48 protein-coding genes, 1 tRNA gene and 5 pseudogenes (1 of these 54 only partly in view) are annotated in these 57,671 nt (G+C 37.3%); 32 read left to right on the forward strand and 22 right to left on the reverse strand.

Features of this window, described 5'->3' with window-relative positions:
• From ACQ7EO_RS06710 to ahcY, 4 genes are all read right to left on the reverse strand, one after another.
• Window positions 1-1,126, reverse strand: the beginning of a protein-coding gene (locus ACQ7EO_RS06710; RefSeq protein WP_434279187.1) for a sensor domain-containing protein. Its footprint begins 1,736 nt before the window's first position; 1,126 of the gene's 2,862 nt are visible here — the first part of the coding sequence; the start codon lies at window positions 1,124-1,126; its stop codon lies beyond the left edge, outside the window.
• A 136-nt stretch (window positions 1,127-1,262) separates the two neighbouring features.
• On the reverse strand, window positions 1,263-1,982 hold the full coding sequence (locus ACQ7EO_RS06715) for a 16S rRNA (uracil(1498)-N(3))-methyltransferase (RefSeq protein WP_434279188.1): 720 nt from the start codon (window positions 1,980-1,982) through the stop codon (window positions 1,263-1,265).
• 36 nt (window positions 1,983-2,018) lie between these two features.
• Complete coding sequence (gene metF, locus ACQ7EO_RS06720; protein WP_154129811.1) at window positions 2,019-2,855, reverse strand: methylenetetrahydrofolate reductase [NAD(P)H]; 837 nt, start codon at window positions 2,853-2,855, stop codon at window positions 2,019-2,021.
• A 154-nt stretch (window positions 2,856-3,009) separates the two neighbouring features.
• Window positions 3,010-4,392 (reverse strand): adenosylhomocysteinase, encoded by a 1,383-nt coding sequence (gene ahcY / locus ACQ7EO_RS06725; protein WP_004717024.1) that lies wholly within the window; start codon window positions 4,390-4,392, stop codon window positions 3,010-3,012.
• Window positions 4,393-4,812: 420 nt separating this feature from the next.
• Here ahcY and ACQ7EO_RS06730 point away from each other — a divergent pair, with 420 nt between their 5' ends.
• Together ACQ7EO_RS06730 and ACQ7EO_RS06735 are read left to right on the forward strand one after the other, a co-directional pair.
• The gene (locus tag ACQ7EO_RS06730) at window positions 4,813-5,364 is read left to right on the forward strand and encodes a hypothetical protein (RefSeq protein ID WP_434279600.1); all 552 of its coding nucleotides are present in this window, start codon (window positions 4,813-4,815) and stop codon (window positions 5,362-5,364) included.
• Window positions 5,365-5,369: 5 nt separating this feature from the next.
• Entirely contained in the window at window positions 5,370-6,308 is a 939-nt protein-coding gene (locus ACQ7EO_RS06735; protein WP_434279189.1) for a DUF4424 family protein, read from the forward strand.
• A gap of 49 nt (window positions 6,309-6,357) precedes the next feature.
• Here the strand turns inward: ACQ7EO_RS06735 and ACQ7EO_RS06740 are convergent, their stop codons facing one another.
• The 4 genes from ACQ7EO_RS06740 to ACQ7EO_RS06755 form a co-directional block, all read right to left on the reverse strand.
• Window positions 6,358-6,882, reverse strand: a complete 525-nt coding sequence (locus ACQ7EO_RS06740; protein WP_434279190.1) for a tetratricopeptide repeat protein — start codon at window positions 6,880-6,882, stop codon at window positions 6,358-6,360.
• An 89-nt stretch (window positions 6,883-6,971) separates the two neighbouring features.
• Window positions 6,972-7,310 carry a DUF3325 domain-containing protein gene (locus ACQ7EO_RS06745; protein ID WP_105713649.1) on the reverse strand — a complete coding sequence of 113 codons (339 nt, stop codon included), beginning with the start codon at window positions 7,308-7,310 and terminating at the stop codon, window positions 6,972-6,974.
• A complete protein-coding gene (locus tag ACQ7EO_RS06750) occupies window positions 7,307-9,025 on the reverse strand; it encodes a PepSY-associated TM helix domain-containing protein (RefSeq protein ID WP_434279191.1) in 1,719 nt (572 codons plus the stop codon). The genes ACQ7EO_RS06745 and ACQ7EO_RS06750 overlap by 4 nt, the downstream gene beginning before the upstream one ends.
• A gap of 1 nt (window position 9,026) precedes the next feature.
• Window positions 9,027-9,380 carry a hypothetical protein gene (locus tag ACQ7EO_RS06755; protein ID WP_434279192.1) on the reverse strand — a complete coding sequence of 118 codons (354 nt, stop codon included), beginning with the start codon at window positions 9,378-9,380 and terminating at the stop codon, window positions 9,027-9,029.
• A 305-nt stretch (window positions 9,381-9,685) separates the two neighbouring features.
• Here ACQ7EO_RS06755 and ACQ7EO_RS06760 point away from each other — a divergent pair, with 305 nt between their 5' ends.
• On the forward strand, window positions 9,686-9,940 hold the full coding sequence (locus tag ACQ7EO_RS06760; RefSeq protein WP_239045249.1) for a hypothetical protein: 255 nt from the start codon (window positions 9,686-9,688) through the stop codon (window positions 9,938-9,940).
• A 64-nt stretch (window positions 9,941-10,004) separates the two neighbouring features.
• Here ACQ7EO_RS06760 and ACQ7EO_RS06765 read toward each other — a convergent pair whose 3' ends face one another.
• Window positions 10,005-10,391 (reverse strand): carboxymuconolactone decarboxylase family protein, encoded by a 387-nt coding sequence (locus tag ACQ7EO_RS06765; protein ID WP_004823072.1) that lies wholly within the window; start codon window positions 10,389-10,391, stop codon window positions 10,005-10,007.
• Window positions 10,392-10,551: 160 nt separating this feature from the next.
• The gene (locus ACQ7EO_RS06770) at window positions 10,552-13,008 is read right to left on the reverse strand and encodes an acyl-CoA dehydrogenase (protein ID WP_434279193.1); all 2,457 of its coding nucleotides are present in this window, start codon (window positions 13,006-13,008) and stop codon (window positions 10,552-10,554) included.
• A gap of 685 nt (window positions 13,009-13,693) precedes the next feature.
• Here ACQ7EO_RS06770 and ACQ7EO_RS06775 point away from each other — a divergent pair.
• Window positions 13,694-15,925 carry an NADP-dependent isocitrate dehydrogenase gene (locus ACQ7EO_RS06775; RefSeq protein ID WP_434279194.1) on the forward strand — a complete coding sequence of 744 codons (2,232 nt, stop codon included), beginning with the start codon at window positions 13,694-13,696 and terminating at the stop codon, window positions 15,923-15,925.
• Between the two features lie 257 nt (window positions 15,926-16,182).
• Here the strand turns inward: ACQ7EO_RS06775 and ACQ7EO_RS06780 are convergent, their stop codons facing one another.
• Together ACQ7EO_RS06780 and ACQ7EO_RS06785 are read right to left on the reverse strand one after the other, a co-directional pair.
• Entirely contained in the window at window positions 16,183-16,971 is a 789-nt protein-coding gene (locus ACQ7EO_RS06780) for a pseudouridine synthase (RefSeq protein ID WP_004823066.1), read from the reverse strand.
• A gap of 371 nt (window positions 16,972-17,342) precedes the next feature.
• Complete coding sequence (locus ACQ7EO_RS06785; protein WP_004823065.1) at window positions 17,343-18,635, reverse strand: MFS transporter; 1,293 nt, start codon at window positions 18,633-18,635, stop codon at window positions 17,343-17,345.
• 918 nt (window positions 18,636-19,553) lie between these two features.
• Here ACQ7EO_RS06785 and icd point away from each other — a divergent pair.
• The 4 genes from icd (at window position 19,554) to ACQ7EO_RS06805 (ending at window position 22,562) form a co-directional block, all read left to right on the forward strand.
• A complete protein-coding gene (gene icd, locus ACQ7EO_RS06790; RefSeq protein ID WP_096734735.1) occupies window positions 19,554-20,810 on the forward strand; it encodes an NADP-dependent isocitrate dehydrogenase in 1,257 nt (418 codons plus the stop codon).
• A gap of 208 nt (window positions 20,811-21,018) precedes the next feature.
• Window positions 21,019-21,510: a DUF2867 domain-containing protein gene (locus tag ACQ7EO_RS06795; RefSeq protein ID WP_434279195.1), complete on the forward strand. Its 492-nt coding sequence runs from the start codon at window positions 21,019-21,021 to the stop codon at window positions 21,508-21,510.
• A gap of 166 nt (window positions 21,511-21,676) precedes the next feature.
• Complete coding sequence (locus ACQ7EO_RS06800) at window positions 21,677-22,033, forward strand: hypothetical protein (protein ID WP_034616240.1); 357 nt, start codon at window positions 21,677-21,679, stop codon at window positions 22,031-22,033.
• A gap of 298 nt (window positions 22,034-22,331) precedes the next feature.
• On the forward strand, window positions 22,332-22,562 hold the full coding sequence (locus ACQ7EO_RS06805; RefSeq protein WP_004724907.1) for a hypothetical protein: 231 nt from the start codon (window positions 22,332-22,334) through the stop codon (window positions 22,560-22,562).
• 80 nt (window positions 22,563-22,642) lie between these two features.
• On the opposite strand, the gene argG is transcribed toward ACQ7EO_RS06805, so the two are convergent.
• Window positions 22,643-23,986, reverse strand: a complete 1,344-nt coding sequence (gene argG, locus ACQ7EO_RS06810) for an argininosuccinate synthase (protein WP_004724905.1) — start codon at window positions 23,984-23,986, stop codon at window positions 22,643-22,645.
• Between the two features lie 268 nt (window positions 23,987-24,254).
• Between argG and ACQ7EO_RS06815 the strand changes: the two genes are divergently transcribed.
• Entirely contained in the window at window positions 24,255-24,581 is a 327-nt protein-coding gene (locus tag ACQ7EO_RS06815; protein ID WP_434279196.1) for a hypothetical protein, read from the forward strand.
• A 65-nt stretch (window positions 24,582-24,646) separates the two neighbouring features.
• Here the strand turns inward: ACQ7EO_RS06815 and ACQ7EO_RS06820 are convergent, their stop codons facing one another.
• Window positions 24,647-25,498, reverse strand: a complete 852-nt coding sequence (locus tag ACQ7EO_RS06820) for a LysR family transcriptional regulator (RefSeq protein ID WP_004724903.1) — start codon at window positions 25,496-25,498, stop codon at window positions 24,647-24,649.
• A gap of 152 nt (window positions 25,499-25,650) precedes the next feature.
• Between ACQ7EO_RS06820 and ACQ7EO_RS06825 the strand changes: the two genes are divergently transcribed.
• From ACQ7EO_RS06825 to dld, 5 genes are all read left to right on the forward strand, one after another.
• Window positions 25,651-26,568 (forward strand): DMT family transporter, encoded by a 918-nt coding sequence (locus tag ACQ7EO_RS06825; protein WP_434279197.1) that lies wholly within the window; start codon window positions 25,651-25,653, stop codon window positions 26,566-26,568.
• 554 nt (window positions 26,569-27,122) lie between these two features.
• Window positions 27,123-28,793 carry an L-lactate permease gene (gene lldP, locus ACQ7EO_RS06830; protein WP_434279198.1) on the forward strand — a complete coding sequence of 557 codons (1,671 nt, stop codon included), beginning with the start codon at window positions 27,123-27,125 and terminating at the stop codon, window positions 28,791-28,793.
• Window positions 28,794-28,823: 30 nt separating this feature from the next.
• Complete coding sequence (gene lldR / locus ACQ7EO_RS06835) at window positions 28,824-29,567, forward strand: transcriptional regulator LldR (RefSeq protein WP_034618110.1); 744 nt, start codon at window positions 28,824-28,826, stop codon at window positions 29,565-29,567.
• 2 nt (window positions 29,568-29,569) lie between these two features.
• A complete protein-coding gene (gene lldD, locus ACQ7EO_RS06840) occupies window positions 29,570-30,724 on the forward strand; it encodes an FMN-dependent L-lactate dehydrogenase LldD (protein WP_004823052.1) in 1,155 nt (384 codons plus the stop codon).
• Between the two features lie 312 nt (window positions 30,725-31,036).
• On the forward strand, window positions 31,037-32,734 hold the full coding sequence (gene dld, locus ACQ7EO_RS06845; protein WP_434279199.1) for a D-lactate dehydrogenase: 1,698 nt from the start codon (window positions 31,037-31,039) through the stop codon (window positions 32,732-32,734).
• Between the two features lie 121 nt (window positions 32,735-32,855).
• Here the strand turns inward: dld and ACQ7EO_RS06850 are convergent, their stop codons facing one another.
• Window positions 32,856-33,680: a hypothetical protein gene (locus ACQ7EO_RS06850; RefSeq protein WP_434279200.1), complete on the reverse strand. Its 825-nt coding sequence runs from the start codon at window positions 33,678-33,680 to the stop codon at window positions 32,856-32,858.
• 263 nt (window positions 33,681-33,943) lie between these two features.
• On the opposite strand from ACQ7EO_RS06850, the gene ACQ7EO_RS06855 reads away from it, so the two are divergent.
• Both ACQ7EO_RS06855 and ACQ7EO_RS06860 read left to right on the forward strand, forming a co-directional pair.
• Entirely contained in the window at window positions 33,944-35,977 is a 2,034-nt protein-coding gene (locus ACQ7EO_RS06855) for an NADPH-dependent 2,4-dienoyl-CoA reductase (protein ID WP_004823046.1), read from the forward strand.
• 98 nt (window positions 35,978-36,075) lie between these two features.
• Window positions 36,076-36,165 (forward strand) — tRNA-Ser (locus ACQ7EO_RS06860).
• A 299-nt stretch (window positions 36,166-36,464) separates the two neighbouring features.
• Here the strand turns inward: ACQ7EO_RS06860 and ACQ7EO_RS06865 are convergent.
• The 4 genes from ACQ7EO_RS06865 to ACQ7EO_RS06880 form a co-directional block, all read right to left on the reverse strand.
• A complete protein-coding gene (locus ACQ7EO_RS06865; protein ID WP_434279201.1) occupies window positions 36,465-37,535 on the reverse strand; it encodes a hypothetical protein in 1,071 nt (356 codons plus the stop codon).
• 1 nt (window position 37,536) lies between these two features.
• Window positions 37,537-38,724 (reverse strand): YagK/YfjJ domain-containing protein, encoded by a 1,188-nt coding sequence (locus ACQ7EO_RS06870; RefSeq protein WP_434279202.1) that lies wholly within the window; start codon window positions 38,722-38,724, stop codon window positions 37,537-37,539.
• A gap of 379 nt (window positions 38,725-39,103) precedes the next feature.
• A complete protein-coding gene (locus ACQ7EO_RS06875; RefSeq protein ID WP_327858295.1) occupies window positions 39,104-39,337 on the reverse strand; it encodes a helix-turn-helix transcriptional regulator in 234 nt (77 codons plus the stop codon).
• A 136-nt stretch (window positions 39,338-39,473) separates the two neighbouring features.
• The gene (locus tag ACQ7EO_RS06880; protein ID WP_434279203.1) at window positions 39,474-40,550 is read right to left on the reverse strand and encodes a hypothetical protein; all 1,077 of its coding nucleotides are present in this window, start codon (window positions 40,548-40,550) and stop codon (window positions 39,474-39,476) included.
• Between the two features lie 887 nt (window positions 40,551-41,437).
• Here ACQ7EO_RS06880 and ACQ7EO_RS06885 point away from each other — a divergent pair.
• The 9 genes and pseudogenes from ACQ7EO_RS06885 to ACQ7EO_RS06925 all read left to right on the forward strand — a co-directional run.
• Window positions 41,438-41,695 carry a hypothetical protein gene (locus tag ACQ7EO_RS06885; protein WP_327857429.1) on the forward strand — a complete coding sequence of 86 codons (258 nt, stop codon included), beginning with the start codon at window positions 41,438-41,440 and terminating at the stop codon, window positions 41,693-41,695.
• 12 nt (window positions 41,696-41,707) lie between these two features.
• A complete protein-coding gene (locus tag ACQ7EO_RS06890) occupies window positions 41,708-41,857 on the forward strand; it encodes a hypothetical protein (RefSeq protein ID WP_171252537.1) in 150 nt (49 codons plus the stop codon).
• A gap of 54 nt (window positions 41,858-41,911) precedes the next feature.
• Window positions 41,912-42,400 (forward strand): hypothetical protein, encoded by a 489-nt coding sequence (locus ACQ7EO_RS06895; RefSeq protein WP_056514218.1) that lies wholly within the window; start codon window positions 41,912-41,914, stop codon window positions 42,398-42,400.
• A 10-nt stretch (window positions 42,401-42,410) separates the two neighbouring features.
• Window positions 42,411-43,064 (forward strand): hypothetical protein, encoded by a 654-nt coding sequence (locus tag ACQ7EO_RS06900; RefSeq protein WP_434279204.1) that lies wholly within the window; start codon window positions 42,411-42,413, stop codon window positions 43,062-43,064.
• A 67-nt stretch (window positions 43,065-43,131) separates the two neighbouring features.
• Window positions 43,132-43,464: a hypothetical protein gene (locus ACQ7EO_RS06905; RefSeq protein ID WP_434279205.1), complete on the forward strand. Its 333-nt coding sequence runs from the start codon at window positions 43,132-43,134 to the stop codon at window positions 43,462-43,464.
• 90 nt (window positions 43,465-43,554) lie between these two features.
• Window positions 43,555-43,845: a hypothetical protein gene (locus ACQ7EO_RS06910; protein ID WP_315078737.1), complete on the forward strand. Its 291-nt coding sequence runs from the start codon at window positions 43,555-43,557 to the stop codon at window positions 43,843-43,845.
• An 87-nt stretch (window positions 43,846-43,932) separates the two neighbouring features.
• Window positions 43,933-44,964, forward strand: a complete 1,032-nt coding sequence (locus ACQ7EO_RS06915; protein ID WP_434279206.1) for a DUF932 domain-containing protein — start codon at window positions 43,933-43,935, stop codon at window positions 44,962-44,964.
• Window positions 44,965-45,319: 355 nt separating this feature from the next.
• A pseudogene (locus tag ACQ7EO_RS06920) lies at window positions 45,320-45,880 on the forward strand (YqaJ viral recombinase family protein); the annotation flags it as partial.
• Window positions 45,873-46,712: pseudogene (locus ACQ7EO_RS06925) on the forward strand (integrase core domain-containing protein); the annotation flags it as partial. The pseudogenes ACQ7EO_RS06920 and ACQ7EO_RS06925, both read left to right, overlap by 8 nt.
• Window positions 46,713-46,769: 57 nt before the next feature.
• Here ACQ7EO_RS06925 and ACQ7EO_RS06930 read toward each other — a convergent pair.
• The 3 genes and pseudogenes from ACQ7EO_RS06930 to ACQ7EO_RS06940 form a co-directional block, all read right to left on the reverse strand.
• Window positions 46,770-47,702, reverse strand: a complete 933-nt coding sequence (locus ACQ7EO_RS06930; protein ID WP_434279207.1) for an IS5 family transposase — start codon at window positions 47,700-47,702, stop codon at window positions 46,770-46,772.
• A 107-nt stretch (window positions 47,703-47,809) separates the two neighbouring features.
• Window positions 47,810-48,073: pseudogene (locus ACQ7EO_RS06935) on the reverse strand (integrase core domain-containing protein); the annotation flags it as partial.
• Window positions 48,074-48,106: 33 nt separating this feature from the next.
• Window positions 48,107-49,010 (reverse strand): annotated as a pseudogene (locus ACQ7EO_RS06940) (DDE-type integrase/transposase/recombinase); the annotation flags it as partial.
• 84 nt (window positions 49,011-49,094) lie between these two features.
• On the opposite strand from ACQ7EO_RS06940, the pseudogene ACQ7EO_RS06945 reads away from it, so the two are divergent.
• From ACQ7EO_RS06945 to ACQ7EO_RS06975, 7 genes and pseudogenes are all read left to right on the forward strand, one after another.
• Window positions 49,095-49,321 (forward strand): annotated as a pseudogene (locus ACQ7EO_RS06945) (tyrosine-type recombinase/integrase); the annotation flags it as partial.
• A 399-nt stretch (window positions 49,322-49,720) separates the two neighbouring features.
• Window positions 49,721-50,755 carry a ketopantoate reductase family protein gene (locus ACQ7EO_RS06950; RefSeq protein WP_434279208.1) on the forward strand — a complete coding sequence of 345 codons (1,035 nt, stop codon included), beginning with the start codon at window positions 49,721-49,723 and terminating at the stop codon, window positions 50,753-50,755.
• 126 nt (window positions 50,756-50,881) lie between these two features.
• Entirely contained in the window at window positions 50,882-52,261 is a 1,380-nt protein-coding gene (locus ACQ7EO_RS06955; RefSeq protein WP_434279209.1) for a TIGR00366 family protein, read from the forward strand.
• A 298-nt stretch (window positions 52,262-52,559) separates the two neighbouring features.
• Complete coding sequence (locus ACQ7EO_RS06960; protein ID WP_434279210.1) at window positions 52,560-53,486, forward strand: 3-keto-5-aminohexanoate cleavage protein; 927 nt, start codon at window positions 52,560-52,562, stop codon at window positions 53,484-53,486.
• A gap of 16 nt (window positions 53,487-53,502) precedes the next feature.
• Window positions 53,503-54,294 carry an AraC family transcriptional regulator gene (locus ACQ7EO_RS06965; protein WP_434279211.1) on the forward strand — a complete coding sequence of 264 codons (792 nt, stop codon included), beginning with the start codon at window positions 53,503-53,505 and terminating at the stop codon, window positions 54,292-54,294.
• Between the two features lie 371 nt (window positions 54,295-54,665).
• Window positions 54,666-55,574, forward strand: a complete 909-nt coding sequence (locus ACQ7EO_RS06970; protein WP_434279212.1) for an SDR family NAD(P)-dependent oxidoreductase — start codon at window positions 54,666-54,668, stop codon at window positions 55,572-55,574.
• 272 nt (window positions 55,575-55,846) lie between these two features.
• Window positions 55,847-57,088: a DcaP family trimeric outer membrane transporter gene (locus ACQ7EO_RS06975; RefSeq protein WP_434279213.1), complete on the forward strand. Its 1,242-nt coding sequence runs from the start codon at window positions 55,847-55,849 to the stop codon at window positions 57,086-57,088.
• Window positions 57,089-57,671: the final 583 nt, after the last annotated feature.

Genomic DNA, 57,671 nt, shown 5'->3' on the forward strand with positions numbered 1-57,671 from the left:
GCGGTTTGTTATTGATATTCTTAGAAACCACTTTGCCAATGTCTTGAATCCAGCACCATTGACCATCTCGCTTAACACGGTAGATTGCCTCAAAGCGCTCAGTTTGGCCTTTGAGATGTTGTTTCAGGATGGTTTTATAATTGACAATATCATCAGGATGAACATATTCATCTACGCTATTGTGTTTTAAATTGAGTTGTTTGAATTCTGCACCGCTTTTTGAGTCGGAAATCTCAAAAGTTCTTTTTTCAATATTCCAGACCCAAGAGTGAATACCGGCGGTTTCATGGGCAAAAGCTAAGTTGGCCTGATGATTTTCTAAACGGTCATTCATTTGTTTAAAATCGAAAATTCGTTCTTTTACTTTTTGTTCTAATAAATGATTATGTAACTGCAATTCACTTTTCATGACCTGTGTTTTTGAGATTTCATTTTTAAGTTGTATTTCTAAGCCTTTATAATTTGCAAGTTGTTCTTGTGATTGCTTAAATAAAAACTTATTTTTCAGGTCTAATATTTCAGAATTAATATAAATTTTATGTGAAGCATAAGTGCTAAAGAATAATAAAGAGAACCAAACAATGAAAATAGTACTATAGATTTCATTGGTATTTTGAGGGAAAAGCAGAGGGAGCGTGAGCACCGGAATCGCAGATGGAACAAATAAAGCAATAAAATAACTAAATCTTTGATTGAGAAAATTCATTGCTAAAACATATGAAAAACTCAGCAAAAAGCTAGATAACAGAAATGAAAAAAATGGGTCAACCACATTTGGCATCATCATAAATTCTAAATTAATGATATAAACGCCAATCCCAAATAAGCTTCCTAAGATCAAGCAAGAAAACTGAAAAAAAAGATCAAGATGTTTAAATTCTTGGACTTTATTTTGTTGTAACAGATAGGTAGAGGACAAAAATCCCGATAATATAAATAAAATAGTCAGAATAAACCAACCGCTTAATAATTCAGAAGAAGTATTAAATAAGTAAATATAGATTAAAGCGTCACAGATACACGTAAAAAATACCCAAATAAAAAATATCCGGATATCTTTGGTTATCTTTCTGATGTTCGACGAATTCACATCATATGAAAGAAGCTCTTCCTGAACATCATTCATTAGCGCTTGCACCTCTGCTATTTTTAGAATGTGTAGGTTTAACGGAGCAACTATTTAAAATTTGCTAATTAATAGTTTCTTTGGAATTAAAATACTGTGAAATCATCCAATTTGCAATTATTTTACATGACATACATCACTTTTTAAAGCTTTGATAATTCAAAATTGATAAAGCAACTACAGGTGCTGTTTCAGTTCTTAAAATACGATCACCGATGCACCAATTTTTAAATCCATATTGGTTGGCCTGATCAATTTCAGCTTCATTTAAACCACCTTCAGGGCCAATTAAAAGGGCAATATCTGGGCTTATGTCTTTCAGTACATCTGTCTGCTCTTTTTCAGGCGCAAGAACAAATTTACTCTGCGGTAATTCAGTTTTGATCCATTCGTTTAGGCTTAGAGGCGCTAAAATCTGAGGAACAAGATTCATACCACACTGTTCACAAGCTGCAATCGCTATACCTTGCCAATGATCTAATTTTTTTTGATCTCGATCGTATTTTAAACGCATTTCACAACGTTCTGATGTGAGCAGTTGAATTTGAGCTACGCCCAATTCCACAGCTTTTTGAATCGCATAATCCATACGATCGCCCTTACTCATGACTTGTCCAAGTAGCGCTGTAAAAGCAGGGGTACGATTATCTGGATTAAATGAATTGACTAAAACAGAAGCAGATTTTTTAGCGACTGCTGTTAAAGTCACGTCATATTCACCCCCTTGTCCATTGAACAAGGTGGCTTTTTCACCCACTTGTGCACGCAATACTTTGACCCAATGATGAAATACTGTTTCAGTGAGTTCAACCGTAGTTTCGACAGCTAAATCAGTTTCAATATAAAAGCGGGGCATGCAGTTTTACTCACAAGTTGATGATGCAATTTTGATTTAAGCTAAACCGAGATCAAGTACCAATTGGCGGTTTGGCTCAGTATGATTCATGCTATAGAAATGCAAACTTGGTGCACCTCCTGCAATAAGGCGTTCACACAGTTTGATCACAACTTCATGTCCAAAGGCTTTGATACTTGCAGTGTCATCACCATAGGTCGCAAGTTGCTTACGAATCCAGCGCGGAATTTCTGCACCTGTCCCATCTGCAAAGCGGATTAAATTGCTTGCATTGGTAATTGGCATAATTCCTGGCGCAACAGGAATATCAATTCCTTGTTTTTGGATACGCTCTACAAAATAGAAATAGGCATCTGGATTAAAGAAAAATTGAGTGATGGCTGCATTTGCACCAGCTTTGACTTTTTCTGCAAAGTGCTGAATGTCTGCATCAAAGTTGTCAGCTTGTGGATGCATTTCAGGATATGCCGCAACTTCAATTTTAAAATGATCGCCTGAGTGTTCACGAATAAAACGGACCAAATCAGTTGCATAAGGCAGTTCACCTAGGCCAACTTGACCAGAAGGTAAATCACCTCGAAGCGCAACAATACGATCAATCCCTTGAGCTTTATAGATATCGAGTAATTCAGCAATACGTACTTTGTCATCACCAATACATGAAAGGTGAGGGGCAACAGGTGTACCTTTACCATTAAAGTCAGCAATTGCGGCTAATGTACGTTCACGCGTCGAACCACCAGCCCCATAAGTAATCGAGAAAAACTCTGGATTTAAAAGCTGTAATTCTTGATGAACAAGCTTAAGTTTTTCCGCCCCTGCATCAGTTTTGGTCGGGAAAAACTCAAACGAAATTGGAACACGTTTGGTCATGGTTAAATCCTTTTTTATTCATACCTTTTTAATTTGTTTTAGCCTCTCCGAGGTCCTTTCCTAAAAGGAGAGGACCTTGCCTTTATATTCATTAATACGTTAATGAATATTGCTTTCTCCCTAAGAGAGAAAGCTAGGGAGAGGGGATTAAAACTTAGTACTTATAAGCCTCAGATTTAAATGGACCTTCAACTGCAACGCCCAAGTAATCTGCTTGAACTTGAGTCAATTGCGTCAATACACCACCAAAACCAGCAACCATTGCAGCAGCAACTTCTTCATCTAATTTCTTAGGAATCAATTCAACACGGATCTGTGCTGCTTTTTGATCTTCTGGAAGATCAGCAAATTTTTCTGCGAATAAGTGCATTTGACCTAAAACTTGGTTTGCAAAAGAACCATCCATCACGCGTGAAGGGTGACCTGTTGCATTACCAAGGTTAACCAAACGACCTTCTGAAAGAAGAATCAGGTAATCATTTTCATTTTCTGTACGATACACTTGGTGTACTTGAGGCTTAACTTCAACCCACTTATAACCACGTAAATAGTTTGTATCGATTTCAGTATCAAAGTGTCCGATATTACACACCACTGAACCTGCTTTTAATGTATCTAACATTGCAGAATCACATACGTGGTAGTTACCAGTTGTTGTTACGATCAAATCAGTATTTTGAAGAAGGTCAAGGTTAATGTCTTCTTTTTTACCTGTTTGTACACCATTTTTATATGGAGAAACAACTTCATAACCGTCCATACATGCTTGCATTGCACAGATTGGGTCAATTTCAGTTACACGTACAATCATACCTTCTTGGCGAAGTGACTGAGCAGAACCTTTACCAACATCACCATAACCAATTACTAGCGCACGACGACCAGATAACAACATATCTGTACCGCGTTTTATGGCGTCATTTAATGAATGACGGCAGCCATATTTATTGTCGTTTTTAGATTTTGTGATTGAATCATTCACGTTAATTGCAGGAACTTTTAAAGTACCATCACGGAACATTTCGTTTAGACGTTGAACACCCGTAGTCGTTTCTTCTGTAATACCATGAATTTTAGCAATAAGTTCAGGATATTTTTCATGAACAACAGCAGTTAAATCACCACCATCATCAAGAATCATGTTAGCATCCCAAGGCGTGCCATTAACATTGATTTGTTGTTCAAGACACCACATGTATTCTTCTTCAGTTTCACCTTTCCAAGCGAATACTGGAACACCAGATGCGGCAATTGCTGCTGCTGCATGGTCTTGAGTTGAGAAGATGTTACATGAAGTCCAACGTACTTCTGCGCCTAATTCAACCAGTGTTTCAATTAAAACAGCAGTTTGAATGGTCATATGAATACAACCCAGAATTTTTGCGCCAGCAAGAGGTTTTGCTGCTGAATAACGTTTACGTAAGCCCATCAACGCTGGCATTTCTGCTTCAGCAAGTTTGATTTCTTTACGACCGTAGTCAGCGAGGGAAATATCTGCAACTTTATAATCTGTAAATGAAGCATTAACCGCGTTCATCACGATCTCCTTTATATTAAAAAAATATTGATCATTCAGTTCGCGGATGCCGTTGTTGATCAGCACGAAAGTCTGACCGAATCGTCGAGCCTAGCGATTTCACATTTATGTGCCTGTGAAAAAGTCGCAGCATCCCTCGACTGGCGACTATTGTACCTAGATTTTAATAGAGTTCAAATGTAGTTGGTTAATATTCAACTAAAAGATAGAATTGTTTTTGAATCGCTAAGCTATGCAAAAATATGATCAGTATTTACTGATATATAAACAGAAATAAAATCAAGATGATGCGTTTAAGCGTTTGCCAAGTGCTAGAGCTGTGCAACGATGATTGTAGTATTTGTGATTATGCTGCGTGCTTTGCTTTTTCTATATCTGGTTTTTTGGGTTTAAAAAGTGAATATCGGGAACATTAAATTGATGGATATTGTAAAGATAATTGATCAGCATAGCTTTGCATTGCGACAAGCCATTGAGCAGGCTTCTCTTGAACAGCGGAAAAGTTTGGTGAAAGTTGTTTTTGCTTTTTTTGAAAAATTACCGAACTTTCAATCTATTATTGAACAAAATTATCAAATTAAAATTGATAAAAAACAATTGTTTCAGGATATTGATCAAGAGAATTTAATTGATTATCAAAAGCGAATTCGACAATCAAATGCTTGCGTAGATGAATATGCCGATGATTATGAGGAATTAGCGGCCATTGAGGTGATTTCTTTGGATGCCTTTTTCTTAATGGTATCAAATCAAAACAAAAGCCAGCATTTAGTGGCTTTGTTTAATGCGATGATTGAAGTGCTGGATTATTATGAGAATTTTTCAGAAAACTCAATCTATTGGAATGAACTTTTAGAAAAAGAAATTCTTTTACAAGAGCAGATTATCAAACAGATTGCTACACATATTATTTTTGATGAATCTATTTATTGTGTGCATTATCAAACAATAGAATTTCCTGATTTGGATTAAAGAGAATGAAAAAAATCGTATTGATCGCATCGATTCTGACAGCGACATCAGCTTTCGCCAATGATTCTACAGGCTATGTGGGAACAGGGGGAATTGAGTACCTTAAAAATAAAAATATTGCCATGCAACGTGAAGACTTATTCATTAGTAAAAAATTAATTAAGGTCGATTATCAATTTAAAAACCTCAGTAATCAGGATATTACTGAAACTGTTTTGTTCCCTTTACCACGAGTTAATAATGCTTTTGAATCTGATTTTGCTCACACTGAGGATTTATTAAAAAGTTTTAAAATTCAGGTTAATGGAAAAGCGGTTCAACCGACAATGCATGTGCAGACATTTATACAAAGAGATGAAAAGTCTAAAGCGATTGATGTCACTGAGCTATTTAAACAATGTGGTTTTTCACAAACTGAAATGTTAAATCCTTGGAATCGCAAAAGTGATGAATATGGGGTATTTGAAAAGAAACTAAAAAGCTGCTCAAACCCTAAAGTAAAAAGCATTTTGCCTAAAAATCCAGACGAAGTCATCAACTGGTCATCACAAGTGGTTTATAGCTGGAAGCAAACTTTTAAAGCCAATTCAATTACACAGGTAAAACATCAATATAAACCTTTAGTGGGTGGTTCGGTTGCACTATATCCAGATGAATATAATCAACAATTTTGTATGGACAGTAATTTTAAGAAAGGCTTGAAAAAAGCACAGTCGGAACATTCGCCTTTTAATGCACTGAGTTATATTTTGACTACTGGGGCAAATTGGGCAAAACCGATTGAAAACTTTAAATTGACCATTGAACGTGATCCGGGAGAGTTGGTATCGTTTTGTTGGAAAGGTAAAGTCAATAAAATTAGCCCGACACAATTCCAAATGGTTGAGAAAAACTTTGTACCTAAACAAGATTTAGATGTAATTTTTGTGCATTTACGTAATTAAATAAGTGAATCAAATTTAAGCCCATTTTATATGGGCTTAAATTTATAAATTATACTGAGGTGTCTTCAGCTGACTTGGCTTTTTTAGCCCAAAAATCAGCTTTTTCTTCATCAACATCAACGCCCATCCCGTGTTCATAAATACAAACAAGATCACGCATGGCTTGAACTTCACCCAGTTTTGCTGCTTGCTCAACCAGCTCTACTGATTTCACCAGATCTTTTTCAACCACATCGCCACGGCGATAGAAATTGGATAACTCTAAAATCGCAGCAGGATGTTGATTTTTGGCCGCTTGCTCTAACCAGCGATGGGCATGTTCAAAATAAGCCTTGGCTTCTTTAGGATCTTCTTCAAGGATATCTTTTGCATAATAAGCATAGCCTTCACCTAACCAATACATGGCTTCAACATGGCCTAATTGTGCTGCTTTGAGTGCCCATTCTTCTGCAAGTTGATTGTTATCTTCATCTTCACTTTGCATATATATTTCAGCAAGTTCAAATTGTGCAGCTGGATTGGCCATTGCAGCACGATTGAGTAATTCTGAAGAGATTGAAAGTGGTTTAGACATAAAAATACCAATACAAGGCAATAAATTTGATAGAAAAAAAGCCAATCCGTAGATTGGCTTATGATTATAACTGATTTTTGTGAAACAGTTTAAATGAGTAGCATCACACTTGTGATTAAGCTGATACCCACACAAAAGCTGGCAGCCAATTTCATTTTTAAACTGTAATAGCTTAATAACACCCCAACAAATAATGCTGAAAAGGTCAGTACTCCAACCCAAATGCTGAGCATGCTACTAAGCTGCCCTGACATGACGCAAATGATCAGTGAAATCAGCAGTAAAGCCCAACCAGCAATAGAAGCAAGTTGGGTTTGTTTGGGGCTTAGTTCATGTCCATAGAACTGTTTTTGATGCTTTGACATTGCGCTGGCAAGCGCGATAAAAGCCAAGCTAGACAAAGACCAAATTAATAAGAAGAAAATCATGCTGAAATCTCCTTATTTGAAGGTACATTTCTGGCTTTTTTGACAGGAAGCCCTTTATGTTTTTTAACTTTATAAAATGAGTAGAAAAACAAAATCGCAAGCGCCCATGTCATTAAATCAAAAGACGCAATCATCCATTGGTCATTGGCAATGCTGTTCCAAAGTGCTTGACCACCCGTGATAAAATTGACAATAGGCAATAGGGCAAAAGCAACACCAGAGAACAATAGAAGTTCTAGCCAAGCTTGACGATGCGGGCGAATCGCTGCATAAATTAACGTAGCTAACCATACAATAAAGAAAGCTCTAATTTCCCAATTTAAGCGTGTTTCTATTTCAAATGGAATGAAACGATTGGCGTAGAAGTAGGCGGCACATGCAATAGGTAATCCAATCACAGCAGCAATATTCATCACTTCAACAAAACGATAACCAAATGATTTATAACCTTGTTTTTGTTGTTGCGGTGCACGTTTGACGCACCATAAGATCAGCCCCGTTGCAACCATTAAGGTGCCCATTACACCAGAGAAGAACAATAACCAGCGGAAGGTTAAATCAAGACCACGAGCTTCATGCAATACAGTCACCACATTGTATATCCCCATTGGGATAGAGGCATTGTTTGCTTGAGCCGCTTCACTGATGTCTTTGCCTGTCACGCCATCGAATTTTAAAATGGGGTAAACACCACGCTGAACCACACTTTTCGCATATAAAGCGCGAAGTTCAATGGTCGCATTGGATGTATTTGGCGCAATGATTTGAATAGAAGCAATCGGATTTTCTTTCCACTGTGCTTGAGCAGTGGTAATAAGCGGGGTTAAGTCAGTGAGTGGTGCAGGATGACCAGCGTCTTGTTGATGCTTTTTGCCTCTTTCACCTCGTGAGCGTTGTTCATTTTGGCCTTGAGTTTGATTTGTATTTGCGGATCCAGAACGGTTTTCAGCATTTCTATTGCGAGCATTATTTTGCTGAACTGCACCTCCGCGCATCTCTTGAAAAAACTCTTGTCGATCTTTATAGACTTGGTTGATTCCCCAAGGCATAAACATAAACATCAGTAATAACAAACCACTGAAGGTGATCATGATATGAAAGGGAAGGGCAAAAACAGCTGTGGCATTATGTGCATCTAACCAAGAGCGTTGGCCTTTACCTGAACGGAACGTAAAGAAATCTTTAAAAATTTTTTTATGGGTAATAATGCCGCTGATAATTGCCACAAACATCAGCATCGTGGCTAAACCGACGATCCAACGTGCCCAAATACGATCAAATCCATACAGTTCAAAGTGAAAGCGATATAGAAAACCACCACCACGGGTGTCTCGTGCTTCAATAACTTGTCCAGTTGCACTGTCTATGGTGATTCTTTCCCCACCACGACGCGCTTGTAGATCTTCACCTTGTTTACGAATATTTAATTCAGTTGTGGTCTGTCTAGAATTGGGTAATTGAATCGTCCAACTACCAGCATCAGGATAGTTCTTTTGTAGATAATCTAAGGCAACTTGGGTTTGCTGTACTTGAGAATCACTTGGAACGGATTGATGTATTTCTGGTTTCATCCAAGCCGTTATTTCAGACTGAAAGAAACTCAATGTTCCTGTCAAAAAAATTGCATAGAGTAACCAACCAAGAATTAAGCTTGCCCATGTATGTAACCATGACATGGATTGGCGTGGACCTTCAACTTTTGCATCTACGTGCATCTTAATTCCCCATCATTTTATAAATGGCAAATAAAATGATACTTGGAAGAAGTATGCCTAAGCTGGCTTTTAATGTCTTATTGACCATAAAAACCCAAATGAATGCAGCACAGTGAATACAGAAAGCAAGTAGCGTTGCACTCATCGCAGCCGTGGCACGATAATCAGCAAATGTTTTTGCAATCACTATAGCGGACAAGGACGCAAGCAGATAACCACCAAGAATTGCCAGGGCAAAACGGTAGGTAATCATGACGCGATATTGTATGAGAGAGGGTGCGGATTTAGCTCGTGTTGATACAGTCGGAGTTGAAACTGATGCGTTTAGTACATCGAGTTCAGTCTGGCTATTCATAGGCAATCAAATACGGAAAGGTTAAAAATTAAGTAAATAATAACAATTATCATTTACTTTTTAAATACAAAAGTTAAATTTGATTAAAATAAAGCACTGGATTTATTTCAATTTTTATGTACAGGCTTGGCTACAAGTTTATCCAGAATAATTGAGAAAATTCTTATAATTTTAGAAGGTTATACGATCTTATCGTGACTATATTTTTGAGCATGTGCCTTCGAACATAAAGCATACAGCGTATTTCGATATTTATTTATATCTTGTAGTGACATCTTGGAAAACAATAATATGGAATTTGAACAATGTTTATTCATGCTGAAGACGCGAAACGATTGGCAGCCAATTCAAACTTAAATATAGAGCTATATAAAGGTCGTTTAGCTCAAATGATTGAAGAGAATGCCAAGCAGGGCAATACTGTGGCTTTTACAGTTCTACCTAAACATCTAGCTTTAGAGGATATTCGGGAGCTTTCTTCTGAGTTAACTCAACTTGGATATCATGTCCGCTTTGAAGTGGATGAGTTTTTTTATAGTTTTAATGTGTTTTGGAATTAACTCGGCAATATAGGCCATAGTTTTGAGCATGACCTATATTGAAGAATTAGCCGGTATTGCTTGTTTATGATTCTTTTTGATATTCATTGATGACTTCGAGCGCAGCACGAAATGCTTCTTGTGTTGTGGGTGCGCCACAGTAAGGTAGGCTGTGTAGTAACACTTCCTGAATTTCTTCAACTGTTGCACCATTATTCAATGCACCACGAATATGACCTTTTAGTTCGGTTGGGCTTTTTTGTGCAACTAAAAATGCAATGGTAATCAAAGAGCGGTATTTACGTGGTAAAACACCCTCACGTTGCCAAGTTGAACCCCATGCATGCTCATTGATCCAGTCTTGCAAAGGTCTTGTAAAAGCAACAGTATTGTCTTGAGCGCGTTTTACAAAACTTTCCCCCATTACTTCTGTACGGACTTTTAAGCCATTTTCATAATCTTGTTGAGACATCGTCTTTTTTCCTCAGCTGTTATATTTTTTAACACTATACCGAAATAGGCAAATAACCCATTGGCAATATGTCTATGTTAAAAAACAGCGATGGTGAATCGCTGTTTATGGTTAAGGTTTTATATTGCTTTATCTGTTAAATGGCATTTGCCAAATCGATTTAAGTTGAGTGAAGATGAGGATTTTCTAATACCAACACCTGCTCTAATTTTTCATCAAAAATATCTGTGAGCATACTGTCATAACGAAGTGCATTATATTGGGTTAATTTTGTGGCTAAATCATCGCTGATTAAGCCACGAGTGACTGCATCCTGTATGCGCTCTTCAAATGTTAGCCCTTGATATTCACCTTTAGATTCCGCTTTTTTAAAGCTATTCCAATCGTCTTCAACAGTTGTGAGTAGATTGAAGGTGGTTTCCATTCGTCCAAAAGCATCATTCGGATCAACAGTATAATAAACCTGCGTTTTTAAATAATCTCGGAACGGATTATCTTGCATGAGCAGTTCCGCTGCTTCACTCTTTTGACGATCGCTCGGTTTCTTGATCGGTCGACCAAATGGGAAACAAACAAATTTAACCAGACTTGATGCAATTTGAATCGGAAAATTATCAAATAAGCCATAAAATGCTTCTTGGGCATCATAAAGCGTTTCGTCCAATGCAAGTTTAGCATGTACCTGTTCTTGCGTGGATCTTTGACCATTTTCATAAAATTTGAGAATGGCTGTCGCAATAAACATTTTGGAGTGAATGTCAGCTAATCGCCCTGAGAGCATTTCTTTACGTTTAATATCACCAGCTAACAGTCCAAGACACATATCTGCGGTTAGGGCGAAGTCAGTACTGAATCGATTGATGATTTTATAATAAGGTTGAGTAAAAGCATCTGATGAGTCAGGTCGTTGACTACTTGCCCCAAACCATCCATAAGTGAATGCACGCGCGCCACGGTTTAAGGTGTAGCCTAAATGTTGATATAACATGGTGTTAAATGTATTTAAGGCAGAGGCTTTATCTTCGGCCTGTAACAGTTGTAATTCCTGAAATAAATAAGGATGGCAACGCATTGAACCTTGACCAAAGATCATTAACGAACGGCTTAAGATATTTGCCCCTTCAACTGTTATCGAGATCGGAATAGCTTGATACATATTGGCAAGAAAGTTACGCGGACCTTGTTGAATACCACGACCACCAGTGATGTCCATACCATGATTGACGATTTTTCGCATCGTTTCAGTGGCATAGTATTTTGCCATCGCGGTCATAACAGCGGGTTTGCCACCTTGATTTAAACCACAAGTGACTAAATAGCGGAAAGCTTCCAGCATATAAGTATGGCTGACGATGTCACTGCTAACTTCTTGCACCCCTTCAAATTTACCTACCGATAATTTAAATTGTTGACGAATTTTAGCGAATGCACCTACAGATAAATATGTCATTTCACCTGCGGCTGTAGAAAGTGCAGGAAGGGAAATACCACGTCCAACAGCCAGACATTCCATCAGCATACGCCAGCCATTCCCGGCATTTTTTGCGCCACCAATAATCCAGTCAATTGGAATAAAGACGTTCTTACCTTCGACTGTACCATTCATAAATGGAGAACCACCTGGATGGTGTCTTGGTCCAACCTCTACGCCTGCATGAGAGGCGGGTATAAGTGCACAGGTAATACCATACTCAGTTTTAGTTTTATCTCCCAATAAACCATCTGGGTCATACAGTTTGAAGGCGAGACCGACTACTGTTGCGACGGGCGCTAGGGTAATCCAGCGTTTTGAGAAATTCATCTTTAAGCCAAGCACTTGTTGACCTTCGAACTCTCCATAACAAACCACGCCAGTATCTGGAATCGCCCCAGCATCAGAACCCGCTTCAGGACTGGTGAGTCCAAAACAAGGAATTTCTTCACCCTTGGCTAAGCCGGGCAAATAACGATTCTTTTGTTCGTCTGTACCATAATTCAGTAAGAGCTCACCCGGTCCTAATGAGTTAGGCACCATACAGGTTACAGCAGTGGTTAATGAACGAGAGGCAATTTTGCTCATAATGCGACTTTGTGCAAAAGAGCTAAATTCACGACCACCATAAGTTTTAGGGATGATGAGTCCAAAAAAGCCATTGTCTTTAATAAATTGCCATGTCTCAGCGTTCAGGTCTTTATTTTGATGAATTTCCCATTCATCTAGCAACTGACAGAGTTGTTCAACCTCATGATCTAAAAAAGATTGCTCTTCATTGCTAAGCGTCGGGTAGGGATAATTGTTAAATTTTTCCCAATCTGGCGCCCCCATAAATAATTCTTTTTCCCACCAACTGGTACCCGCATCCAATGCTTCACGTTCAGTGGTACTCATGCTTGGCATTGCATTGGCTAATGTTTTATAGGCCGGTTTAGTCAAAACTTGCATTCGCAGTGGTTCAATCAGTAACACTAAACTGATGAGAATAAGCGGAAGCCCAAGGATGAGAGACCACGGGCTGATCACAGCGCTCAGAATTGCAATGACAATCGTAGTGATACTTCCGACTGTTCGATGAAGTGCAAAAAAGAACACGGCCCAGAGTGAGATGATTTGAATAAGTATTGCGATGAGTAATAGCATTAACATATTACCTCTACAGTTTTAATATTAATTTTGAGATCGGAAATACATCATTGAAGATTATTCTTTCATCAATGATGTGATGAAAAATTAAACATGTAATTTATTAATAACGATTTTTTCACTTACTATTCAAGGTAAAAGTATTGTTGTTTTGTGAGTATAAGTTAACCAAAGCATATTTATTGTCATATCGTGACCAGAGTATTGTGGGGTAAATAAACTTTCCATTCATTTGCTTATTCATTTTTTAGACAGACTTGAATGATTTAAAATTTAAACAGTATTTAGCTGATTTTTGTTTGTGCTGTTTGGCTTGTTTTATGTCGCTGAAGCGCGTCAATGTGTTTTCAATGGCTTTCAATTTGCTGCTCAGTCTGTAAGAATCAGCAAGATAAAATTTTTAATGATTAAAACAATACAGCACAAGACGGCATGGATTGTTGTTGCTCTTGGTCGGAATGACTATTTTTACAAGAAAATGCTTAATTTTTGTGCAAATATTGATATTAATGCAATATTTGTGATGTACCATTTTTTTACGAAATGTCGTTATCACAGATCTTACGTTGACTGTAATACCAGGAAGGCTGATACTCTTGGGGTTAAATTTAAGCAAGTCGGTTCGTAAGGGCTGGGTCACAAGCTCGGTTCTCAAAACACAATTTAAAGCAAGGGGCTATATATGGCTGGTGGAAAGTCAACAATCATTTACACACTGACTGACGAGGCGCCATTGTTGGCGACTTATTCGCTACTGCCGATCATTGAGACCTTTACTAAGCCAGCTGGCGTAGAGATTGTCAAAACTGATATTTCTGTAGCTGCTCGTGTTCTTGCAGAATTCGCGGAATACTTAAGCGATGAACAGAAAGTATCTGACAACCTTGCGCATTTAGGGCGTCTTACTCAAGATCCAGACACTAACATTATCAAACTCCCAAATATCAGTGCATCTGTTACTCAGTTGAGCGCATGTATTAAGGAACTTCAGTCAAAGGGTTATGCAATCCCAGACTATCCTGAAAATCCAACAACTGAAGAAGAAAAAGCAATTAAGGTACGTTATAGCAAGTGCCTTGGTTCAGCGGTGAATCCAGTGTTACGTGAAGGTAACTCTGACCGTCGTGCACCTGCAGCAGTGAAAAACTATGCGAAGAAACATCCACATTCAATGAGCGAATGGAAACAGTGGTCACAAACACATGTTTCGCATATGGATGAGGGCGATTTCTATCACGGTGAAAAGTCAATGACACTTGACCGTGCGCGTAACGTAAAAATGGAACTGATCACCAAAAATGGTGAGAGCATTGTGCTTAAGCCAAAAGTTGCATTACTTGATGGCGAAATCATCGATTCAATGTTTATGAGCAAGAAAGCGCTTTGCGATTTCTATGAGAAAGAACTTGATGATTGCCGTGAAGCAGGTATTTTATTTTCGTTGCATGTAAAAGCAACTATGATGAAAGTTTCACACCCGATTGTATTCGGTCACTGTGTAAAAATTTACTATAAAGAAGCATTTGAAAAGCACGCTAAGTTATTTGATGAGTTAGGTATTAACGTCAATAACGGTATGGCTGGTCTTTACGAGAAGATTGCAACTTTACCAACATCATTACGTGAAGAGATCATTGAAGATCTTCATGCTTGCCAAGAACACCGTCCTGCACTTGCAATGGTGGATTCAGCGAAAGGCATTACCAACTTCCATTCACCAAATGATGTGATTGTGGATGCATCTATGCCTGCGATGATTCGTGGCGGTGGTAAAATGTGGGGTGCTGATGGTAAGCAGTATGATTGTAAAGCTGTTATGCCAGAGTCAACATTCGCACGTATTTACCAAGAAATGATTAATTTCTGTAAGTGGAATGGTAACTTTGACCCACGTACTATGGGTACTGTGCCAAACGTTGGTTTGATGGCGCAAAAAGCTGAAGAATACGGTTCACATGACAAAACTTTTGAGATCACTGAAGCGGGTGTTGCAAACATCACAGATCTTGAAACTGGTGAAGTGTTGATGTCACAAAACGTTGAGGAAGGCGATATCTGGCGTATGTGTCAGGTGAAAGACGCACCGATTCGTGACTGGGTAAAACTTGCGGTAACGCGTGCGCGTAACTCAGGTATGCCTGCAATCTTCTGGCTTGACCCATACCGTCCACATGAAAATGAATTGATCAAAAAAGTACAAAAATACTTGAAAGATCATGATACGGCAGGTCTTGATATCCAAATCATGTCACAAGTACGTGCAATGCGTTATACGCTTGAACGTGTTGCTCGTGGTTTAGATACAATTTCAGTGACTGGTAACATTTTACGTGATTACTTAACTGACTTGTTCCCAATCATGGAATTGGGTACTTCTGCGAAAATGTTGTCTATCGTTCCGTTAATGGCGGGCGGTGGTATGTACGAAACAGGTGCGGGTGGTTCAGCGCCTAAACATGTACAACAACTTGTAGAAGAAAACCACTTACGTTGGGATTCTCTTGGTGAATTCTTGGCTTTGGCTGTTTCTTTAGAAGAGCTAGGTATTAAAGAAGACAATGCACGTGCTAAGTTATTGGCGAAAACATTGGATCAAGCAACTGGTCAATTGTTAGATAACGACAAGTCTCCATCACGCCGTACAGGTGAGCTTGACAACCGTGGTAGCCATTTCTACCTTGCGAAGTTCTGGGCTGAAGCACTTGCTGCACAAAATGACGATGCTGAATTAAAAGCCAAGTTTGCACCACTTGCAAAAGCATTGGATGAGAACGAAGACAAAATCCTTGCTGAGCTTGCAGCTGTTCAAGGTAAACCAGCGGATATCGGTGGTTACTATGCAGTTGATACTGCTAAGGTTGAAGCTGTTATGCGTCCAAGTGCGACGCTTAACGCTACACTTGCAACTGTTTAAGTTTTAAATGCTATAAACCAACGATCTTGTTGGTGAGAAAAGCCGATGCATACGCATCGGCTTTTTTATTGAGGGAGTAAATCTTTGTTTAAGCTATTTATTTGCAAGGTTTTGTATGAATCAATTTAAATGATGAGGGCGAGATTGGTTTTAATTGGTCTTGAATTTTTTAGTTATAAAATAAAAATGCCCAATGAAACTCATTGGGCATTTTTACAATATGCGGCAATCGATTAATGGCTTAGAAGGACTAAATCCTAGCGACCATTACGTCCACGACCACGTGGTGCTTTGGTATTTGGGCGGGTGGTACCATTGGTCTTACGACGTGGTTTTTCACCATCTTCCATTTGCCAGATACGTTTAGTTCCAGATTTCTTTGTTGAACCATCTTTATTCTTACGAACGATGGGTTTTCCGCCTGTACCGCCAGGTTTCTTCACATAAGAGCGTGAGCGATAAGGTTCATCTGCTGGAATATTTTGGAAGTCTGGATAAAGTAATGGTTCAATTTCTTTAGTTTCACCAGGCTGTAAACCCATTTGCACCAAATCAATTGCACCAATCTTGGTACGGATTAAACGTAAAGTTGGAAAACCAACAGCCGAAGTCATACGACGGACTTGACGGTTACGGCCTTCACAAATAGAAATTTCAATCCAAGATGTTGGAATATTGGCACGGAAACGTACTGGTGGATCACGATCCCATAACCATTCAGGTTGTTCAACTTTATTCGCTTGAGCAGGTAAAGTCATACCATCTTTTAGCTCAACACCTTTACGCAACTGTTCTAGGGCTTCTTCAGTCACATCACCATCAACTTGCACCAAATAAGTTTTAAATTTCTTATTGGCAGGATTGGTAATGTATTGATTTAAACCACCATGGTCAGTTAAAAAAACTAAACCTTCAGAGTCCATATCGAGACGACCCGCCAAACGCAAAGTCGAGTCATCTACGAAGTCAGACATCGTCATATGTGCTTCGTCTTTACGAAACTGGGAGAGGACGTCATAAGGTTTATTAAGAATGACAATTTTCACTTTAGACCACTAATAAATATCAATAAAATTTTTGAGTTTGATAAAGTTACCCGTTTGAAGAGAGTTGGGTAAAGATAAAGACTACGATATGTGCGCTACTATATCAGATTACGCTTTGTATTCTTCAACTTTATTTATTTACCAAGGCTGAGTTGTAAATACATTTTTCTTAGGCGGGGGGATTGGTGGTTTTATCTTGCTAGAATTTACCATTGCGTGAAATTGAGATAGGCAACTTGAAAACAGCATCTATTGAAGCTAAGCCTTATAATAAAAAAGCTGTACCACCTTTGGGTAGTACAGCTTTTTTGAATAGCGTAGATCTCAAATTCAGTGACCACAAGCTATTAATAAGGGCTTAACCATGTTATTTAGTGGTCATGTTTTAGATATTCCGGTTCTTTCGGTAATTTAAAACTACATAAGAAACAGATCACTAACATGACAATCACATAAAGGAAGAAGGTGCTTTCAATACCCGCTGCTTTGAACTGTAGTGCAACAGATGGTGCAGAACCACCAAAGATTGCATTACCCACAGCATAAGAGAAACCAACACCCAATGCGCGAACATGTGGTGGGAACATTTCTGCCTTAACCAATCCACTGATAGAGGTATAGAAGCTAAGCAACATCATGAGGAAAATAAGTAACAGAGCAACCATCAATGGTGAATAACTGAAATGTGGCATCCAGATCACCATGACTGGATAGATGAAAATCGCCATAGTACCACTGAACGCAAGCATTGCAGCACGACGGCCAATGCGGTCAGAAATAGCACCAAATACAGGTTGTGCAAGCATAAAGATAAAGAGTGAAGCTGTCATAATGAATCCGACAGTTTTACTATCTACACCCATATTGGTGAGGTAGGTCTTTGAATATACTGTAATCACATAGAAGGTGAGGGAACCCGCAGAGGTATAACCTACAACCAATAAAAAGGTTTTCCAGTGATTTTTAAACAGTTCACTTAAGCTTCCAGATTCTTCTTTATCACTGTCTTCGCTAGATAATGTTTCTTCCAAACGGCTACGTGCAAGTAGGGAGATAATTGCAGCAATACCACCAATGACAAAAGGAATACGCCAGCCACCATCAAGCAATTGCTGCTCTGATAGGAATGCCAACATAATAACACCGAGCAAGCTTGCTAATAATTGACCACCTGACAAAGTGACATATTGGAAAGAAGCAAAAAAGCCTCGTTGACCCTTTAAGCCAAGCTCACTCATATAGGTTGCTACAGCACCATATTCACCACCTACAGATAAACCCTGTAGCAGGCGAACAAGTAAAAGTAGGAAAGGCGCTGCCATTCCTACTTGTTCATAGGTTGGGAGTGCGGCAAATAAGAAAGAGCTTACTGCCATAAGACAGATGGAAATGACCATTGATTTTTTACGGCCATGTTTATCGGCAATTCGTCCGAAAACCCAGCTACCAATTGGTCGCATAAAGAAGCTGGCTGCAAAGACACCCCATACATAAATTGCTTGAGTACCGGAGTCCATATCAGGTGCAGTTAATGCTTTAGTGAAATATGCCGCAAACACAGCATAAATATAAAAATCAAACCATTCTACTAAGTTTCCTGAAGCTGCGCCGACGATACCGCGTATACGGCCTCGCTTCTCTTCTTTAGTGTAAGTTTTATCCATTATTTACATCCATGAGATAGGTTGAATCACAATAAATTCAAAATTCATTACGATTTAAAAAACAGGAATAATGTTAAAGATTTTAAGACTAAATAATAATTGCAAAGATGGTTAATTTGATTGGAGGCCATAGGATAGGCAGAAGGAATTAAAAAATGAATTTTGATTTATTTTTTCATTAAAATTCATGTGAAAACATATAGTAAAAGTGAATTACTTTTGTAATTAATCTTAACTTGATTGTGGTTTTGTGAAAATTATTTTTTTAAAATATAAAGCAATGGCAAAAAACACCAATAATAAAAATAAAATTACGTTTTTTTGTTTGTGATCTATTGTGGTGCATAATTTAATGCAATGAAATATATGAATATATTGTGGTTTTAAGGTGACTGGTTTGATCATCAATCTATTGTCAAAATGTTATAGATTTTTAAATTAAATGGCGAATATCAAATCAAAAAATTGGAAATAAAGCTTATAGTGAAAACGTATATTAACTCTCACTTTTAAAGATCTGATTGGGTGAGTTTGTAGTTATTTTGGCGGCTGATATGTTGGATAGAGTAATTATCATTTAAAAAATAAGAATTAACTACTTGTGTTTACAGTGTGAAACATGGAAAAGATCTGACTCTTGGAAAACTTCTTTGTGTAGAAAAGCATAGCTAATACTTTTATTTTTAAGCATTAGCAATGATTGAGAATATTGATTTATATAAAAAATGACGGGTTAAATAACATTAAATAATGGAACATTGTGCTTTATTCAGTAGAGAAATGTTGTTATTCCTCGTATAAATCTCAAAAAATGTACGAATTAGACTAGACTGATATGCGCTAAGAATGGTTAGAAGTATTGTCTATTTGGCAATTATTTTGGATTTGCCAACTATAATAAAAGGGAGAACCTGAACAATGGGTTATCAGAAGATCGTAGTACCTGCTGATGGTAGCAAAATTACTGTAAATGCAGACTTGTCACTGAATGTTCCAAATCATCCAATCATTCCTTTTATTGAAGGGGATGGTATTGGTGTTGATATTACTCCAGCCATGAAAGCTGTTGTAGATGCCGCAATTCAAAAAGCCTATGCTGGCAAACGTTCGATCGAATGGATGGAAGTTTACTGTGGTGAAAAGGCAGATAAAATCTACGGTACCTATATGCCTGAAGAAACTTTTGAGGCGCTGCGAGAATTTGTGGTTTCGATTAAGGGTCCATTAACTACGCCTGTGGGCGGTGGTATTCGTTCATTGAATGTCGCTTTACGCCAAGAACTCGACCTTTATGTTTGTGTACGCCCTGTACGTTGGTTTGAAGGAGTACCGTCACCTGTTCAACACCCTGAATTGACTGACATGGTGATTTTCCGTGAAAATTCCGAAGATATTTATGCAGGTATCGAATGGAAAGCGGACTCTCCTGAAGCGAAAAAAGTCATTAAATTCTTAAAAGAAGAAATGGGTGTAACCAAGATTCGTTTTGAAGATAATTGTGGGATTGGTATTAAACCTGTATCGAAAGAAGGTACTCAGCGTTTAGTGCGTAAGGCGATCCAGTTTGCGATTGATAATGATAAGCCAAGTGTAACTTTAGTGCATAAAGGCAACATCATGAAATATACCGAAGGTGCATTCAAAGAATGGGGTTATGAACTGGCAATTGATCGTTTTGGTGGCGAGCTGATTGATGGTGGCCCGTGGGTAAAAATTAAAAATCCAAGAACGGGTAAAGAGATCATTATTAAAGATGTGATTGCAGATGCCTTTCTGCAGCAAATCTTAATGCGTCCTTCTGAATATTCTGTGATTGCGACACTTAACTTAAATGGTGACTATATTTCTGATGCGTTGGCAGCTGAAGTAGGTGGTATTGGAATTGCGCCGGGTGCAAATATTGGTGGTGCAATTTCTGTGTATGAAGCGACTCACGGTACGGCACCGAAATATGCAGGCCAGGATAAAGTAAATCCAGGTTCTATTATTCTTTCTGCGGAAATGATGCTTCGTGATATGGGGTGGATTGAAGCTGCTGATTTGATTATTCAGGGTGTATCGGGAGCGATTGCTGCGAAAACTGTTACCTACGACTTTGAGCGATTGATGCCAGGTGCAACTTTGCTTCGATGTTCTGAATTTGGTCAAGCAATCATTGATAACATGGATAGCTAATTAAAAGATAGACGCACTAAAGTCAGTATAATCAAAGGTCTGCCAAGTGCAGGCCTTTTTGTTATTTATGGTTTGTCTATTTTATTCTAGAATCTAAGTATATTTATTAAACTTTAGGCTGTGAGTAATTGCACCAACAACTGATTACTGTAGACTGTTTTTAGTATCTATTTAAAAAATATTAATTATATTTTAAGGGGCTGATTGATTGAATATAGAAAGAGATCCACAAACTTTGGTTGCTCCACTTGATCAATTAAATTTTTTACATGAAGCCAAGCAATATATTGATAAAAATCTTACCAGTACTCAAGCCTATTATCTAATGATCAGTAAGCCGCCAGTTTGGTTGAGAGCTGCGTTTAAGCTAAGAGATTTTTTAAGCCAGCATTTAGGTGGTGTGCAACCTATTCAAGGCTTTGGTGAATCAACTAAACCGCTTCAAGTCGGTGGGAAAGCAGATTTTTTTGATGTGGTTAAAGTCTCAGGTCGTGAGCTTTTTTTACAGTCAACCGATAAACATTTGAGTGTATTGTTGGTTTTACAAATCGAAGAATATGATGAGCTTAGAAATGAATTAACGATATGTACCAGTGTGGTGACATATAATCTTTTTGGGAAAATTTATATGCTGCCTGTTTCTATGGTTCATGGTTTTATTGTTCAGCAATCACTTAAAAACCTTCAAATTAAATCTTGAAAATGAAGGATTTGATGTATGACAAAATGCTGTAAAACTTGGCAAAAAAAGTCATATTTATACCTTAATTGTAGATGAAAACTCCTGTGAATAAGAAAACTCCTGTGTAAATAGCAATTTAAATCATTTGTTGATATTTTGTTGAAACTTAAATGGAGTGTTGGTTGTGAAAAAAGTATTGCTGGTTATCTTAGCTTTAGGGATTTCTCATCATGTATTTGCTAAAGACGTACACAAATGTGTGGTAAAAGGTTCGGTAACTTACCAATCTAGACCCTGTGCTGGAACTGCTACAGTAAATCCACAGCAACAACTTCAACAAAAATTAACTCAACGAACTGCAAACCAAACTTCGATACAACAACAAAAAACTCAGTCTGAAATGCATCAGTATTCTCAGCAGCAACATCTACAACGCCATTCTGGTAATGGAACATCTAATGAGATTCCAGATACTGTTGAAGGTAAAAAGAAAAGTTTGGCTATAGCCCAAGAAGCTTATAAACAAACAAAGAATCGATAATTGTTTTTAAATCTGCTTGGACCGTTTTTGTTTTATGGGCAACTGGTTTTTATTAAAGCGGATTCTATTAAAGCGGTTTGGAGAATAAGCTCAATATAACAATAATTTGATGGATGAAGAGTATTTGGAAGTGATTGCTGAAGCTGCTAAATCACAAGGTGATATGCTTTTTACTTAAGTTTTTCGCTTTCAATAAATACGGGATTGTAATCCTATGGCTGTAGGCGAGTAATGTATTGGATGGGATTATTCTGTTATATTAACCAGCCTAGTTAAATTTATTGAAAGCCTTGAATTTATGTCACAGACAAGTTCGAAAAAATTTTATATCTTTGCGACATTAGCATTATTATTTCCGGTATTTTTAGTTGGAATGGCTTTTCTTGCGGCTAAAAGTGATGCCGAAACCAAACGAGAATATGATCAAATTCGCCAAGAACATGCTGAAAAGATTGAGTTGCAAAAACAACAGCAAAAATTAGAGCAACAAAACTTATCGCAACCTGAAACGAAGAATGCAGTGTCTTGATAAACAATCTTTAATGAAAAATCACAAAGACTAAAGCTAAAAAAACCGCCAAATTTGGCGGTTTTATTTTTCATCAAAAATTATTTATTTTTGTCTTTCAGTTGAGGGATCGCAGATCCTGTACCGACAGCCAATAAACCAGTATTGGTATAAATACCAAGTTTTGCACGGGTGTCCGTGATATCAAGATTACGCATAGTCAATTGGCCGATACGGTCAGCAGGACTAAACATTGAATCACCTTTTTCCATGGTTAAACGCTCAGCTTCATAAGTGAGGTTCTCTGATTCAGTGTTCATAATCGTGTAGTCATTACCACGACGAAGTTCTAAAGTCACAGTACCTGAGATTGCTTTAGCAACCCAGCGTTGTGCTGTTTCACGTAGCATCAATGCTTGTGAATCGAACCAACGACCTTGATACAATAAACGACCTAGACGTAAACCATTGATACGATATTGTTCAATAGTGTCTTCGTTATGAATACCAGTTACAAGACGTTCATAAGCAATATGAAGAAGTGCCATTCCCGGAGCTTCATAGATGCCACGAGATTTTGCTTCAATAATACGGTTTTCGATTTGGTCAGACATACCTAGACCATGACGACCACCAATACGGTTGGCTTCAAGAATGAATTCAACAGGGTCTTCAATACGTTTGCCATTTAATGCAACAGGGAAGCCTTCTTCAAACGTTACAGAAACTTCTTCAGCTTCAACTTTTACGTCTTCTTTCCAGAATGCAACGCCCATGATTGGCTCAACGATTTTAATGCCTGCATTGAGGTATTCAAGATCTTTCGCTTCGTGAGTTGCACCCAACATGTTTGAATCTGTTGAATAGGCTTTCTCTTTCGACATTTTGTAATCAAAACCATTGTCGATCAAGAATTGTGACATTTCAGCGCGACCGCCTAATTCATCAATAAATTGCTGATCTAACCAAGGTTTGTAAATTTTAAGTGCAGGGTTGGTTAATAAACCATAACGATAGAAACGTTCAATATCGTTCCCTTTATAGGTTGAACCATCACCCCAAATATTAACATCATCTTCTTTCATTGCTGTAACAAGCATTGTACCTGTTACTGCACGACCTAATGGTGTTGTGTTGAAATAAGGAACACCACCAGTGCTGATATGGAATGCACCACATTGAATTGCAGCAATACCTTCCAATGCAAGTTGTAAGCGGCAGTCAACCAATCGGGCTTTTACAGCACCGTAGTTTTCAGCTTTACGCGGAATTGCATCGTAGTCATCTTCATCAGGTTGACCTAAGTTTGCTGTATAAGCATAAGGTTCTGCGCCTTTTTGTTTCATCCACAATAAAGCTGCTGAAGTATCTAGACCACCAGAAAAGGCGATACCCACTTTTTTGCCTACTGGTACATTCTGCAAGATCGTTGCATTATCAGTCATTGCTCGTCCTAACTATTTCGAAAGAGGCACCACATACATGGGTGGCCAAAGAGAATTTTATAAACGCAGTATTGTAGCACTTTTTCAATCAATGTTTTATTGGATTTGAAGGTTAACATTGAAAAAAATAACAATTTATAGAGTGAAATAAATTTACTTAAATGACCTATGCACCTCATGTAAAAAACTTATAAGAAAAGTCAAATTAACGAGGTGTGAAATTTAATAAATTGATATAATTTTCTAATTATTAAAAACTTTTAATCCTATGCAATTAAATAAAACGCTCTACTATACGCATAATACTTTGTTTGGCTTTTACGGTATTTTGTTGCTTATATTAATTTTCTGTGCACTAACTTCGGGGAGTAATTCCACTAGTTTTGTAGGTGTGGTATTTGCTTTTGCGGTGTTGTTTGGTTTGGCATACTTACATTATAAAGCCGCTATTGAAGTTGAAAAGGGGAGTGAAATAGGGAGATTGATGTCTACCATTATTGGATGTTTATTCTTGATTGGATTTCCAATAGGTACTTGTATAGGGCTGCTGATTTTGCTGAATGTGCGTAAGGCCAAATGGCAGGCTGCGGATTGACCTATGTTAAAAGTAAGATAAATTGGATGTATAGAGTTAATCCAATATATCTGATTTGTTCAGGATCATAGCTGATCATTTAAACCAATAAACTGCTTTTCAATCGGGGTAAATACATGTTCACTTCGTGCAATCAGATAGAATCCAATATCTCGATATTGTTCGGGTGTTTCTCGATAATATTGAATATTAAATTTTTTAATCAGTGACTTTGCAATCATTGAAATTCCCATACCCAATTGAGTGAAATTGACTAAGGCTTCATGATCATAAATATGGGTTAATTCACCTTTGGTTAAATGATAATCTGTATAAATATGATCTAAAGTGGTTGCATAACAGCATTCTTCTGAGGCAAGTAAAATATTTTGATGATTGAGACAGTCTTCAAGGCTGTCATGATTGATGACATTTTTCCCAATAATCACCAATTGATCATCTGCCTTTTGAATATACTGAATATTTTTCTGTTTTGGGTGACCTAGAACATAAGCGATATCTAAGTTTCCGCGTAAAATTTCATCTTCAATATAGCCTGTAGCACCTGTTTTCATGGTGATTGAAAGCTCAGGGTAGGTTTCATAAAGTTGGCTAAAAGACGGGTAGAAACGCATTCCGCCTAAACTGGTGTTGGTACCAAAGCGTAAATATTTTTCCTGTTGATAGATTTTATTTTCTGTTTCTTCCCACGTGAAGATCATTTTTTTGTATTGCTGATATAAATTCATTCCTGATTCGGTCAGTTCAACACCTTTGGGTTTTCGGATGAATAATTGACGTTTATAGTGATTTTCAATCTTTTTTATTTTTGCTGTCATATTCGATTGTAAATAATTGAGTTTATTTGCTGCTGCTGTAATGCTTTTTAGTTCAGCAACAGTCACAAATGATTTGATATCACCCATATCGATATTCATTTCAATTCCTCAATAATGCATTGAATAAGTGCTGACATTAAAGTATCCACTTTAACATCAAAAAAAAAGATGTATACATTAAAACATAGCATTATTCATGATGTCATTTATTTTCTATAATTTACGAACTTTCCATCTGTTGAGTACAGCAAATGAATCTTCGTGTGATTGGTGCAATTGTATTATTGTGTCTCGTCTGGGGATCTTTGTGGGGATTGGTCAAACATAGTTTGCAAATATTTCCGCCATTCTTATTTATTTCTACGCGTTTAATCTTAGCTGCGCTTACCCTTATGTTGGTTCAAGTACTGTTAAGAAAATCCGTTTTACCCGCAAAAGGTGAATGGCGAAAACTGATGATCTCAAGTTTGATGATTTGTATTGGTTTTTATGCAACACAAACCTTTGCCATGCAATTTGTTGATTCGGGATTGTCTGCGGTTTTAGTGTTTACTATGCCTATTTTTATTGGTGTATTGGCGCATTGTATTTTAAATGAGCGTTTAAATAGCCAAAAAATGATTGGGTTGGTTCTTGGCACATTGGGCTTGATTGCGATTCTTTGGCCACAATTACATCATATTCATTTGAATTTATCGTTAATTGGTCAAGCTTTCTTAATCTTGTCAGGCTTCTTCTGGGCTTTAACCACAGTTTATATCAAACAGAATTTTGCAACTTATGACAAAATCAAATTGACCTTTTGGCAATTGCTGATGGGTGGGGTGGTGATTCTGATCGGCGCTTTAATTTTTGAACCTGTAGATGTTAAAGTTTGGATGAATCCACTGAATGATTCAATCCTGTTCTATATTGCTGTGATTGGAACTGGTTTTGCCTTTGCCTTGTGGAATTGGATTGTGAGTCAGGTAGATACCTTTGTTGCGTCTATTTCAATCATGTGTATTCCTATTCTAAGTTTATTTTTTGGTTATGTGCTTTGGCATGAGCCGATTACAATCAACATTATTATCGGTGCGGCATTTATTTGTTCAGGAATTATTTCAAGTTCTTTAAATCTTAAAATCAAGAAAAAACCTGCAACCTTATTGAGTTGTGAGCATCGTTAAATCAATGAGTGGACATTGTTGAATTAATTTATAGTTGATTAAATTTTTAATTAAAGTAAAAAGCAAAATCAGTGAAAGTTCATTGATTTTGCTTTTTTTCTGTTTTTTATATTTTTTGTTTAATACGATGCCTTGACGCTTATTTTAACTGATTTTTAAATTGGTCTGACTAATTTTGGTTTTGAAGTATTTCCAAACCCGATAATAAACTTAAATCAGTGTTACTAAAAAGTGCATGAAAAAATAGCATACGACTAAAGTTGTATAAAATTGGTTTAATTTAAAAAAATACAATATAAAACAAATGAGTTATTCGATTTGAAACCCTGAAAGCTGAAGGATTGGTCTGTGAATAGGTCGAAATATTTGCAATATTGGTCATACCAAAATAATTAATTGAGTGCCAACTATTGATCTTTAAATCAGCAAAAATTAATATTAAGTGGCAGTTAGTGCAAAATTTTTTAATTTAAAACTAAATTGGTCATACCGATTATTGAGAAATAAATGGATGATTCAATGACATTCCACGTTCTAGCAAGCATTTCAAGGAGATGACAATGCTTCAACATTGGCAACAGATTTATGATCCGATGGGCAATATCTGGGTATCCAGTGCCATTGCGCTGATACCAATTATCTTTTTCTTTTTAGCCCTTGCTGTATTCCGCATGAAAGGAAGCGTTGCGGGGACAATTACAGTTGTATTGGCTTTATTGGTTTCATTATTTGCTTATCAAATGCCAACGATGATGGCATTGGCATCATTGGTCTATGGTTTCTTTTATGGTTTATGGCCAATTGCTTGGATCATTATTGGGGCAGTATTCTTATATAAAGTTTCAGTAAAAACAGGGCAGTTCGATATTATTCGTTCTTCGATTTTGTCGATTACGGAAGATCAACGTCTGCAAATGCTTTTTGTTGGCTTTGCTTTTGGTACCTTCTTGGAAGGTGCGGCTGGCTTTGGTGCACCTGTTGCGATTACTGCGGCATTATTGGTGGGGCTTGGTTTTAAACCGCTTTATGCGGCAGGTCTATGTTTGATTGTGAATACAGCACCTGTAGCATTTGGGGCAATGGGGATTCCAATTATTGTGGCTGGACAGGTTTCTGGTGTAGAAACAATGGAAATCAGTCAGATGGTTGGACGTCAGTTGCCATTTATGGTTCCAATTGTGCTGTTTTGGATCATGGCGATTATGGACGGTTGGCGTGGTGTAAAAGAAACTTGGCCTGCTGTGATTGTCGGTGGTGGTTCTTTTGCGCTTGCACAATATTTGACTTCAAACTTTGTGGGTCCAGAATTACCCGATATTACCGCTTCAATTGCGTCTCTGGTTTCATTAACGATTTTATTAAAATATTGGCAGCCAAAGCATATCTTCCGTTTTGCAAATGAAGATGACAGCATGAACGAAAATCTTGCTGCACAAAAACAGCAGAAATATAGCCTTGCTCAAATTGCCAAAGCGTGGTCTCCATTTGCGATTTTAACTGTGATGGTTACGATCTGGAGTGTAAAACCATTTAAGGATTTATTTACCAAAGATGGTGCGCTGCATGATTTAGTGATTTCTATCAAAGTGCCATATTTGCATCAAATGATTCAAAAGATGCCACCTGTTGTTGCTGAAGTAAAAGACTATGATGCAATTTATAAATTTGATTGGTTCTCAGCGACGGGTACCGCAATTATTATTGCTGCAATCATTACTATTATTTTCTTAAAAATGAAGCCAAAAGAAGCAGTGGTTACTTTTGCTGAAACCATTAATGAATTAAAAATTCCAATTTATTCGATTGGTATGGTGTTGGCATTTGCTTTTATTGCTAACTATTCAGGAATGTCTGCAACCTTGGCTTTGGCATTGGCACATACGGGGCAAGCATTTACATTCTTCTCTCCATTCTTAGGATGGTTAGGTGTATTCCTTACAGGTTCGGATACTTCTGCAAATGCTTTATTCGGGGCATTACAAGCCACGACTGCGCAACAAATTGGTGTCCCAGAAGTATTACTGGTTGCTGCAAATACCAGTGGTGGTGTCACTGGGAAAATGATTTCTCCTCAGTCGATTGCAATTGCATGTGCGGCGGTGGGGCTGGTAGGTAAAGAGTCTGATCTGTTCCGTTTTACGGTTAAACACAGTATAACGTTTACTGTAATGATCGGTATTATTATTACATTACAAGCTTATGTGTTCCCATGGATGATTCCATGAGCATAAAACATCACTGAATGAGGAAAGCAGATGAAAGTCTCTGACAAAGTGGTACAAAGCCTTCGTATGTTAATTGAAGAAAAAAACATGCAAGTCGGAGAACGTTTACCTGCTGAACGAAAGTTGTGTGAACAACTGGGCGTATCCCGTTCCTCTTTAAGAGAAGCGATTTCTCAACTGACCAGTACTGGAATGCTGGTCAGCAAAGGCGGGGCGGGGACCTATTTACAACAATTCCCGGTGAACTGGTCGCAAAACCAGATTGTTGAATCTTTAAGTAATTTGATTGATGAAGACCCCGCATATCGTTTTGATGTGCAGGAGGCGCGAACAATCCTTGAAGGTGGTTCAGCTTGGTATGCGGCACAACGTGCAACACCTAAAGATCTGGCTCAGATTCGCGAATATTATGATCAGATTTCATATTTTCAGTCGATTGGTGATGATGAGCAAGCTTCACTTGCCGATGCTAAATTTCATTTGGCGATTGCTGAAGCATCGCACAATTTAGTGTTGATACAGATGATGCGGGGCGTTTTTGATCTGTTGCAGTTTAACGTGCTCTTGGGTAGACGCAAAGTGTACTCAGAAACACATCGATTTGATCAATTGCATGATCAGCATTTTAAAGTGATGGATGCAATTGAACGTCATGATCCAGATGCTGCAAGAGATGCGGTCTGTGGACATATAGAATTTGTAGTACAGCAAGTGCGTATGATTGATGAGGAAGAAGCCCGTCGTCAGCGTGCGAGCCGATTAAACAGGATATGAGCATGATTATTTCTTCTGCGAATGACTATCGTGAAGCCGCGCGACGTCGTTTACCACCATTTCTTTTTCATTATATTGATGGTGGTGCGTATGCGGAATATACACTAAAACGAAATGTAGAAGATTTATCAAAAATCGCTTTAAGGCAACGTGTTTTAAATGACATGTCGCAGCTAAGCCTAGAAACAAAATTGTTTGATGAAACTTTATCTATGCCAGTTGCATTGTCTCCTGTTGGATTAACAGGTATGTATGCACGTCGTGGTGAGGTTCAAGCTGCTGTGGCGGCAGATAAAAAGGGCATTCCTTTTACCTTGTCGACCGTGTCTGTTTGTCCGATTGAAGAAGTTGCACCAGCAATTAACCGCCCAATGTGGTTTCAGTTATATGTGCTGCGTGATCGTGGCTTTATGAAAAATGCTTTAGAGCGAGCCAAAGCTGCAGGCTGCTCAACTTTGGTGTTTACTGTTGATATGCCTGTACCTGGTGCGCGCTATCGTGATGCACATTCTGGTATGAGTGGTCCAAATGCAGCGATGCGTCGTTACATGCAGTCGTGTTTCCATCCGCATTGGGCTTGGAATGTCGGTTTGCTGGGTCGTCCACATGATTTAGGTAATATTTCCAAATACTTAGGAAAGCCGACTGGACTTGAAGATTATATCGGTTGGTTGGGCAATAACTTTGACCCGTCAATTTCATGGAAAGACCTTGAGTGGATTCGTGAATTTTGGGATGGCCCGATGGTGATTAAGGGGATCCTTGATCCTGAAGATGCCAAAGATGCAGTACGTTTCGGTGCCGATGGTATTGTTGTATCAAACCATGGTGGTCGTCAGTTAGATGGTGTCTTATCGTCTGCGCGTGCACTTCCGCCAATTGCAGATGCCGTCAAAGGGGATATTAAAATCCTTGCTGACTCTGGTATTCGTAATGGTTTGGACGTGGTTCGTATGCTGGCATTGGGTGCAGATACCTGCATGCTCGGACGTGCTTTTGTCTATGCATTAGGGGCAGCGGGTGGTGCAGGTGTTTCAAATTTGCTTGAATTAATTGATAAAGAAATGCGTGTCGCAATGACTTTGACGGGTGCCAAAACAATTGCAGACATTAATGCTGATTGTTTAGTCAAGTTAGACAAAGCATTGGACGCGTAATGTATTTTTGATATGTCATCAAGCTAAATGACAGTGTTCAATTTGATAGAGGCAAATGTCATCCATGCAAATTTCATCTGTAGTGCTTTGAGGCAGAACGACCTTATAACATGATGTATTTGCAAAGCATCAAATGAAAAGATGTGATTTAACGAGTTTTGCGGATGAGCATGGTTCAAGCTACTTTTCATCAAAAAAGTAGTTTGAACTGATCGTTGATCCCTCAATACAAATAATATTGAAAAAAACGCTGTCGGAATGAATGCCTTATTGAATGAGATTGAATAAGGGTTCATCAATAGGATAGGGAAAATGCAATCTAATATTGATTCACAACACACCATTCAGCAATTGATCGACATCGTCGGTCAGCAACACGTTTTAACCCATGATCATGCAACCCGCTTGTATCGTCAGGGTCGTCGTTATGGCTCAGGGCAAGTGCTGGCTGTTGTGGTTCCCGGAACTTTGTTTGAACAATGGCAAGTGTTACAAGCTGCTGTAAATGCGAACTGTATTGTGATTATGCAAGCTGCAAATACTGGCCTTACGGGTGGTTCAACACCTTTTGGTGATGATTACGACCGACCCGTTATTTTAATGAGTACACGTCGTTTGGCGGGTATACAAGTGATTAACCAAGGTCAGCAAGTGATTTGCTTACCTGGTGCAACTTTAGATCGTCTTGAAAAAGAGTTGGCACACTATAACCGTGAGCCACATTCAGTGATTGGTTCATCTTGTATTGGTGCATCGGTTCTGGGTGGAATATGTAATAACTCAGGTGGAGCATTGGTCCGCCGCGGCCCTGCATATACTGAACTGGCACTTTATGCACAGGTCAATGCGTCAGGTGAGTTAGAGTTGGTCAATCACTTGGGGGTGAATCTGGGTGACACACCTGAAGAAATTTTGACAAAACTCGAAAATAAAAACTATCAACTCAATGATGTTATTAATAATGCGAGTTGTTGTGCTTCTGACCATCGTTATGCGCATGATGTTAAACAGGTTGATGAAAATACACCTGCACGATTTAATGCTGATCCATCACGTTTATTTGAAGCTTCAGGTTCTGCAGGTAAAGTCTGTGTCTTTGCAGTACGTTTAGACACCTTTGAAAAAATTCCAAGTCAGGTATTTTATGTGGGGACCAACTCACATGATGATTTGACGGAAATCCGCCGTTTCTTACTCAAAGATTTGCCAAGATTACCGATTGCGGGTGAATACATTCATCGTGTTGCCTATGATATTGGTGCTGAATATGGCAAAGATACCTTTATGTTTATCGAAAAATTTGGTACAGCAAAAGTGCCTGCTGCATTTGCATTAAAAGATAAGGTGGATGGGTATCTCGAAAAAATAGGCTTACGCAGTTTGTCTGATAAAATGTTGCAGATGGTGACTAAGCTGTTGCCCAATCATTTGCCAAAACGGATGAATGAGTTTCGTGACTTATACGAACATCATTTGATGATTCGTATCGAAAATCAGGATGTAGGGCAAGTCGAACGCTTTTTAAAAGAATATTTTCAACATAAAACATCAGGTGATTTTTTCCATTGTACGGATGAAGAAGGGCATAAGGCTTTTTTACATCGTTTCGCAGTGGCAGGTGCGGCAATTCGTTATCGTGATACGCATCGTTCGGAAGTTGAAGATATTGTTGCGCTGGATATTGCTTTACGCCGTAACGACCGTGAATGGGTAGAGACTTTACCTCAAGAGATGGATGATTTAATTACCCATAAATTGTATTACGGACATTTCCTCTGCCATGTGTTTCATCAAGATTATATTGTCAAAAAAGGGGTAGATCCTTTGGCGATGGAACATCAGATGTGGCATTTGCTGGATAATCGTGGTGCAGAATATCCTGCGGAACACAATGTAGGACATTTATATATTGCGAAACCTACTTTAAAAAATCATTATCAAAAGCTTGATCCAACCAATAGCTTTAATGTCGGCATTGGGCAGACCAGTAAATTAAAATACTGGAAGTGATGATATTGCGTCGTATTGATTTGTTTATGGTGATTTATCAGATAAACAGTCTGTTAAAAAAGTAATAGATGATGAACTGATTTATTTAATGAAAATAGCCATGCAAAAGCATGGCTATTTTTTATTTCTGTTCGCCTAATTTGGAGGAAATAAATCCAAGTACAAAAGCACTGATAAAGAAGGTAACAACCGTGTAGAGTGCAGATTGTGTGGTAAACCAAATTGCAATGGTTAAGATCGTAACGATCGCTGTACAAATCCAAATCGCCAACCCAGAAGTTGCTAAAGGTTGTTGAGATGGAGTAGGGTCAATTTGATCTGGTGTGGACGGGTCTTCTTTGGTATTTAAATCGTGAATAGGGGCATGTAGATTCACACCATAAAAGAAATAAGGATGATCATCAAAACGTGCAAGCTCAATACGTTGCATTTCAATAAAAGAAATTTGTTGTGAATGATCCTGTGCTGTATTTTCAATGTGTTGTAGCAATTGGGTTAAGAAATGGGCATCATTTAAATCTAAGGGTAAACCACTGGTGCGTAATAAAATGTACTCAGGATAATGTTGTTCGATTAAAGATTTAAAGTCATCAAAATGGTAGCTATTTTCTACCCCAAAAATTTCTATAAATAAGGGTTTACGCGCTGCTAAATTGACGAGTGCTTGCTGTTGATCAATAACTAAATAAGCATACTGACTCTCACCAAAGTCCTCTTGGCGTTCTTCTAGATCAACTTGGTTGCGTTCATCGTTGATATCAAGATCATCTATATATCTTGTCCAGAAAATATTTTCTTGCTTAAACAGCATAAACCATAAAATCGGAATGAATGCATTTGCTTCGAGTTCAAAAGATGCACTTTGAAAAAACTCTGCCCATTGATTTTGACTACCTCTTGGCATATGGCTAAAGGTAGAACTGGTTAAAAATACCGGGTGGCTCATAAGGTTGATGCCTTTTCTTATTTACTTTTATTCAGCAGTTATATTGCAAAATAACGAAAATTGACACAGAAGATTGTTATAAAACTGTATAACACTTTTCTTTTATTTGAGTCATATCAAGATGTGTTGCTTCTTGCTGTGGGTAAGACAGATAGAATTGACACTATCTACGATGAAAATATCAAAAATTGCCATCAAAAAAAAATTAAAACTCGATAAAGTAGTATGCAACAAGTTGCAAAGCCAAACTTAAAGGATTCATCATGACAAATAGCTATGCAAATATCTTAAAACCACTCCATCTGGGATTTACGACCATTAAAAATCGTGTCGTGATGGGTTCAATGCACACAGGTTTAGAAGATCGTTTTTATAACTACCCAAAACTTGCTGCATATTTTGGAGAACGCGCCAAAGGTGGTGTTGGGCTAATTATTACAGGGGGGATTTCCCCAAACCGCCAAGGTTGGTTGTTGCCAGCCGGTGGTACGATGAATACTTTAGGTGATATTGCACCACACCGTTTAGTCACACATGCTGTACATAAGCATGGTGCAAAAATTCTGATGCAAATTCTGCATGCAGGGCGTTATGGTTATCAACCGTTTGTTGTATCTTCAAGCCCAATCAAATCACCGATTTCGATGTTTAAACCACGTCAGATGAGTGACAAACTGATTCTTGAAACCATTCAAGATTATGCTGAAACAGCTAGTCTGGCAAAAAAAGCCGGCTATGATGGCGTAGAGATTATGGGTTCAGAAGGCTATTTACTGAATCAATTTTTAAGTCGCCATGTGAACCAACGTGAAGACCGTTGGGGCGGGCCAATTGAAAACCGTATGCGTTTGGCAGTCGAAATTGTAAAAGCAATTCGTGCCAAAGTTGGTGAAAAATTTATTATTTGCTTCCGTTTGTCGATGCTCGATTTGGTCCATGACGGTAATACCATGGATGAAGTGATCACTGTTGCACAGGCATTAGAAAAAGCAGGTATTACTTTACTCAATACCGGGATTGGTTGGCATGAAGCACGTGTACCCACGATTGTAACCTCTGTCCCGCGTGCTGCATTTGTAGATTACACCGCGGAAGTGAAAAAGCATGTCGCTGTACCTGTCATTGCTTCCAACCGAATTAATATGCCTGATACTGCTGAGGAAATTTTGGCAGCAGGTAAAGCTGATATGGTGCAAATGGCGCGCCCATTATTGGCAGATGCTTTTTGGGTAAGTAAAACCGCAACCAATCGTGTTGATGAAATCAATACTTGTATTGCATGTAACCAAGCCTGTTTAGATCATAGTTTTCAAAATAAGCGTGCAAGTTGTTTGGTGAACCCAAGAGCAGCGCATGAAACTGAACTGGTTTATCTTAAAACAAAAAAACCGAAGAAAATTGCGGTCGTTGGCGGTGGTGTTGCTGGAATGTCAGCAGCTACTATTGCGGCAAGTCGTGGACATCAGGTGACTCTGTTTGAAGCCTCTACTGAGGTCGGTGGGCAGTTTAACCTTGCTAAAGTTGTACCAGGTAAAGAAGAATTCCATGAAACCATACGTTATTTTAAGGTTCAGATTGAAAAAACTGGTGTGGACTTACGTTTAAATACCAAGGTGAATCGTGAGCAACTAGAACGTGAAGGTTTTGATGATGTGGTGATCGCAACAGGTGTGATTCCACGGGGTCTAAATATTGAAGGCAGTAACGCACCGCAAGTATTGTCTTATGCGGAAGTCTTGCGTGGCGCACCTGTTGGTAACAGAGTCGCTGTTGTTGGTGCAGGTGGTATTGGTTTTGATGTGTCGGAATATTTATTAAAACCTGAGCATCAGCCGCAACCACAACCTTTGGCAGATTGGCAACGCGAGTGGGGTGTAGACCCAAATCCAAACTATATGACTGAAGGTGGTTTTGTTCCTGCTGAAGTAGAGCAACCAATTCGTCAAATATATTTGATGCAACGTAAAACCACACCTCTGGGTATTGGTTTAGGTAAAACCTCGGGTTGGGTACACCGTGCACAATTGAAAAAACATGCGGTAAGAATGATGCGTGGCGTGCAATACAAGTCTGTCACCAATGAAGGATTATGGATTGAAAGCAATGGTCATGATCAATTGTTACGAGTCGACACGATTGTGGTGTGTGCAGGTCAGGAATCCGTTAAGGACTTAATGCCTCAAGAGGGTGAGTCAACTTTAGCAAATTACCATATTATCGGTGGTGCAAAATTGGCTGGTGAGCTTGATGCAAAGCGTGCGATTCGTGAAGGTGCTGAAATAGCAGCTAAACTTTAATCAAAATCATCTATTTTGATGAAACAATATGCATTTGAATGGTTTAAGTCTATTTTTTTCTTGTCAGAATTGGAAAAGCTTAGTATTCTTGCGCACATGGAAGCGTGGCAGAGCGGTTTAATGCACCGGTCTTGAAAACCGACGAGGGTGTGAGTCCTCCGTGAGTTCGAATCTCACCGCTTCCGCCAAATATTGAATTAAGCTCTTGTTTTTACAAGGGCTTTTTTCTTGACTTAGTTTTTAACCCACATTCTAACCCACAATAAATTTTGGTTGTGATCAAACTTAATAAGCATTACTAGAACATGTTTGGATCATCTTTGAAATATTACTAGAGAATAATAAACTAATCTTAAAATGTAGATATGATTCTGTTGAGCTAAAATTAGACACTATTTTGAAAGATCTTTGCTTAACTTAAGTGAAATCATGAAAATAAAAAAGCAGCATGGGGCAAGGCATGCTGCTTTTTAAATATAACTCCTAACTATCTTTCATAATCAGTTTTGCCTCGCTCAATTCGTAGACTTGGAGCGTTATCTCTGAGTCTAAACCAGTGGTCAGGAACAACTAGTTGCGCTTTGAGTGCATTTAGACGATTACCCACGTGAATTTGATTTAAGTCATAGTAGTTGAGTTCCTGCACTTGAAAAAGAGGAGCATTACCAGAATTCATAGAGGGGATCGTACCTAATGCGATATGATCACGATTGAGATTAATAAAATAAGGCGCGAGTGTTTGGTATAGTGGTGTACTGTCAAAAGGACATAGGTCTGAAAATTCTTTTTTTACAAAGAATATCAGTCTAATCGTTTGTGTCTGCTGAATGTCGATCTCATCTCTGGCTAGAATACCGAGGACATTATTTTGATGGCGTCTGCGCCAAACATCTCTAATAATTTCATTAGATTTCTCTTGTACGATTTCATAAGCTGACATATCTCTAAAGTCAGGTTCACCATAAACAGGCTCAAGCCCATTAAGCAGTTTACGCTGCACAACAAGTGAATGAACTTCAAAACGGCTGGTTTCATCATAGATGAATTCTAAGAATCGATCGTATGAGCCTGTTAAGTGTCCAAACCTATTGTTCCATGATCGACATTTAGTCATGAATATTCTAGTTTGAATTCTAACTTTAAAATCAGCAATACATTCTTCACACTTATGTTCTATCCATTGATAGGCTTGAAGATTAATGTTGTAAAGGTCATGTTGAAACATAAGTTGGCTCAATAGTGCTATTTCTGGATGGAGTAAGGCATCCTGAAATTTACCTGTTGTATAGGGGTTCCTAGTATTGTCTGCTACAATATTTAAAACTAGATTCCCCAAATTCGTTACATATAGATTGGGTATAGTTGGGTGAGGGAATGCTGTTGGATTATTCGTGAAAATCCGAAAACTCTTCTTAGTTTTGATTTTTTGGATCAGCTCTGAGTAAAAAGCCAAAGAAACAGGTGCAACATGCGTGAACCCTTGATAAGCATAGGCTCTCGTCACAATATTGAGATAATTAAGGGCTTCGGTTTTTTCCATAGCATTGAATGTGGTCATATTATACTTCCTGAGCGAATGGTTGAGATTTTGTTGTGATTAGAGCGCGAGGGCGGCCTGAATTGGCTTTAGGCTCAGGAAGCTCACTGCGCTGAAATCGTTTAAAACTCTTCAGCTCAGAAAACATAAAAAACTGATCGGCTTTGACGATGTAATCAAAGGTTTTGAATAAGTAAGACTGTTTTTCACTATCCGAATAATGAATCATGCCAATACCACAGTATTTGTATTGGTCTTTCTGCATGTTGCAGATGTAGGTGCATCCACGATTTCTGGTCACTTTTTTCCAGTAGTCCGAAATATATTGGGCGAGCGTAATATCCTCTTGGTGTTTATCACCGTCAAAGAAAAAGTAGGCGTGTATATGGAACCCAGTAGCATGAGAGTATTCATACTGCCAAATATAGCCTTCAATGGCGCTTAATAGCTTGTTATTGCGCCAATTGTCCTTAAACTTTTTCATAGACCTCTTTAGATAAATCAGGTCATGACGCGAATAAGGGAGAGCTATAGACGATGCATGTTTGAGCAGGGTTTCTGGATCACGCTTCAATGCAAAATCCATTCTGATGACCAAGACTCTGGCAAACTTTGCAATGAGATGGTTGAAGAGCTCAATGCACGCAGACTTATTATTTTTCTTGATTATATTTCGATCCCTGATTTTCTTTTTATATTCGGCACTACTCAAGTGTTTAATCAGCCGCGCTATAAACAGATTAAATAAATCGACATATTTTTGCACACACACTTCGCTGCGATAATCGATTGCAGACACATGGGCCAATACTTCAAGCTCAACTGGGGAGAATTGAGACTGAGTCAGCATCCAAGCTTTGATTTCTGTTCCATATAAATACTTTGTAGTGAAGTGATGCTGAAATGCTGAGCGCATTTTCTCTTCTAAAGATTCCCATTTGGTAGGAAAATGAACTAGATAGCGTTCATGAAAGAACGGGGACTTTTCTTTCACTAATTTTGCTACTGGAAGTTGAGTTTTTTGGCATTGAGCAATGACATTGACAATGTTGAAGCAAATATCAGCCACATGATCAATCGCATGTAGAAATTGATATGAGTTGCCATCTAGTGCTGTCATCATGCTTGAACTTAGATCAGAACGCTGAAGAGCAGTTAGCTCCTCAAGCGTAAATATGCCAGCGGAGTTATGGAGTTTTGGTTTGTTCATATATTTCTCAAATATTCAGTTTTAAGAAATTTGGGCAATAGCTGTCTGTAGCCACGAGGTTGAGTCGTGTCTAAATAGGATGAATGGCATCAGTTAAATATGATCTGCAATCTGATAGAGAAGTATTAACTTAACGAGTGGTCTGACTTTGCTAGAGCAGTCAGAATCACTACAGATCATCATTGCTCAATCATCTCTGTCTCTTACAGTATGAAGATCAATATATTCAATAATCTAAATATATAAAAGATATGAATATATTTAGAGAATATATATTAAATGGTTTAATACCTTTATCCAAATTCAAGCTAAACAGACTAGCCTTGCACAAATTCATATCGTGTTTACGTGAATGTGTATATATATGTGATATACACAGTTAGGCCGTCATTTGTAGAAGATTTCGAGCTTCAATTTTGGATTGAATCCAAGACTGAACCTCACTGAGCCTCCATCGTGTCAGATGGCCAAACTTTACTGGTTTAGGGAAGTCGGGGTCATAACGTTTAGACTTTGAATTCATGCGATCGTAGATGGTTGATCGAGATAAACCTGTCAGTTCTTCTAGATCAATCCGACTGATCATTTTGAATGGGTCGGCAGATGAAACCATAAAAGTAATCCTCGTTTTAGACATTTAAGAATATGCTGTACAACATGGGATTACTTTAGATGGGACATAGGACTCGATAAATGTTTCTGCACCGAGAGATTTTTAATTAGAGAAATCCTAGGTTGTGAATATTAAATTAAGTATTTGTTTTTAAATGTGTATTTTTTATTTCTACGGTATAATGTTTTTTAATTTTTTCATAAAGTGAAAGTTTTTCACCATCTTGATCTTTAATTTGATGTTTCCATTGATAAAAATTTTGCAGAATATTTTTATGGATATAAGCAATAGCATGATCAGAATATAATTTTTCTAATGTCTCATTGCAGCCAATAAGTCTATCATCTAAACGTTTAATATGGATTGCACCTGGAATTCCAGTTTTTATAAAAAGGGGTTTAACTGTATTCTTTCTAGGCATATAGGTATAAGAAAAACTCCCTAGATTCTGAGCTTTCTTATATCTTTCTCCTCTATTGAGAAGCGTTGCTTTTTTTAGAAGATAAAGTCCTGTCACCGTGGGAATAACACTCTTTTCGTATTCAATGTCAATTTCAGTATCAAAAAGTGCATTTACCTCAATATTTTTTTTATTGGCTACTGTGAGATATTTTTCGACATGATCTTTATATTTAGGCTTTAAGTGAACTCGGATTATTTCTTTGATTTCTAGATCCTTATAAGCCTGAGCCTGTATTTTTTTTATTTTTTTAGCAATTTCTTCAGGAATTTCGACTGATCTACAATCCATATGCTGAGCATAAAATTGAAAAGCTTGCTGGTACGCTGTATATGCTTTTTTAAAGCTAAGTGGCCATTCACTCTTTTTAGTAAAGTCGAATTCTTTATTTTTTAATAAGTCTAGATACTCATTTGAATTAATATAGTTTTTAAAATCACGGATGGCAATGAATACCTCATCATAATGTCGATAAAGACGGTCTTCTATGGATAATTTGAAAAATTTACTTTTGTCAAAATAGTGAGGTTGCAAGCCTTGTTCTAACCATTCTTTTTGTTTATCTGAAATAGAAAACTCACCTTGATTCAGAAGTGTATCAATAACTTGTTGTTCATCAGCTTCATTCTTAACATTCGAAAAGCGCCAATAATGTTTGATAGAGAGCGCTGGATTACGAAGATTATGAATGACAAAGCATTCTAGGATCCTAATTTCTTCAATTTCTTTTTTGAGATCTATGTAATTTTCCATGTTGAATTGTCTAATATGAATTTGGCTCAATTATAGTAAAACATATACGATTTTTATAAAATTATATCAATAAAAGTGAGAATGAGCTTGTAAAAAGTAAGGTGTGATTTTGATGTACAGAGATAACACTTAAATCGAGTTTTTTTAATCGGTTATAAAGACAACGTCACCCTCAATAGTGATGTCACTTTTTACAATTATTTGGAAGATGATGTCTTGGTTTTTTAAGCCCAATAAAGTAAATCTAGATTGATAAAAATTCAAACTCATTCCATGACGCATATTTTATACAGACGCAGGTACGGAGTAAACCCATTCATTTATATCCAATTGACACATTTCCTTTCAGCACTTATTCTTTATGCGCTGGCCTACATTGCCAGTGGGTTTTAGCAGACCCATTAAACAAAGACGATGTACAAAAGTCTCTTTTGTATGTCGTGGACCCGTTCGTCCCCCCTTTTCTCTATGGTAGGGCGGAAGGGGGACACCTTTGTGTGTGCTGGTTTCTTTGTTTACCAGTCTGCTAACCCTCTTTCGTTCTACCACCATTATTTAGCAGTAATTGGTAGAACTTCTTATTAAACAAAGGAGTCCGCCATGCGTACTAATTCAATTTTCACTTTCTTTTTATCTTCTCGATCTTTGCCTGTGCTTGATTACAGCACTTAGCTCTCTTTCGCTGATTTTTCTAAAAAACTGATGACGATCAATATAAATCATGAACTTGGGAACTGCCCAGAATAAGTCACGTCTGTGCAATATTAAAAAAATGATTGATTTAAATCCAATCTCAAATAAAGAAATTTCAAATACACATTACCTCATTGAAGCCATAACGCTCTAAGCGTGGGCATTAAAAACATAAGTATATATGAGAGGATAGAATGAAATTAAAACTCATTTTTTCATTGTCCGGCAGTCTTTTGCTGACTGCCTGTAGCAGTGCTTTTGAATCAGAATTTAAGGATGGCTGCCGTAACTTTGGTGGCAATCGTAGTTTCTGTTCCTGTAGCTATAACAATGTAGAAAAACATTATGGTGAAGATCGACTTGAGCAGATCAAGAACCCTATGCAATTTCCTGAAGATTGGGAAGATCAAGTACAAGAAGCAGGTTTAGCCTGTATCTCTGAATTGAACTAGGAGGGGCTAAAGATGAGAAATCTATTGATCACTTATCTACTGATCATGTTGGGCTACTGGTTCAAATTGATCTGGAGCTTTCCTGCGGGCTATTCCAAAGCCTACCTTTTGGGCAGAGCCTTTGTTTGGCCTTTTACCTTTTTGGAATGGCTATTTTCCTAGCGGAAATTGAGCATTAATAAGTCAATAACAGTAAAAATTTAATAGGTCAAACTTATGAAAAGAAATATTGGCATAGCAGTTTTAACTCTTAGTTTCAGTTCATTCATCCAAGCGGCTCCATCTTATGGATTGGATACAGCGGAAACCATGGCTCATCTTGTGAAGATGCAAAAGGGTAGCGGTTTACAGAGCATTTGTACCTATCGTTCAGTGACTCAACATTATGGTGTACATGAAATCCAGAGTTCGATGTTAAATGGGTGTGAAAAAAATCTCGCTTATATCGCAACCTCAGAAGGTGGTGGGGTGTTAAGAGTATTTGGAACAACCAATCGTTTATTGGTAAAACGATTAGGCTATAGACCATCAAGACAAGCCGCTCCTACTGTCGTGAGTAAATACAAAAGATTATGTGATAACCCAAATATGTCAGTCAGTTTCAACCAAAAAACGGGTGAAACTACAGATTGTAGAACCGGTGAAGTGACAATCGATCCTCAAATCAAAGTACTCAAAGAACAAGGCTTATGGCCGAATAAATAAGGAGAGTCTTGTGTCGAAATTAAAAACATCTGGTCTTATTGCCTTGGTGCTTTGCATCATTGGGGGTGTGTCAGGTACTTATCTATTGAACCAACATCTACAACGTAAAGCAGAGCTACAGTTAGCACAGTTGGCTGTAGAACAAACCAAAGCCCAAAAAACTCAAACTGCTGATGTAGCCCAAGCTTCAACTGAATCAGCAGATCAAGATTTAAGTGAAGATACAACAACACAAACTGCTAATTTAGCAGTCAGCGCTGATGATGTTGCAGGTGCTTTAGCCGCAGTTGAAGAGGCGAAATCCTCTCAAAACTCAGCAACAGAGTATTTAACCATGCAAATCGATTCTGAATACCATGAGGGAAAAACATTAAGTTCAAATGCTGCAAAGTATGGCTTAAAGCCAATCAAAACTGCACCAGCCGATCTTAAGGCAACCGTTCCAAGTATTGATCAGATGTTAGCTTCCCATCTCATGGAGGTTTGGGGGCGATCTAGCCCAGATCAGGTGGCTAAGCGTGTGGAAGGGTGGAGTCAACAGGGCAACAGCATTACTTATCGTGCTGCATGGGACTCAGATCGTTATCAATGTACTTGGTATGTGGTGCGTTGGAATAAAAGTAATAATCAAGTTTTAAACGAAGGCTACAAACCTTGTTTTTAAATAATTAACTTTTTTAGAAATTGATTTTTTAATCATTTATATACCCATTTTAAATAGGAATATCACCATGAAAAATCTGAAAATAATCAGCTGTGCTTTATTCAGCTTATTTTTAACAACAAAAGTGAAGGCAAAAACAGAACAAATCGTTTTAAAAAAAGATCTGGGATTTGGTGAGGAAGCAGTGATTTTTCCAACTACCAAGGGTGAAGTGATCCTCAATCGTTATGCACTTCCAGCAGCCGTTGCCAAACAGGTCAAGCCCTATAAAAAAGGGCAATGTTTAGAAGTTCAATCTCAACATGGCTTCTTTAAAGATACAGGAGATGGGCAATATATCCAGCGTATCCGACCATGTAAAAGTCCATCTGGTTTGGCAGTACCCAAAGTCAACCGATAAACCAATCTAAACCGAATCAATCCTAAAAACCACGAGCTGATGCTCGTGGTTTTTTTATATCTATTTCTTCATGAATCAAGGAAAAACACCATGCAGCAATGCCCCTATTGCCATTCACCGCATGTGCAATTACTCAGGCAAAGTCAACAATCACAATCCAAAACTAAGTTCACGTTCTCATCGTGCTCACCAATGTCACTGGCAACGGTAGGTATGCAAATCTCTAAACGGCTGGGGATTAATCCCTTTGTTGGTGGTTTTATTGGTTTAGCCGCTGGAGGGATGTTTTTACTTTACATCCAACAGCAAGACAATTTGATCACCCTACATTACCAGTGTGAACAATGTCAGGAACACTTCGAAATTCAACACACTGAATGAATCTAACAGTCAACAAAAATCTCACTCTGAAATATTCACATTGAATTGATTCAATTCATTATTCACTTAAAAAGAAGGAAAGGCCTTATGGCACATCAACTTGAACAAATGGCCTATGTGGGTCAAACCCCTTGGCATGGTTTAGGTAATCAACTCAGCCCAAATCAACCCATCGAAGTTTGGGCAAAACAAGCTGGCATGAATTGGCAGATTGAAAGCTCCAATGTCAGTTATATGGCAGAAAATCACAAAGGGCAGAATCTGATCCTCCCTCACGATGAGCAACGAGTGCTGTACCGCTCAGATACCCATGCACCTTTATCTGTAGTCAGTCAACGTTATCAAGAAGTCCAGCCTAAACAAATTCTAGAGTTTTATCGTGATTTGACTGAACAATCCGGCTTCGAACTAGAAACTGCGGGGGTACTCAAAGGTGGTAAGAAATTCTGGGCATTGGCGAGAACAGGGCAAAGTACTGCACTCAAAGGCAAAGATGTCAGCAATGGCTATATTCTGTTAGCTACGGCTTGTGATGGGACTTTAGCCACCACAGTACAATTTACTTCCATTCGTGTGGTGTGTAATAACACCTTAGCCATTGCACTAAAAGGTCAAGATGCTAATCGAGGTGTGGTCAAAGTACCCCACAGCACCAAGTTCGATGCAGACAAGATCAAACAACAGTTGGGTATTTCTGTAAGAGCATGGGATGAACATATGTATCAAATGAAACAGTTGAGTCAACGTAAAGTTACTCAGCAAGAAGCGGCTGCTTATTTTGATGCTGTATTTAATAACAGCAGTCTGAGTATCGCTGAACAAGACGAACGTTTTATTCAATATTACAGACAAGTTGCCAATGGCGCAGATGCCAATAAAACAGAACCGAATGGACGGGCAATGTCAAAAGTCATGACCATGTTTAATGGTCATGGACGTGGTGCAGAACTATCCTCAGCCAAAGATACTGCCTACGGTCTGCTATGCAGTATCACGGAATTCGCTGACCATGAACGTCGAGCCATGAGCCAAGATCATCGACTTGATTCAGCATGGTTTGGTGCAGGTGCAGGCTTAAAGCAACGTGGGCTAGAACAAGCCTTAAGGATGATTGCTTAAAACAGATATCGAGATTTTATTTAGACAATATTGCCATCACGCAGAAAATTTGATGACAGATGACAGTCTTGAGTACAAATTTAAGATTGGAGATTTAGTGGTTTTACTTTACCCCATTCAGGATGTGCAGGTGAGGACAGTGGATGAAATACCACACCCTCAATATTTGGACTTAGATGGGTATAGACATATCTACCATACTGACTTTATCTGTCTCGCAACGTTTGACGAAATTAAGCTGAGTTATCGCATCGACTAAATACCATTTAAACATAGTGATTTCAATTCTAATCCCATGCCAAAAAAGCATGGGATTTTTTTATGTCTTTCAAACTAGAAGTTAGAGGAATACATCATGAGACAACATAGCGCAAAGTTATCCCAACCCACCATAGGTTCTATAATAGGATCAAAAGCTTATTCATTACCTTCAAGACGAAAAAAGCAACCCAAACGCCTAGCTGAAACCAAAACCATGTCACAAGCCGAATGGCTCAATGTGCGTAAAAAAGGCATTGGCAGTAGTGATTGTGCCGCAGCCTGTGGACTGAATCCTTATATGTCGATGCTCGAACTGTGGATGATTAAAACTGGACGTATTCAACAAAACATTGAGGATGAAAGTGAAGGACATGCACCGTTGTATTGGGGCAAACGCCTAGAGCCTTTGGTGGCTGAATATTACAGTATGCATACCAATTATAAAGTACGTCGGGTCAATGCCGTATTACAACACGCTGAACCTGATAAACACTTTATGTTGGCAAACTTGGATTACTCGGTAGTCGGTGATGCAGATGTACAGATACTTGAATGTAAAACCGCAGGGGAACACGGTGCCAAGCTATGGCGAGATGGCGTACCTCTATATGTCTTATGCCAAGTGCAACATCAATTGGCAGTCACAGGTAGACGATGCCATAGAACAAGCCGTTATTGATTTCGCAATCCAATATCCAGCTTATGGTCAACACCGTAGTAGTAATGAATTGCGTAAAAATGGTGTATTCATTTCAGGTAGCGGGGTTCGATCTATTTGGCTTCGCCACGATTTAGAGAATTTTAAAAAGCGATTGAAAGCCTTAGAAGCCAAAGTGGCACAAGATGGCTTTGAGTTAAATGATCATCAGATTGCCGCACTTGAGCGTAAACATGAAGATGATGTTGCTTGTGGCGAAATAGAAACACACCATCCAGGATATCTTGGAGCCCAAGATACATTTTACGTTGGTAATCTGAAAGGTGTTGGTCGAATCTATCAACAAACTTTCATCGACACCTACAGCAAAGTCGTTCATTGCAAGCTCTATACAACGAAAACACCGATTACAGTAGCAGATCTGTTAAATGATCGCGTACTACCATTTTATCAGTCGCAGGATCTACCAATGCTGTGTATCCTGACAGATAGAGGTACTGAATATTGCGGTAAGGTTGAACAACATGATTATGAGCTATATTTAGCCATCAATGATATTGATCATACCAAAACAAAAGCAGCATCCCCACAAACGAATGGAATATGCGAGCGTTTCCATAAGACGATCTTGCAGGAGTTTTATCAAATTACATTTAGGAAGAAGCTTTATAGTACATTAGAGGAATTACAAGCTGATCTAGACGTTTGGCAAAAATTCTATAATACTGAACGAACTCATCAGGGAAAAATGTGCTGTGGTCGCACACCACTGGAAACATTACTTGATGGGAAGCGAATTTGGGCTGAGAAGAATTTAGCTCAAATTTAACCTGATAGGCACACTAAAAAATGGGTAACTGTCAGATCTGGTTTGAGCTAGTACAATTTAAGGCATAACTTGAGTATGAGGGCGACCTAATTCTGTGAATTTATTCAAGACTGCTACGCGTGCATGAATCTCATTCACCTGACTAGGGAAACTCCTTGATGTTAATTTATCGCCTAATAATTTGATGCAATACATCTTGGTTTCCACCAAACTTCGACGGTGATAACCAGACCACTTTTTCCAAAGGGATCTTCCTAACCGTTTGACTGTTTTCAATAACACATTCCGTTCTATAGACCTCGCTTGCTGATCTTTCCATGGCTTTGCATTTTTTCTTGGAGGAATCACTGCATGTGCTTGTCGATCTAAAATGACTTTTCGGCAGTGTTTAGTGTCATAAGCACCATCGGTATAAACAGAGCCAATCTTTTCATCCAATGGAATTTGATCAAGTAAATCTCTGAGTACTTGTGAATCACTCACGTTATTTGTGGTGAGCTGAACAGCACGTATTTGCAATGTTTTAGCATCAATACCAATGTGGAGTTTACGCCATTGACGACGATATTCAGGCTGATGTTTTTTACGTTTCCATTCTCCTTCACATAAAAATTTCAAACCTGTAGAGTCAACTAATAGGTGAAGTCCATCACTGCTTTTTTGATAGCCAATGGCAATATTAATATGTTTTTGTCTTCTACAGATGGTGGAATAATCTGGTGCTGTCCAATCTAATCCGCAAAGACGAATGAGACTTTGAACAAATCCTGTGGTCATTCGTAAAGTTAAACGGAATAAGACTTTTATCATTAAACAGCACTGAATAGCTGTATCTGAGTAGGTTTGATTTCGTCCTTGTTTGTGTGTTGATTGTGCATACCACTGAGTATTGGAGTCAAACCAAATGGTGATATTTCCACGATTGATCAAAGCTTGGTTGTAAGAAGACCAATTCGTTGTACGATATATTTTGGATGTAGGCTTATTCATATAAGAATTATATTGCTGAATAAGCCTTTAGAGGTAGGTTTGTGCAACAAAGCCGTTCAGATCTGATCTGACAGTTACTTATTTATATTGTGCCTGTCAGTTTAAATTTAAGCTAAATTCTTTTTAGCCCAAATATGTTTTACATCAAGTAATGTTTCAAATGGAATTTTGCCATTACACACTTATCCCTAATGTATTCGTTCAGTATTATAGAATTTTAGCCAACCGTCTAGATCAAGCTGCAACTCTTCTCATGAGGCATAGAGTTTCTTTTGAAAAATAATCTGATAAAACTCTTGTAATATCGTTTTATGGAAATGCTCACAAACTTCATTCGTTTGAGGTGATGCTGCTTTGGTTTTAGTTTGATCATATCATTAGTTTCTCCTGCGTGACCTTCATTAAATACAGTCGTTCGACAATAGTATCGCTTTAAAATCACGACTAAAGTACTGGGAACCTTGATCCAAGCATCATGACACTCATTGGATAACCCTGACGAGCTAGTGTATAATTCAACACGTTACACACCCGTTAACGATCTATACGATGGCTAGTTCGTCAACCAATAATTCGACGACTAAATAGTTTAGCAGCACAAATAAATACGGCCGGTCTTCTTTGGTGCGGATATGAGTAATGTTTGTTTTCTCAACTTTATTTGGTTGTATGACTATAAATTGGCGATCCAGCAAATTTGCTACTTACGATGGGCAAGTAATGTTTTAAATCCGTTGTATGCTTAGATTTGCGTGCAATCTTGCTGCGTCAATCGGGCTTTCTGTGCATTTTCCAACACTACGTTCACTCATACCTTAACCCAAATCATGCATGTCATGAGCTAATGAATGTGCTCCTAATCGTGTATGGTATTGCCAATATACAGCTTTAAATCAGTATATTTCTGAATGACGTAAATCTGTCTCTTCTGCCAAGCATAATAGCCTGAAATGCTTACGCCCAAGCATTTACAAACAGAAGATACCGTGACAGATTTCATATTCAAATTATGAATTAACGTGTACTTTTCTTGGTGTGATCTATTAGAAAGCACACATGCACATTTTTTTAAATGTGATTGGCTTACCTGAATTGCTTGACTACTTTTTCTAAATCTAGGATATGTTGTTGTTGCGGTGAGAGTTGACGTTTGCTTGAACCTGTTGGATTAGCTTTACGAATCCATTTATCTAAGGTTGAATAGCCGCCCACTAATTTCTGGACGATTGCAGCTATAGAGTCCTACGAATTCGAAAGCACATAATCAATTGATTGCTGTTTAAATTCAGGACTCAAGCGTTTAGCCATTTTTACATCTCCAAAGTTAACATTATGTTCGCTTTAGAGAGATTGTGTATCCATTATTTTGTTTAAGCTCACCAAAGCTAAAATATTGATTGTGAAGCTTTATCTGTTGGAAAACGATTAAAGCCAGATTTGAATCAAATCTTTAAATCCGCCCGAGAAAAGAAGTTAATTCAATAGACGATATTGAATTATTAAACCCGCAAGCTGAAAACTTTGCTGCGGTGACTGAAGAACAAGACTTAGCCCCAATGTTGAATAAAATTTGGAACTATTCAAAATTACATGCATGCAGTGTAGTCGCCAAACAAGTCACATAAAAGCGATCGGTCTTAAACTTTAATTGACCTAGAGAAATAGAAAGCTTGGAAAATCTTTTAAGAGTAATAAAATCTATTTATTTTATTAATAATTGTATTTTAATGATTTAATTTAGGAATTTTTATTTTTAATAGGTTGTGATTTTTGAAGGTTTAAATTTTTATATGATTAGTTGAAAATTAAAAATAAATAGATAAGTGACATATATTCTAATTTTATCATATAAGGTGTTGGAAATTTTAAAATAGCTTAGAAATATTTTTTATACAGAAAATGTCTGAAAATGAATAAAAATTGTCTATAAAAGGTATTTTTTATGCGTTTTAATCAAATTACTCTGATGAATGAATGATTCCCTGTTGAAGAGATAATAGATAGAAAAGGAATTTATGATGAAAAGAGTGGCAATTTATGGCATCGGTTCATTAGGAACAATTATAGGTGCATTATTGACGAAAAATGGATGTCAGGTTGATTTAATTGATTCATATAAGGAAAATATTTGGGCATTACAAAAAAATGGTGCAACAGTTACAGGATTCATGAATTTTAATGTTGCTGTTAATGCGTATACACCAGATCAGTTAAGTGGTTTTTATGACCTTGTAATTTTATTAACCAAACAAACAACGAATATTATTGAGTTACCAAAACTGTTACCGTTTTTGCATGAAGAAAGTGTCTTATGTACTTTGCAAAATGGTATCCCTGAACAATCAATAGCAAAAATTGTTGGTTTACATCGTATTGTAGGTGGTGTTGTTGGTTTTGGTGCAACATGGAAATCTCTAGGCGTTTCTGAACTTACTTCTACAGCAGAGGTTGTCCAAAATTTTGCTTTTGAGATAGGTGAGATATCAGGAGAAAATACTCAGCGTATTCAAGAGATTCAACAACTATTGAGTTTTGTTGGCGCAACAAAAATATTACCAAACCTTATGGGTATCCGATGGTCCAAGCTATTAATGAATGCTACGTTCAGTGGTATGTCTGCTGCTCTTGGTTGTACATTTGGTGATATCTTGGATCATAAAAAAGCAATGTTTTGTTTAGCACATATTGCAGATGAAACCATAAAAGTTTGCCATGCATCTGGGTTTGAAATGGTGAAAATGAATGGGTTGAATATGGGTGATCTCGAACTTAATTTTCCGAATGATGTAGTAAATAAATTGCCTTTATATCATCAGGTTTGGAATTCACATCGTAAATTAAAAGCAAGCATGTTGCAGGACTTAGAAAAAGGGAGACCATGTGAAATTGAATTCATTAATGGAGTGATATCTGCTACAGGAAAAGTATTGAATATAAAAACTCCATTTAACAATAAAGTTGTAGAGTTAATTAAAAAAGCGGAACAAAACAAATGTGTGAATGATTTTTCATATATAAGCCATTTTAATGAGTTGATTGATAGTATTTATTAGTCTAGGTAGGCTTAATCGTTTTAAAGCGAAATTTATATATTTGAATAAGTATACGGTAATCGGCACTGTAATAGATGCTTATTTGGAATAAAGGAAATTAATATTTAATTTATAATAGGGAATATTATGTCAAATAAAAATGCAAAAAGTAATAAGCAGAGCTTTGTAGATAAATTTACTGAATGGAGTATGAAGTGGGTACCAGATTCAATGGTTTTTGTTTTATCATTAACCATAATTATATATTTTTTAGCACTGGGAATTACTGATCGGGGGCCTATACAACTAATTGATGATTATGCACAGGGGTTTTGGGTTTTATTAACTTTTGCTATGCAACTGAGTTTATTAATGTTGACCGGTTTTATTGTTGTAGAATCAACATTTGTTAAAAGTCATTTGATTAGACTAATTAGTATACCTAAAACTATTACTTCAACATTAATCATGTATTGTGTTTGTGTTGCAATCTTTAGTTGGCTTCACTGGGGCATGGGATATATGCTTGCTATGCTATTGGGCAGAGAAATAGCCATTCGAAAAAAAGGATTAGGGCTTGATTATGCTCTACTCGCAGCAGCAGGTTATTGTACATTCTTGGTTGCTGCAAATGGCCCAGCACAATCAGCTCCTTTAATTGCAGCAACACCAGGAAATTTTCTTGAACAGACGATTGGTCATTTGGTGCCATTAACAGATACGGCTTTATCTCCATTTTTGTTGACCGTAGTTGCTTTACAACTTATTTCATTAATCATTTTTTTCATAGTGATTCATCCTAAAAAAGGAAAAGCAATTGAGATTGATGAGGACACATGGAAGGAGTTATCTTCGCCTGCTGTTGTAGAAGAAACTACAGAACAGCTCAAGCAATTACGTCCAGCAGAACGTTGGGAACGCTCACGTATATTTCCAATGCTGATAGCTTTCGCAATTTTATTTTGGGTGGTAAAAGCTATTTGGGTTGGTGGTGTTGCAAGAGTTGATATTAACTTGTTAAACCTACTATTTTTTGGATTGGCTTTATTGTTGCAACAAACACCTAAAAACTTTGTTAGTGCAGTACAAAAGGGAATTGGAACTACATATGGTGTAATAATTCAATTCCCTTTGTATGCAGGAATTTTTGGAATTATTTCATATTCTGGATTGTCTCATTCCATTACGGATGCCTTTTTGTATGTTTCTACCCCTGAGACTTATTCATGGATTGTAATGGTATACACAGTATTCATGGATTTCTTTATTCCTTCTGGTGGATCAAAATTTGCAGTTGAGGCTCCATTCATTATACCCGCTGGCCAGCAACTCGGAGTACCTGTGGAACATGTTATTAATGCTTACAGCACGGGTTCTCAAATGGCAAACTTTATACAGCCATTTTGGGCCTTAGCATTTTTGGCGACTTTTAAATTAAGATTCCAGAAAATTTTACCCTATACTTTTATTGCATTTATCTTAGTATTTGCAATTGCTTCAGCAGCTTTCCTAATCAAACCTTACTGATAATTAAAACGGTAGCTAGTTTAATGTATCTAAGACATAGAGAAAATGAGCATTATTTAATAGTGTGGCAAGATAATGTGATAGCTAAACTTACATAAATGAAAATCTTAGGTTTTTAATAGTACGAGATTTTTTTAATTTTATTGTAAATAAATTGCTGTCTAAAAAAGAATATATATTGTCATTTTATGAAAAGTAATTTTTTATTTTAATCTATATAAATATAAATAACCAAGTCGATTTAATGATTGGTTGTTTAAAGTAAGTGTAAAATTTTTTACAATATAAGGATGCTAGTATGAAAAATAAAGTTGTTATTACATGTGCTATTACAGGTGGTATTCATACCCCAACCTTGTCAAAATATTTGCCATATAAGCCTGAAGATATCGCTAAACAATCAATTGATGCAGCTGAAGCTGGCGCATCTATTTTACATTTACATGCACGAGATCCAAATACAGGGAAGCCTATAGGGGATGTTAATGTTTATAAAAAGTTTTTAAAAAATATTCATAATAATACTGATGCAGTCATTAATATTACTACAGGTGGTAGCCCTAATATGCCACCAGAAGAACGACTGGCGGCTGTGCTTGAGTTTCAGCCAGAAATGTGCTCTTTAAATATGGGTTCAATGAATTTTAGCTTTCATCCATTGGCCAATAAGGTTAAGAATTGGAAATTTGATTGGGAAGAAGAATATATCAGAAGCAGCAATTCTTTTATTTTTAGGAATACATTTGAAGATATAGAAAGAGTTTATCATTTAACTAAAAACTTGAATATAAAATTTGAACATGAGTGTTACGACATTGGACATTTATACAATTTAGCATATTTCAGAAATCTAGGATATTTTCGGGATTCTCTATTTGTACAGGGAGTATTTGGTATCTTGGGTGGAATTGGTTCAAGTTTAGATAATTTAATGTTTATGAAAAATACGGCTCATAATTTATTTGGTGATGATTTAAAATGGTCAACTCTCTCTGCAGGAAAAACACAAATATCAATGGCAACACATTCAACCTTGATTGGTGGTCATATTCGTGTTGGTCTTGAAGATAATCTATTTTTATCAAAAGGGCAGCTAGCTGAAAGTAATGCAAGCCAGGTTCGAAAGATCAGGACAATTGTTGAAGAATTAGGATATGAAGTGGCTACTCCAGAAGAAGCACGTCTAATTCTTGGTTTGAAAGGAAATAAAATGGTTAATATTTAATAGGATGGGTTTTGATATGTTCTTAACTAATAAAAGCACTGACCGAGAAGATTATCAACGTATTCAGCGACGCATTAGTGCAATGCCGAAAGAATTTCCTAAGGGATTTTATAATGCTCCGCATCAGCATGAACGTGTTCAATTAGTTTATGGTATTACAGGTATTATGGAACTATATGCAAATGGTCAAATTTGGATCTTGTCTCCTAAAACAGCTTTGCTTATACCAGAAAATACTGAGCACAGTATGTTGGCAATTACTAATATCAGCTTAAGAACACTATACATTAAACCTGAAATTCTAAATTCTGTTGAAGATGGTTATATTAAGCTTATAAAGGTTGATAATTTTCTTAAAGAGCTAATAGAGCGTTCTACCTTGATACCTGTAGATTATGTTGAAAACAGTATAGATGGAAAGATAATGGATATTATTATGCATGAATTGAAATTCGCAGAAGAAATTTTTTATTCTATTCCATCACCTACAGTAATTAATTTAATTAAAGTTGAAAGCATGATTATGCAAGATAATTTGCTTTTGAAAAAAAAAGTAGATTACTGGTCGAAATTGTTCTGTATGTCCACAAAAACACTAAATCGATTAATTTTAAAGGATCTTGGAGTTACTTTTAATACATGGAGGCAATATTTATCTGTAAAAATTAGCCTTATTCAAATGTCAGATAATAAAAGCTTAACTAATATTGCTTATGGCCTTGGTTATCAATCTCCTTCAAATTTTTGTAGAATGTTTAAAAATATAACAGGGCAAAATCCAAGTCTATTTATTCAGGCGCTAAAATGATATAAAGTCTTGATATTTTATAAGGGTAATTATGATTTAATGTAAGTTATTTAGCTGGTTTGTTCTGATTTTTATTTTTTTATTGTTGGCGAGGTGGTTTTTAATATTTTAAATATAGGTGTTTGCTAAGTTGTAATCTTAATTGTAGTTTTATTGTGAATTTCAAAAATTATTTTTTTTAATTAGGATGATTTTAAATAAGCCAATAAAATAAAAAATAGCCATATCTAGGTGAAATTTATGATTAAGCTGCTTAGTTTATAGTGAGTATACTTTTTTGTTATAGTTGTTAGTGTTTTTTATTAATAGATAAAGTTTAGTCTTATTTTTTACATATCTAAAATTGTATTTGAAGTTGAAGGTAGAAACCAATGAAAATAGATTTAACAAATAGGGTTGCTATTGTTACCGGTGCTGGAGCAGGATTAGGGCGTGAGCACGCTTTGCTATTAGCGCGTTTAGGTGCAAAAGTTGTGGTAAATGATCTTGGTAGTGATATTAGCGGTGATGGTAGTTCAGACACTGTCGCTAAGCAAGTAGTAGATGAGATCATTGCGGAGGGTGGTGAAGCAATTATAAGTGGAGCTTCAGTTACAAATATTGAGCAAGTACGGTACATGGTGGAAGAAACGATGGATCGTTGGGGGCGTATTGATATTTTGGTCAACAATGCCGGTATCTTAAAAGATAAAAGCTTTAGTAAAATGTCTTTAGATGATTTTCGCCTTGTCATGGATGTGCATTTGATGGGTGCGGTGAATTGCATCAAAGCAGTGTGGGATATTATGCGAGAACAAAAATATGGTCGCATTGTGATGACAACCTCTTCATCAGGATTGTATGGCAATTTTGGGCAGTCTAATTATAGTGCTGCTAAGATGGCATTAGTTGGTTTAATGCAAACTCTTGGCTTAGAAGGTGAAAAATATAATATTAGAGTAAATTGTATTGCGCCAATGGCAGCAACTCGTATGTTAGAAGGTTTAATGTCAAATGAGGCATTAAAAATGCTTTCTCCAAGTTCAGTTAGCCCAGCGATTGCTGTGTTAGCAAGTGCAGATGCACCAAATAGAATGGTTATTTGTGCTGGTGCCGGTAGTTTTGAAGCTGCTCATATTACATTGACGCAGGGAATCTATTTGGGAGCTGGAGTTGATATCCCTTATTTATTGGCTAAGCGTTTAAGTGATGTAGTTGATCGGACTGGAGAAATGGTCCCTGTATCAGGTTTTTCCCAAGGTGAGTTGGAATTACTTAAAGCTGGTTTAAAGGAAGAATAATAGAGGAATTAATCAATTTTCTTTCCTATATAGAATCTTAAAATAGAAATTAATTTAGCTAAACTCTTTTTTAATTTCATGAGAACTTGTTAATTAAATAACGTGTATTTAACTTGTTGTGATTTTAAGCAAGGAATTATCTCAAATATAATTAACGTAATGCTATCAGTATTCAAGATTTCTAAAACAAAAATTGATTTTTTAGCGAAGTAATTAGGATTAAAAGATCAAATTGTACGGATGCACATCATAACTAAAGCTAGGAGTATTTCATGAGTCTATTCACAAATCGCAAGCCATTGATCGTCAAAAGTTTAGCATTAACAGTAACAGCTTTGATGGTAAATGCAGCTCAAGCTGCTACTGACAGTCAAGAGATTCAACAATTACGCAATGAAGTTCAAGAATTAAAAGCACTTCTTCAACAGCAACAGCAGCAAGTAAGATTAGTTGAATCTAAAGTTCAAGCAGCGCCATCTTCTTCAGTTGGCTTAAAGTCTAAGTCTGGTGCAGATATCAATATTTATGGTTTTGTTCGTGGTGATGCGAACTATATCATTGAAGGCGGTGATGACGACTTCAACAAAATCAGTTCAACCAATGGCGAAGCGAAAGATAAACTCCGCGCTACAGCAAAAACAACACGTATCGGTTTAGATTTTAATACACCAGTAGGCGATGCTAAGGTTGGTGGTAAAGTTGAAGTTGACTTTGCAGGTAATGGTGTAAATGAAAACCTTCGTATTCGTCATGCTTATTTAACCTATAACAACTGGTTATTCGGTCAAACAATATCTAACTTCCTATCTAGCCATAACCCAGAAATGATTGACTTTGCAACCAATGCCGGAGGAGGCTACGCACGTATTCCACAAGTACGTTATGCATACAATTTGGCACCGACTACCAAATTATTAGTTGCTGCTGAAGAGGGTAATAGTACTGGAGTTACAGGTACAGCAGTTAAATATAGTCTTCCTGTGTTAACAGGTAAAATTACACAATCATATGCTGATGGCAACGGTAATGCATCTGCACGTGTTTTAGTGGAAAACTATAAAGATAACAATGTTGGCAAAGACAAGACTGGTTGGGGTGTTGCAGTTGGTACAGACTTTAAAGTTACTGATCCTTTAAAACTTTTTGCTGATGCATCTTATGTGGTTGGTAATAGCAACTACTTATACGGAAGTAACAATGCATATTCTGTGGTAAATGGTGATATTGAACAGAATGAATTCACTGCGCTTCAAGTGGGTGGGACATATAAAATCTTACCTAACTTACGATCAACTTTAGCGTATGGTGCATTGTTTGCTGACAACGGTACAGATTTTGCCAAAGCAAACCAAACTGCAAATGAAAAAATTCAACAAGCTTGGTTAAACGTGATCTATTCTCCAGCGAAACCGATTGATTTAGGTATCGAGTATATCAACGGTAAGCGTGAAACTTTCGCGGGTCAATCTTATAAAGATAACCGTGTAGGTTTAATGGCGAAATACAATTTTTAATATGAAAAATTATTAATTAAAAAATATTGAAGCATGAACTGAACCCTATAAGCTAGCCATAACTTATAGGTTTTTTTTGAAATACGATTTAGCATTTATTTCAATCTAGAGATCTCTAAATAATGATCCTAGTCATTTTGCTTCATTCACCTCCCCCCCCAATATTTTGTATCTCTATCTGTGAGGATATGCTACATACATAAGTCTGGTGATTGATAAAAAGAAAATAAACGTTTATTCAAAATATCTGTTGCTGTTATAGATGCCTTCTTAGTACTTAGCTTAAGGGGTAACTACACTAGATGTATAGATTATGCTGACAATAAGCAGCATATTAAATTCCAAAGTAAATAAAAAATCGTTTTGAAGTAACACTCACAGACTTTTTAAGATTTGTTGCTTGTTGAGATTTATTGATGATCACATCAGCATCATCTGATAATTCTAAAAGATATTTCTTGAAATTCAGATGACTTTGTACAGGCTGGCTTTGGATATATTTTAATGTTCTTCAGCTAAATTGAGTAATACAGTTTTACGCTTGATAATTTGTTTATTTATACAATAACTGTGGGTTCCCTTT

The sequence above is a fragment of the Acinetobacter sp. CE-15 genome (genome assembly GCF_051059255.1).
Taxonomy (GTDB): domain Bacteria; phylum Pseudomonadota; class Gammaproteobacteria; order Pseudomonadales; family Moraxellaceae; genus Acinetobacter; species Acinetobacter guillouiae.

Excerpts from the sequence above, each read along its gene's own strand:
- ACQ7EO_RS06715 (WP_434279188.1), bottom strand. The coding sequence starts at position 1,982 with ATGCCCCGCTTTTATATTGAAACTGATTTAGCTGTCGAAACTACGGTT.
- metF (WP_154129811.1), bottom strand. The coding sequence starts at position 2,855 with ATGACCAAACGTGTTCCAATTTCGTTTGAGTTTTTCCCGACCAAAACT.
- ahcY (WP_004717024.1), bottom strand. The coding sequence starts at position 4,392 with ATGAACGCGGTTAATGCTTCATTTACAGATTATAAAGTTGCAGATATT.
- ACQ7EO_RS06730 (WP_434279600.1), top strand. The coding sequence starts at position 4,813 with ATGGATATTGTAAAGATAATTGATCAGCATAGCTTTGCATTGCGACAA.
- ACQ7EO_RS06735 (WP_434279189.1), top strand. The coding sequence starts at position 5,370 with ATGAAAAAAATCGTATTGATCGCATCGATTCTGACAGCGACATCAGCT.
- ACQ7EO_RS06740 (WP_434279190.1), bottom strand. The coding sequence starts at position 6,882 with ATGTCTAAACCACTTTCAATCTCTTCAGAATTACTCAATCGTGCTGCA.
- ACQ7EO_RS06745 (WP_105713649.1), bottom strand. The coding sequence starts at position 7,310 with ATGATTTTCTTCTTATTAATTTGGTCTTTGTCTAGCTTGGCTTTTATC.
- ACQ7EO_RS06750 (WP_434279191.1), bottom strand. The coding sequence starts at position 9,025 with ATGCACGTAGATGCAAAAGTTGAAGGTCCACGCCAATCCATGTCATGG.
- ACQ7EO_RS06755 (WP_434279192.1), bottom strand. The coding sequence starts at position 9,380 with ATGAATAGCCAGACTGAACTCGATGTACTAAACGCATCAGTTTCAACT.
- ACQ7EO_RS06760 (WP_239045249.1), top strand. The coding sequence starts at position 9,686 with ATGTTTATTCATGCTGAAGACGCGAAACGATTGGCAGCCAATTCAAAC.
- ACQ7EO_RS06765 (WP_004823072.1), bottom strand. The coding sequence starts at position 10,391 with ATGTCTCAACAAGATTATGAAAATGGCTTAAAAGTCCGTACAGAAGTA.
- ACQ7EO_RS06770 (WP_434279193.1), bottom strand. The coding sequence starts at position 13,008 with ATGCTATTACTCATCGCAATACTTATTCAAATCATCTCACTCTGGGCC.
- ACQ7EO_RS06775 (WP_434279194.1), top strand. The coding sequence starts at position 13,694 with ATGGCTGGTGGAAAGTCAACAATCATTTACACACTGACTGACGAGGCG.
- ACQ7EO_RS06785 (WP_004823065.1), bottom strand. The coding sequence starts at position 18,635 with ATGGATAAAACTTACACTAAAGAAGAGAAGCGAGGCCGTATACGCGGT.
- icd (WP_096734735.1), top strand. The coding sequence starts at position 19,554 with ATGGGTTATCAGAAGATCGTAGTACCTGCTGATGGTAGCAAAATTACT.
- ACQ7EO_RS06805 (WP_004724907.1), top strand. The coding sequence starts at position 22,332 with ATGTCACAGACAAGTTCGAAAAAATTTTATATCTTTGCGACATTAGCA.
- argG (WP_004724905.1), bottom strand. The coding sequence starts at position 23,986 with ATGACTGATAATGCAACGATCTTGCAGAATGTACCAGTAGGCAAAAAA.
- ACQ7EO_RS06815 (WP_434279196.1), top strand. The coding sequence starts at position 24,255 with ATGCAATTAAATAAAACGCTCTACTATACGCATAATACTTTGTTTGGC.
- ACQ7EO_RS06820 (WP_004724903.1), bottom strand. The coding sequence starts at position 25,498 with ATGAATATCGATATGGGTGATATCAAATCATTTGTGACTGTTGCTGAA.
- ACQ7EO_RS06825 (WP_434279197.1), top strand. The coding sequence starts at position 25,651 with ATGAATCTTCGTGTGATTGGTGCAATTGTATTATTGTGTCTCGTCTGG.
- lldP (WP_434279198.1), top strand. The coding sequence starts at position 27,123 with ATGACAATGCTTCAACATTGGCAACAGATTTATGATCCGATGGGCAAT.
- lldR (WP_034618110.1), top strand. The coding sequence starts at position 28,824 with ATGAAAGTCTCTGACAAAGTGGTACAAAGCCTTCGTATGTTAATTGAA.
- lldD (WP_004823052.1), top strand. The coding sequence starts at position 29,570 with ATGATTATTTCTTCTGCGAATGACTATCGTGAAGCCGCGCGACGTCGT.
- dld (WP_434279199.1), top strand. The coding sequence starts at position 31,037 with ATGCAATCTAATATTGATTCACAACACACCATTCAGCAATTGATCGAC.
- ACQ7EO_RS06850 (WP_434279200.1), bottom strand. The coding sequence starts at position 33,680 with ATGAGCCACCCGGTATTTTTAACCAGTTCTACCTTTAGCCATATGCCA.
- ACQ7EO_RS06855 (WP_004823046.1), top strand. The coding sequence starts at position 33,944 with ATGACAAATAGCTATGCAAATATCTTAAAACCACTCCATCTGGGATTT.
- ACQ7EO_RS06865 (WP_434279201.1), bottom strand. The coding sequence starts at position 37,535 with ATGACCACATTCAATGCTATGGAAAAAACCGAAGCCCTTAATTATCTC.
- ACQ7EO_RS06870 (WP_434279202.1), bottom strand. The coding sequence starts at position 38,724 with ATGAACAAACCAAAACTCCATAACTCCGCTGGCATATTTACGCTTGAG.
- ACQ7EO_RS06875 (WP_327858295.1), bottom strand. The coding sequence starts at position 39,337 with ATGGTTTCATCTGCCGACCCATTCAAAATGATCAGTCGGATTGATCTA.
- ACQ7EO_RS06880 (WP_434279203.1), bottom strand. The coding sequence starts at position 40,550 with ATGGAAAATTACATAGATCTCAAAAAAGAAATTGAAGAAATTAGGATC.
- ACQ7EO_RS06885 (WP_327857429.1), top strand. The coding sequence starts at position 41,438 with ATGAAATTAAAACTCATTTTTTCATTGTCCGGCAGTCTTTTGCTGACT.
- ACQ7EO_RS06890 (WP_171252537.1), top strand. The coding sequence starts at position 41,708 with ATGAGAAATCTATTGATCACTTATCTACTGATCATGTTGGGCTACTGG.
- ACQ7EO_RS06895 (WP_056514218.1), top strand. The coding sequence starts at position 41,912 with ATGAAAAGAAATATTGGCATAGCAGTTTTAACTCTTAGTTTCAGTTCA.
- ACQ7EO_RS06905 (WP_434279205.1), top strand. The coding sequence starts at position 43,132 with ATGAAAAATCTGAAAATAATCAGCTGTGCTTTATTCAGCTTATTTTTA.
- ACQ7EO_RS06910 (WP_315078737.1), top strand. The coding sequence starts at position 43,555 with ATGCAGCAATGCCCCTATTGCCATTCACCGCATGTGCAATTACTCAGG.
- ACQ7EO_RS06915 (WP_434279206.1), top strand. The coding sequence starts at position 43,933 with ATGGCACATCAACTTGAACAAATGGCCTATGTGGGTCAAACCCCTTGG.
- ACQ7EO_RS06930 (WP_434279207.1), bottom strand. The coding sequence starts at position 47,702 with ATGAATAAGCCTACATCCAAAATATATCGTACAACGAATTGGTCTTCT.
- ACQ7EO_RS06950 (WP_434279208.1), top strand. The coding sequence starts at position 49,721 with ATGAAAAGAGTGGCAATTTATGGCATCGGTTCATTAGGAACAATTATA.
- ACQ7EO_RS06955 (WP_434279209.1), top strand. The coding sequence starts at position 50,882 with ATGTCAAATAAAAATGCAAAAAGTAATAAGCAGAGCTTTGTAGATAAA.
- ACQ7EO_RS06960 (WP_434279210.1), top strand. The coding sequence starts at position 52,560 with ATGAAAAATAAAGTTGTTATTACATGTGCTATTACAGGTGGTATTCAT.
- ACQ7EO_RS06965 (WP_434279211.1), top strand. The coding sequence starts at position 53,503 with ATGTTCTTAACTAATAAAAGCACTGACCGAGAAGATTATCAACGTATT.
- ACQ7EO_RS06970 (WP_434279212.1), top strand. The coding sequence starts at position 54,666 with ATGAAAATAGATTTAACAAATAGGGTTGCTATTGTTACCGGTGCTGGA.
- ACQ7EO_RS06975 (WP_434279213.1), top strand. The coding sequence starts at position 55,847 with ATGAGTCTATTCACAAATCGCAAGCCATTGATCGTCAAAAGTTTAGCA.